Raw genomic sequence first — 41,925 nt, 5'->3', positions numbered from 1 at the left:
AGCCTGATCGCCTTCGACCACTGAACCAGCCGATAACTCCCCGCATCACTCGTCTAGTATCGGTGGCGTGTTTCCCTCCGCCTCCGAGACTTCCCCTCGGGCCGTGGCCACCGCCGCGGTCGACGACGAGGACGAGCTCGAAGAGGTCGAGGTCGTCCCGGTCCGGCCGAGCCTTTCGGCCGCCATCGCCGGGTTCGCCGCGCTGCTGGCCGTTGGGCTGATCTTCGGGGCGCAGACCGCGGGGCCGGGCAGCGCGCGCATCCCGTACGCGATCGTGATCTTCGGGGTGCAGCTCCTCTTCGTGCTCGCCTGGACGATGGCGATCCGCCCGCCGGCGCTCCCCGCCGTCGCCGGGATCTGCGTGGCCGTGGCGCTCATCGCCGACCTGGCTGCGGTCTGGCCGCAGAGCGCGACGATCCTCCCGCTGGTCTACGTGTCGATCGGCGGCTTCGCGGTCGCCGTGCTGAGCCAGCTGATCCGCCCCGACGACCGGGCCCAGGCCAAAGACTCGCTCAGCTCGACCCTGCTCATCGTGGTCGGCGTGGTGTCCTTCGCGGCGCTGATCGTGCTGGGGCGGGAGCCGCTCGGCACGCAGACCATCTTCGTCTGCCTGGCCGCGACCGGCGTCTCGCTCATCGTGGCCCGGCTGACCGACGCGGTGCTCGCCTGGCCGCGGCTCGCGCCCCAGGTGCCCCGCGGCGCCGCGGGCGTCGTGTTCGGCGCGATGGCCGGCACACTCACGGCCGCGGTCATCGGCAGCTACGTGGTCGGCTTCACCCCGACCAGCGCCGCGATCGCCGGCCTGGTGGCGGCCAGCCTGGGCGCACTAGCCGACCTCGCGGTGGGATACGCCGAGGCGGGGCGGCAGATGGCGGGCGAGCCACCGACCATGTGGATCGCGCGGCACATGCAGGGGCCGCTGGGCGGGTTCGCGCTCGCCGCACCGGCGGCTTACACCATGTGCGTCTTGTTTCTCACCTGAGCCACGACTCGCATTCAGGAGAGCGGGGTATAACGGGCGCCGTGACGACGTACACCTACGAAGAGGCACCTGCCCGCCCGCGGCGGCGCTGGGGGCGGCGCCTGCTGATCTTCTTCATCGTGCTGCTGGTGCTGCTCGGCGGGCTGCTCGTCGTCGCCGACCGGGTCGCGGCCAGCGTGGCCGAGCGCGCCATCAGCGAGGAGGTGAGCAAGGAGCTCGTCGCCCAGGAGATCAAGTCCTCACCGCCTGAGGTGGGCATCGGCGGGTTCCCGTTCCTGACCCAGGTGCTCTCCGGCAAGTACGAGTCGATCACGATCAGCCTCCGCGACCTGGAGGGCAACGTCGAGGGCAACGGCGTGCGCGTGCCACGGCTCGACGTCGACGCGCGCGACGTCAATGCCCCGCTCGACACGATCCGCAGCGGCCAGGGCGACGTGGTGGCGCAGACGGTCAACGGCACCGCCACGATCGCGTACGCCAGCGTGGTCGCCCTCATGGACCAGCCCGGTCTGCGCCTCTCCGAGCGCGACGGCAAGCTCTTCGTCACCGCTCCCCTCGACGTGGTGGGTCAGCAGGTCACGGTCAGCGGCACCGCCGACCTGAGCGTCGACAACGGGCGGGTGCGGATCCGCTTCGCCGACCTGACCGCCGAGGGACTGCCCCAACTGCCCGGCGCGGAGGCGCTCATCAACCAGTACGCGCGCCAGATCTCGATCAGCGTCGCCCTGCCCGAGCTGCCGTTCAAGCTGGACGTGCGCGGCGTGCAGGCGCGACCCGACGGGCTCGCGGTGGACGCGCAGGCCCTCAATGTCGCGCTCAACCAGTGGTAGCCGGGCCGTCCCGGATGGTGAGTCGGATCTGTCACGACCTGAAGAACGGCTGGTAAGCTCCCTGCCCATGGGGACGCTCCTCACCAAACGGCGCGCGGTCGACCTGTGCCGCGTGGCCACGTGCCTGTGTCGCCCCGTCATCTGACGGCGGGGCCGGTTCTGCGTACCCTCTGATCCATTACGCCCGGCAGTGGCGCCGTCGCACGTACCCGTGATCCGTCCTAATCCATGGGTCGCGCGCCACGGCAGAGTTTGAGCGCCCGCGCGCCGACCTCGAATCAATCCTCACAAGGAGTTCATTCGATGAGTCGCGACACTGCACTCGTTTCAGCCGACTGGGCCGAAAAGAACCTCGAGACACCGGGAATCGTCTTCGTCGAGGTCGACGAAGACACGACCGCGTATGACGCTGGCCACATCCCGGGCGCCGTCAAGCTTGACTGGAAGACCGACCTCCAGGACCAGGTCCGCCGAGACTTCGTCAACAAGCAGCAGTTCGAGGCGCTGCTCTCCGAGCGCGGCATCGGCAACGACGACACGGTCATCCTCTACGGCGGCAACAACAACTGGTTCGCGGCGTACGCGTACTGGTACTTCAAGCTCTACGGCCACGGCGACGTCAAGCTGCTCGACGGCGGCCGCAAGAAGTGGGAGCTCGACGCCCGCACTCTCACCAAGGACCCGGTGAGCCGCGCCGCGACGCAGTACGTGGCGCAGGAGCCCGATCTGTCGATCCGCGCCTTCCGCGACGAGGCGGTGGCCGCGATCGGCACGAAGAACCTGGTCGACGTTCGCTCGCCCGACGAGTACGCCGGTCGCCTGCTCGCCCCCGCCCACCTGCCGCAGGAGCAGGCGCAGCGGGCCGGGCACATCCCCACCGCGATCAGCGTGCCGTGGAGCAAGTCCGCCAACGAAGACGGCACGTTCAAGTCCGACGAGGAGCTGCGCCAGATCTACGGCGACGCCGGGCTCGACGAGAGCAAGTCGACCATCGCGTACTGCCGCATCGGCGAGCGCTCCTCGCACACCTGGTTCGTGCTCAAGGAGCTGCTCGGTCACCAGGACGTGAAGAACTACGACGGTTCGTGGACCGAGTACGGCTCGCTCGTCGGCGTGCCGGTGGTGCTCGGCGACGAGCCGGGGAAGGCGTGACCATGACTGCCGTCACCTCCGCCAACACCGCCGCCGGTTGCGCGGCGCCCGACCAGGCTGCTCCCATCCCGGCCAGCGTTGACCTGGAGAAGGAGACCGTGATCACGGGCACCGTCCAGGCCGACTCGGGCGAGGCGGTGGCCGGGGCGTACGTACGCCTGCTCGACTCGACCGGCGAGTTCACCGCCGAGGTGGTCACCTCGCCGGAGGGCCAGTTCCGCTTCTTCGCCGCGCCCGGCACCTGGACGCTGCGCGCCCTGTCCCGCCACGGCAACGGCGACGCCACCGTCACCGCCAGCCGGGGCATCAACCAGGTCGGCGTCACCGTCGCCTGATCGCACCTCCGACACCGAAGCGGCCCGCACACAGTCGTGCGGGCCGCTTCTGCTTGCCGGTGCTTCACTGCGACCGTGGCGCGGTCACGGCCGGGTGAGCCGCCAGGCGCGGATGAACTCCCGGTAGAGGAACTGCTGGAACGGCCGGCTGCGGAGCCGGCGTACGACACCTCGGCCTATGCCCCGGGAGCCGAAGTAGAGGCCGCTGACGATCGGGAGTCCGGTGGCGGTCTGCGCGACGGAGGCGACCCCTTCCACCAGGTCGCGTTCGAGGGGCGAGGGCTCGGCACGGCGTAACCCCAGCGTCTCCAGCAGCCGGGTGCGCACTCCCTCGATGTCGCGGGCGAGGCGCAGGTAGTCTTCGTCGGTCACGCAGGTGGCGATCGCTGCGCGCAGATCAGATGCCTCAGCGCGGTATTGCTTGATCCGGTCGACGACCCGGTGGATCCAGGCGAGGTCGGCCAGCTTCCCGGTCTCACCATCCGACCAGAGTCTTCCGCCGATCAGTGGCAACTCGAACTCCAACAGCCGCACGCGAAGTGCCTCGGTCTGACCGGAGGCTTCGGCGATCGATCCCGGGATGCCGCGGATGGTCTTGATGACCTCCAGCACCAGGCTGTCTTCGGCGCCCTGCTGGTTGAGGTCGAACGTCAGGAGGAAGTCGCGCCGCATCGGATGCGGCTGGTAACAGAGCCCGGCAGCGTCGGCCCGTGCCTGGTACTTCAGGCCCCTGGCCAACGTGGCCATCAGGTATTTGCCCTCACCCGGCGGTGCGACCGGAGCCAGCGCGCGGTGCAGGACGACGGCCGCCGAACGCGCCCACTCGCCGAACTCGTCCGGCTCGATCCCGTCGTGGCTGTCGATACGGACGTTGTGGTGCCCGCTCACTCGTACCGTGGCCTGCTGGAACCGGGACCAGTCGATCAGCCGGGCGGAGAGCGAGTCGCGTCCGGGCCGGGCGCCGTCGCAGACGATGGCCTGGTCGACGAACTGGATGACGCTGGTCGTGCCCAGCGCTGTGGTGAGGTCGTCCAGCGCCTTCGCCTGGGCGGCCGTCGCGCTGGCCCACCGGTCGGCGGGGAGAGCGAGGGGACGCACGAGGTCCGCCTGGATCAGCTCCCGCAGCAGGTGCGGTCGTTCGCCGAAGTCGTCTGGTGTCGGCGACGGCAGCGTCGGATGTACGACGTGGACCTCGGGCACGAAGATCAGGGACTGTACGACTTCGACGAAGCATTGGCGGGCGAACGGATCTTGCGGCCGGGACCGGTGGTTCTGGGACACGATGTATTCTTCGGCGCCGATCAGCGAGGTCACGTCGAGAAGTACGCTGCCCCCGCGGTGCCGCTGAGTTACGTGATCCCCAGGAACCACTTGACCTCCTCGGGCGAACCCATGGTGGTCGCATCGAAGGTGGGCTCGGGCTGGCTGAGTGTCTCGATGTCCACTGGAAGTCGATTGTGCCCGTTGGTATCGACCGCCAACAGTCCGGTGGCCTCACCGATGCACAGCCCGGCCAATCCGTCCCACACTTTCTGTTGCCTGCGGTGGAAAAGGCGGAACGGTCGCAGTTTTCCCCCGGTGACATCGCTGAGGTCCAGCGCGGTGCGCACCATGTCGAGCGTCTGCGAAGTGGTCCGCGTCTTGAGCTCGTATCCCGCGCGCAGCATCGGCTCTTCGAACGGCCGGGGCGGGACACCGCCACTACGGGTCACGGATGCCGCCCGCGGTTGGTCGGCGGCGCGTGCCTTGGCAGCGGCGCGGTTTACCAGCACCGTCCCGGTCGCGCTGTCGGCCGTGACGGTGATCGGGCGGCGGTCGGTGCCGACCTCTGGGGCGAGCACGAAAGCGGCGACCGGCGTGCGGTGCCGCAGGAGACAGACGACCGAGCAGAATTCGACGCGGTCGGGGCGGACGAACTCCGCGGTGCCGTCGATGGGGTCGATCACCCAGACCGATTCCGGTGACGTCAGCACGTCCTGTCGTCGCGCTGCCCGGTCGTCCTCTTCGGCGACGATGACCGCATTCCGATCAAGCTCGCGGAGTCGCGTGACGATCAGTTTCTCTACGGCGATGTCGGCCTCGGTGAGGAGCGTGGCATCCGGCTTCGTATCGATGTCGAGAGTGTCCAGCCGCGTCCGGTAATGCCGGAAGATCTCCAGAAGCTCGACCTCGAGCGTGTCCCACAAACTGTCGAGTCTCATCGCGAGCCCTCTCTCGGACGTGAGCCACATCGAAGTGTCCCACGCTCAGGGCGCCCACTCGGGGGAGTGGGCGCCCTCGCCGGTTATGAGGTCACCGCCCCCTGGCGGGGGTGGGCAGGGTTCGGCGGGGTCGAGGGTGAAGTCGACGCCCAATGTGATGCCGGCCTGGACGCGGACGCGTTGGCTCTCCGGGAGCCAGCCGTCCTTGGCGACCACCACGTCGTACCTGCCCTGCGGCATTGGATACGGCGTGTCCGAGCGGATGCCCAGCCGCGCCGCGTACGTGCCGGGCTGGGCGACCCCGGCGGCGGCCGTGGCGGTGAGCGTCACGCGTACGGTGCGGGAGGCGCCCGGCGCGAGCGTGAACGCCACTGGGTCCGCGGCGAGCCACGACACGTTGCCGATCTCGTCGCAGAGGTCGAGGCCGCCGAGGTGCTCCACCTCGGAGCTGTCGACTAACGGCGTGGGCGAGCCACCGATGGCGTACGCGCCACAGGCACCGGCGCCCCGGTACCGGCTGGATCGCATGTTGGGCAGGAATCGCATGTCGGGCGGGAATCGCATGTTGGGCAGGATCTGCCAGGCGTTGGCCGACGGGTCGAAGGCGACCGCGCGGTTGGTGAGCGTGCTCATGCTGTTGTCGTAAAGAGGCGGTGATCAATGGCTATTGCGAGGCAGTTGCCGGGCAGAAAAAGGTCGTCCGGGCCGGGACATCGTGCGGATTGCGACGTTTCGGCGACAGCCAGTTGACTTCGTCAATCGTGCGGCGTTGGCTGTTGTTTCACGCGACACTGTGCGCCTGGGGAGGGGATGCGGTGGTCAGCGGAGATGTGCCGTTCGTGGTCTGCGTGTCATCAGACGTCGCGGTCCGCGAGAGGGTGGTGCGGCGGCTCGACGACTGTGGAGCGGTGGTGCTCTGCGCCGACCTCTCCGAGCTGCGCGCGATGCTCTTCCCCGCGGCGGCTTCGGCGCCCGGGGTGATGCCGTCCAACGGCCCGGTGCGCTTCGGCGAGCTCGTCGTCGACACCGCCGGCCACCTCGTCACCTGGCGGGAAAAGCCGCTGGCGCTGACCCGGCTGGAGCGTGAGCTGCTGGCCCGGCTCGCCAGCCCACCGGTCGGCGTGTGGACCTACGAGCGGCTTTTCGACACCGTGTGGGGCGGCGCCTACCTCGGCGACACCTCGATCCTCCACTCGGCGGTGAAGCGGCTGCGCCGAAAGCTGCGCGCCGCGCCCGACGGTCCCTCGGTCGAGACGGTGCGCGGGGTCGGCTACCGGCTGGCGGCCGTCTGAGCGCCGCTGCCTCGGCCCGGCAGCCGCCGGCTGGGCGGCGCCTGGCACCATGGCCGGGTGACCGGTCCCGTCGCCGCGCCTCCACAGGCCCCGCCGACCCGCCGCCGCTGGCTGACGGTCGTCGCCGTGGCGTGGGCGCTGCTGCTGGGCTTCCTCGCCTACCTCTCTGTGCGCAACGACCCCCCAACCGTGCGGGACCAGCGCACCGTCGGCGAGGCCAGGCCGATCGTCGACCGCGCCGTGGGCGAGTTGGCCGTCGCCGCCGGCTCCGACGCGGTCCTGCGCATTTCTGGGTACGAGGTGACGGGCGGCTGCCGCATCACTCCGTTCCGCTCGGGCGAGACGCTGGAGCGCGACGTCACCATCTACACCGGCGAGACCGACGGGCCGGACCTGCTCGCCCGCATCGCCGAGCGCCTGCCCCGGTCGTATGAGGCCCGCGTCCGCACGGGCAAGGAGCACGACTCGCTGCGGGCGGACGCGGGCGAGTTCGTCTCGGTGCGCGGTGGCGTCACCGCGCCGGGCGTGCTGATCCTCACCGTGGGCACCGGCTGCCGCCCGTCCGCCCCGCTCGGCCTGGACGTGCCGGCACCAGGCGACGAAGACCGCCGTATCGCCGACCGCATGCTGGTGGCGCTCGGCGGCACGCTCGACGGCGTGACGCTGGCCGAGGCGCCGTGCCCGGTCGGCGGTACGGTCCGCACGGTGGTCGCGACCGGCTCCCGCACCGCCGCCGAAAAGCCGCTGCGCGAGGTGCTCGTGCCCCTCTTCGGCGGTGCGCAGGCCGGGCCGGCACTGGTCGACACCGCCGACCGGTACGCCTACCGCAGCGACGAGGCGATGGTCTCGGTAGACGCCGAGGAGGGCAGCCTCACCACGGCCGTGACCACGCCCTGCGGGTCTTGAGCGCCCCAGCTAGTACACGAGCGCCTGCGTCCCCTCCGCCATCGCCTCCTCGACGAAGGCGGCCGCCCCCGCGATCCGGATGCCCGGCAGTACGTCGACCTCGGTGATCTCCCGCCGGACGGCACACTGCGTGCAGAGCGTGACCCGCCCGTCGGTGAGCACCGTGTCGAGCAGGTCGGGCAGCGGCGCCGAGTGCGGCAGCGAAAACTCCGCCGCGCGTCCGGGCAGTGCGAACCACGCCGACTCGCCGGTCAGCCACAGCGAGACGTCGACCCCGGCGGCCACCGCGGTCGCGGCCACCGTGAACGCCTGCGCGCACCGCTCCGGCGCGTCCGTCCCAGCGGTCACCTTGACGACGAGAGAGCGAGCCATGCCGGCCAGCATAGGCCGCGATGGTCATAAGATTGGCCGGTCATGGTTACCGAGATCGGGTTCGTCAGCCTGCTGGTCGCGGGCCTTGGCCTGCTCGCCGGTGGCCTCGTCTATCTGGCCGTGCGCATATCAAGAGGACGCTGGTGACTGACAACCCGCTCGGACCCCCACCCTGGCTCAACGCGCCGCCGGTCGACCCGTACCCCTTCGAGGACACGCACGACCTGCGCAAGGGGCCCGACCTGCACCACTCGCTGCTGGCGCTGCTGCCGTACATCGGACAGTGGCGGGGGCGTGGCCGGGGCGGGTTCCCGACCATCGAAGACTTCGACTACGCGCAGGAGATCCGGATCAGCCACGACGGGCGGCCGTTCCTGAGCTACGAGTCGCGGGCGTGGATCCTCGACGAGCAGAGCCAGCCGGTGCGGCCCGCGATGCGCGAGGTGGGCTGGCTGCGGCCGGTGATGGAAGACGGCCGGGCGACCGACGAGGTCGAGGCGCTGATCACCAATCCGACCGGCATCCTGGAGCTCTATTTGGGCCGGGTCACCGGCACGCGGCTGGAGATGGCGACCGACGCGGTGGTGCGTACGGCCACGGCCAAGGAGGTCACGGCCAACCACCGGCTGTACGGCATTGTTGAGGGTGATCTGCTCTACGCACAGGACATGGCCGCGGTCGGCCACGCCCTCTCGCCACACCTCTCCGCCCGCCTCATCCGCGTGGGCGGCTAGCACCAGTCGGGCGGTCGTTCATAGCCTGAATAGGCACCAAGGGAGGCATCGATGGAGCTGAAGTTGGAGCTTCCGGGTGCGCTCCCGCTGACTGCCGAAGAGTTCGCCGCTGTGCCAGTCGTCGAGGGCGTCCGGATGGAGCTTGAGGAAGGCAACCTCGTCGTGATGGCATCCGCCCAGATGATGTGGCACACCATGACCGCCAGACGGATCCAGGACTGGTTTCGAGCACAGGGTCTATTCGCGGAACGAGAGGTCGGTGTCGTGGTCGGGCCGCGCAGCGTCCCCGCGCCGGACGTGACGGTGTTTTACAAGCCCGTCAGCGACCTGCGGCGCTCGCAGTTTCCGGCCGCCGACGTCCGGTGCGTGGTGGAGGTCGTTTCGCCGGAGTCGGTAAGCCGAGACCGGGTGAGCAAGCCACTGAAGTACGCCGCCGCCGGCATCCCGGAATTCTGGCTCGTGGAGGAGCATCCGGATGCCCCGGCCGACGCGATCGTCAAGCAGCACCGGCTGGCCGGGAGCGCCTACACCGTGGCGCGGACCGTCACGCTGGCGGAGATCGAAGCCAGCTAGCGGCTGAAGAGGTCGCACAGGCGCTCGGTGTGTGGCGAAGGCGGGAGTTCGGCGCCGTCCAGCACGCGGACCTCGGCTATCCCGCGCACCGACGAGGCCAGCCACACGCCCCCCACCGCGTGCAGGTCGGCGGGGCGGATCATCCGGTGCGCCGCCTGCCAGCCGAGCGTGGGCGCCTGGCCCAGCAGCCACGCGGCGGTGATCCCGGGCAGTACGCCGGCCGACGGCGGCACCGCGCAGAGCGTGTCTCCGGCCAGCCACACCAGGCTGGCGGTCGGACCCTCCAGCGCGTACCCCTCGGGCGAGACCCACAGCGCGTCGTCCACTCCGCTCGCGGCGGCCCAGCGGCGGGCGGCGAGGCTCGGGCCGTACGAGAGCGACTTGACCGGCAGGCCGGAGTGGGCGGGCAGCGTGCGTACCCGGAGCGACGACACGCGCGGCGGCACCGGGGCGATCGAGCAGAACGCGGTCATCGGCGTGCACACGAGCCGCAGGGCGCCCTCCAGATCGGCCGGCCACTCGGCGCACGCCGTGAGTACGAGGTCGGCGAGGCCGGTGGGCACGGCCAGCCCGAGTTCGGGGGCGGAGGCGGCGAGGCGGGCGAGGTGCTCGTCCAGCAGCCGGGGGCGCCCGTTTCGGACGAGCATCGTCTCAAAGAGCCCGTCACCGAGTACCCCCGGATCGTCGGCCCGCATGACCGGAGTGCCCGGCGGCACCACTCCCAGGCCGAGCACGGCGACGATAGTGGCCTCCACCGCACTATTATCGGGCGGTGTCGGAAACGTCCCTCCCGGAGATCCTGCGGGCCCGTGGACTGCGGCTGACCGCCCAGCGGCAACTGGTCTTGGAGGCTGTGCACGAGCTTGGCCACGCCACGCCCGAGCAGCTTCACCACGCGGTCCGCGAGGTGGCCGCGGGCGTGAACATCACCACGATCTACCGCACCTTGGAACTACTCGAGGACCTCGGGCTGGTTACCCATACGCACCTGTCGCACGGGTCACCGACGTACCACCCGGTGGGCGAAGACCAGCATGCCCACCTGGTGTGCCGAGACTGCGGTGCGGTGAGTGAGATCGAGCCGGCGGTGCTCGCCCCCCTGGCCAATGGGCTGGCCGAGGAGCGCGGGTTCCAGCTCGACATCGGTCACGTGGCGCTGTTCGGCACCTGCGGGGATTGTGGGGGAGCGAAATGATCGACACTGCTGGAGCGGTGGCCGTCGAGGCGATCGAGCCGGAGTCGCGCGACGCCGGCGTGGCGGCCCACTACGGCGACCCGATGCGCGAGCAGCGCACGCTCGCCACCGAGGTGGGCCTTGTCGACCGCTCACACCGGGGCGTACTCGCGGTGCCCGGACCCGAGCGGGCCACCTGGCTGCACAGCATCACCACGCAGCACCTCTCCGACCTCCGCGCCGGCCAGGGCACCGAGCTGCTGGTGCTCTCCCCGCACGGCCATGTCGAGCACCACGCCCAGGTCGCCGAAGACGGCACCACCACCTGGCTGGACACCGAGCCGGGCGCGGCGGGCGAGCTGCTCACGTTCCTGGAGAAGATGCGCTTCCTGACCCGGGTCGAGCCGCGCGACGCCACCGCCGAGATGGCCGTGCTGACGCTCGTCGGGCCGCGCGCCGCCGAGGTCGTCCCCGACCTCAAGGAGCCCGAGGTCCGCGCCGTGCCGGGTCCGAAGTTCGCCGCCGGCTCCATCCCGGCGACCCCCACCACTGTGTACGACGTACGGGTCCTGCCGGAGGGTGGGCTGGCCCGCTGTGGGCGGTTGGGGATCGACCTGCTCGTGCCGCGCGAGTCCGTCGGCGAGGTGGTCGAGCGCCTCGGCGTGCCGCTGGCCGGCCTGTGGGCGTACGAGGCGATGCGCGTCGCCGCCCGCGTACCCCGGCATGGTCTCGAGACCGACCACCGCACGATCCCGGCGGAGATCGACCTGCTCGCGCCCGCGGTCCACCTCGACAAGGGCTGCTACCGGGGGCAGGAGACGGTCGCCCGCGTGCACAACCTCGGGCGGCCGCCGCGCCGGCTCGTACTCCTGCATCTGGATGGGGTGACGACCGACCAGCCGCCGGCGCCGGGCACGGCGGTGACCACCGAGGAGGGGCGCGCGGTGGGGTTCGTCGGCACCGCGCTGCGCCACTACGAGCTCGGCACGATCGCCCTCGCCGTGTTGAAGCGAAACGTGCCAGACGACGCGGTCCTCCGGATCGGTGAATCGGCTGCCGCGATAGACCTAGTCTGAGCGCATGACGGGTACGTTGATCACGGTTGCGCCCACCGGCGCGGAGTCGTCGAAGGCGGATGTGCCAGCGCTGCCGGTGACCCTGGACGAGCTGGTCAGCACGGCGAAGGAGTGCGAGGCGCTGGGCGCCAGCGTGGTGCACGTGCACATCCGGGACAGTGCTGCCCGCCCCACGCTCGACCTGGGGCGGCTGCGGGAGACGGTGGCGGCCCTGCGCGCGACCACCGACCTGATCGTCCAGCTCTCCTCGGGCGGTGCGGTGACCGATCCGGAGTCCGACCGGCTCGCGGTGCTCGACGCCGCGCCCGACATGGCCTCCTGCACGATGGGCACGGTCAACTTCGGCGACGACGTCTTCATGAACCGCTGGGAGTTCGTGGTCGAGCTGCACCAGCGCATGCGTGACCGGGGCATCGTCCCCGAGTACGAAATCTTCGACCTCGGCCATCTCACCGCGCTTCAGCGGCTGCTCGACAAGCACGGGCTGCCAGCCGGTGGGCACGTGCACGTCGACCTGGTGATGGGCGTGCCGGGCGGGATGCCCGGCACGACCGAGGCGCTGGTGGCGTGCCGGCAGGCGATGCGCGACCTGCCCGAGGGCACCACCTTCTCGGCCACCGGCATCGGGCGCTCGACGATCCCGGTCATGCTCGCGTCGCTCTCCGCAGGTGGGCACCTGCGAGTGGGGATGGAAGACACGGTCACCTACGCCAAGGGCCGCCCGGTCGAGTCCAACATGCAGCTCGTCGCCCGCGCGGTCGGCTTCGCCCAGCTCGCCCAGCGCCCGCCACTGACCACCGCGCAGGCGCGTGCCCTGCTCGGCGTGCCCGTGCCGGGCGCATCCGCATGAAGCACCTTCTCGGGGAGCCCGTGTGACCGGGGGCGTACCGCTCGCCGAGGTCGTCCGATCCGAGTTCGTGGAGGGGCTGCACCGCGGCTCGGTGGTGGTGCTCGACGCCAGTGGTGTGGTGCTCGACCGGGCCGGTGACGTGCGGTCCCCGATTTTCCCGCGCTCCTCCAACAAGCCCTTTCAGGCGATCGGCATGCTCCGCTCCGGTCTGCGGCTGGTCGACCCGGCCGACCTCGCGCTGGTGTGCGCCAGCCACTACGGCGAAGACCAGCACGTGGCCCGAGTACGTACCCTGCTGCGCAGTGTCGGACTCGACGAGGGCGCCCTGCGCTGCCCGCCCGACCTGCCGCTGCACCAGCCGACCGCCGAGGCGGTGATTCGCGCCGGTGGGGGCCGCTCCCGCGTCCAGATGAACTGCTCCGGCAAGCACACCGGCATGCTGCTCACCTGCCTCGCGTCGGGGTGGTCGCTGGAGGAGTACTGGCTGCCCGAGCATCCCCTCCAAGTACGGCTGCGGGCGACGGTCGAGGAGTTCACCGGCGAACCGGCGGTGGCGGTGGGCGTCGACGGCTGTGGCGCCCCGGTGCTCGCCGCCTCACTCACCGGGCTCGCCTCGGCCTACCTGCGGCTGGTGTCGGCGGCGCCCGGGTCGGTGGAGCGTACGGTCGCCGACGCCATGCGGGCACATCCCGAGGTGGTCGCCGGCACAGGCGCGGAGGACACGCGGATCATGCGCGCCGTCCCGGGGCTGCTGTCGAAGGGCGGAGCCGAGGGCGTGATGGCCGTGGCCGTCCCGGGCGCCGGCGCGGTCGCCCTGAAGATCGAAGACGGCTCGATGCGCGCGCGGATGCCGGTGCTGGTCTCCGCACTGCGCCGGCTCGGTGTGGACGTCGCCGACCTCGCCGAGGTGCCGATCCTGGGCGGCGGCGAGCCGGTCGGAGAGGTACGCCCCATCTGGTAGCCAGCGTCTCGGCAGGTCGCGGACGAGGCTGGCGCGGCGGACGAGGCGCGCGCGGCGGCGGCCCGCTGGCCCCGCTCGTCGCCCCGGCCGCGATCGGCGCCCCCGACGCCGGTGCCGTCCACACCGCATCGCGGGCTGCCCAGGCAGAGCGTGAGAGTTAGCCCACAGTTAGCGGTTTGCTTGCAGGAGCAAGCGCGGCCGGCGTACGGTCGGTTGCATGCCCACCCCGAAAGATCTGCCCCGCGACATCGGCGGCTTCATCCGCGACCTGCGGCGCAACGCCAAGATCTCGCTGCGGCAGCTCGCCGACCAGGCCGGGGTCAGCAATCCGTACCTGAGCCAGGTCGAGCGCGGCCTGCGCAAGCCGAGTGCGGAGGTGCTCCAGCAGTTGGCAAGCGCACTGCGCGTCTCCACCCCGGTGATGTACCTACGCGCCGGGCTGCTCGACGCCCTCGACGCCAAGGAGGGGCAGGGCGTGCTCGGCGCGATCGCGGCCGACCCTGACCTGACGCTCTCGCAAAAGCAGTCGCTCAGCCAGATCTACGAGACCTTCCGCCGGGAAAACATCCGCCAGCAGGAAGCCGACGCTCCGGCGGCGCCGGCTGAGGAGGCGGCCGCTCCGGTCACGGAGGCCGACGATTCGCAGACCACCACCCCCAAGCCCGCGACGAAGACCGTGAAGAAGACGGTCAAGAAGACGGTCGCACCCGCGGCCGAGGAGGAGAACCAATGACCGAGCAGAGCAAGCCGACCCGCATTCCCGCCCCGCTCTACGCGGCGGCCGGCGCTGGCGACCTCGCCTACCAGCAGCTGCGCAAGCTGCCGGCCGTGGTCAACGAGCTGAGCGGCAAGGCCGCCGCCGGCACCGTCGACATCCGCGCCAAGGCCGCGGCCACGCTGCGGGCCGCCAACACCACCGCGACCAGCCTGCGCGACCGCGCCTCCAACACCGACTTCGACGCCGAGCGCCTCCGCGCGGTCGCCCGCCGCAACGCCGCCGCCGTCGTGGCCGGTGCCCACGCCGCCCAGGAGCGGGCCATCGCGTTCTACGGCCAGCTCGTGGCGCACGGCGAGCGTGTCGTCGGCACCGGTGTGGTGCGCACCGCCGACGCAGTCAACTCTGACATCGAGGCCACCGAGCCGCCGGCCGAGGTGACCGCCGCCCCGGCCAGTGGGTCGGAGGCCGAGAAGGTCGCCAAGCCCGCCAAGGCCGCGAAGCGTACGCGCCCCGAGGCCGAGTAGCTGTTCCGCCAGTAAGCGGGCGCCGGCAGGGCATGGCCTGGCCGGCGCCCGCGGCTAAGCTTTCTCCCATGGCAATCACCGCGCCGCTGTTCTACCTCGACGTCCGATACGTCATTGACATGGCGCTGCTCATCTTCGCCCTCGTGATCGAGGGCGTGGCACTCGTGCACTGCCTGACCCAGCGATCCGACGCGTTCCCGGCGATCGGCACGATTCCCAAGGGTGCCTGGTTGGCCATCCTCGGCGTGGCCCTCCTGCTGACGCTCTTCTTCTTCAGCGCGGTCAACATCTTCGGCCTGATCGGCATCGCGGCCGCCTCCGTCTACCTGCTCGACGTGCGAGTCGGCCTGCGTGACCTGACGGACGGCAAGGGCTTCTGGTGAGAGACTTCCGCTGGCCTCCGCCGCCCGACGGCGGCCCGCGGACGTACGGACCGGGGCCATCCGCGCCCAGGACCGGCCGGCCGGCGCTGCCCGAGCCGGCGACCGAGCTGGTGACCACCCCGCACGGCATGCGGCTGGAGCGGCTCACGACCGGCGCCGGCGACCCGGTGACCGTCTTCGCGCACGGCTTCGCCACCGGCATCGGGGCTACCCGCCCGCTCGGCAGCGCGGTCAACGGGCGCAAGGTCTTCTTCCAGTTCCGGGGGCACGGGCGGTCGGATCCGCCGGGCGGCCCGGTGACGTATTCCGACCTGGCCCGTGACCTCCGGGCGATGGCAGACCTCTCCAGCGCGACCCGCGCGGTGGGGGCGAGCCTCGGCGCCGGCGCGCTGGCCCACCTGCTCACCGAGAGCCCTGAGCGCTTCGAGCGGGTGGTGTTCTTCCTCCCGGCCGTACTCGACGAGCCACGGACCACTGTGGCGCGTGACCGCCTGACGGCGCTGGTCGAAGCCGTGCGGTCGGGCGAGGTGTCCGCCGTGGCGGACGCGGTCTCGGCCGAGACCCCGCCTGCGGTGCGCAACACCCCCGCCGGCTGGGCCTACCTGCGGCAGCGCATCGACCAGCTGATGCGCGACGGCCTCGCGTCCGAGCTGGCCGGCCTCGCCGAGCAGGCCGCGGTGGCCGACCGCGCCGACCTCTCCGCCGTCACCGCGAAGGCACTCGTGATCGGCAGCGCCGGCGACGACCTCCACCCCGCCTCGGTCGCCGAGCGGCTGGCCGCCGCGCTGCCCGGCGCGGAGCTGCACGTCTACGACCGGCCCGGCATCCTCTGGACCGAGCGGGCCGACCTGCGCGATCGGATATCCACGTTCCTGAACGGTTAGGACCGCGATCATGGGCGTCACGCACCACGGCCGCACGTGAGGATCCGCCTGATGGCGTAAGCACTCCACATTTCCGCGCCGACCCGCAACCTTTTTGCCGCTTGCGCGGTGAAAAGATGTGGACAAAACGCCGAAGGTGGTTTTTGCGGCAATCGTCGTGCTAGGGCTGCCGGTTGCCGTGGGGGCGGGGTGGCACCTCGCCGCGGAGACGCCGCCGCCGGCAACGCGGCCCGAGGGCGCTGGCAGCCTTGGCACGGCCCCGCCCGACGCCACCGGGCCGGCCCGCGGCTGGCCGGCGCGCAGGCCCGTCTCGATTCCGGTCGGCGCCAGCGCATCGGCGTCCGCCTCACCGCCGGCGCCGGCCACTCCGACACCGACCGCCACCGACACGCCCCTGCCGAGCGTCTCGCCCTCGCCGACCACCGCTCCCGAGGCCACGCCCGAACCCACGCCGTCGCCCTCCGAGCCGCCACCGCCTACCGGGACCCCGTCGCTGAGCCCGTCACCGCGCTGACGCCGGGCGGTTCGTGCTCTGGTGTTCTACGCTCCCGGCGTGGTTGGTGAGTTCTTCGCGGGCGTCGGGCTGCTCGGCCGGGGCCTCGGGATGTACGTGCGCAGTCCCCGCCTGGTCCTCCTCGGCATCATCCCCGCGCTCATGTCCGGGCTGCTGTTCGTCGCGGCCTTCGTGACGCTGGTCTACTTCGTCTCCGACCTGGCCGAGCTGGCCACCTGGTTCGCCGACGACTGGTCGGAGGGGCTGCGCGACGTGGTGCGGGTCTTCGCCGCGATCGCCATCCTCGGCCTCGGCGGCCTGGTCGGCATACTCACCTTCACGGCGGTCACGCTCCTCATCGGCGACCCGTTCTACGAGAAGATCTCCGAGAAGATCGAGGAGCGTTTCGGTGGCGTGCCTGGCGAGGTCGAGGTGCCGTGGTGGCTGTCGCTGCGCCGGAGCCTGTGGGACTCGCTGCGGCTGATCGCCCTCTCGCTGGCGATCGGCATCCCGCTCTTCTTCCTCGGCCTGCTGCCGTTGGTCGGCCAGACCGTGATCCCGGTGATCGCCGCGCTGGTCGGCGGCTGGTTCCTCGCGCTGGAGCTGGTCGGCGTGCCGTTCTTCCGGCGCGGGCTGCGCCTGCCCGACCGGCGTCGCGTGCTCGCCGGGCACCGCCCGCTCGCGCTCGGCTTCGGGGTGAGCGTCTTCTGCTGCTTCCTCATCCCACTCGGCGCGGTGCTGGTCATGCCGGCCGCGGTGGCCGGCGGCACGCTGCTCGCCCGCAAGGTGCTGGGCCTGCCGATCGACACACCAGCCGCCGCCGTCGCCCCGCCTCCGATCGCCGGTCCGCAGCCCTCCCTGGACACCTAGAGGCAGATTCGAGCTACCGCGATGTCCGTCGCGGCCCGCACCGCGACGGACATCGCGGTAGCTCAATATCTTGTGATGTGGCCCCGCCAGCGGTGACCGGCTCAGGCGGTCTCGCGGATCACCAGCTCGGTGGGGAGGATCAGTGCCTCCTCGACCTCTTCGCCCCGGGCGATCCGTAGGAGCTGCCGGACCATCTCGCGTCCGATGTCGATGATCGGCTGCCGGACGGTGGTGAGCGGCGGGTCGGTGTATCGGGCGATCTCCACGTCGTCGAAGCCGACCACCGCCACGTCGTCGGGGACGCGGCGGCCGGCCTCGCGGAGCGTACGCAGCGCGCCGTGCGCCATCAGGTCGGACGCCACGAAGACCGCGTCGAGCGACGGGTCGTCGTCGAGCAGCTGTCGCATCGCCACGGCGCCCGATTCGCGGGTGAAGTCGCCATTGGCCACGATCGAGCGGCGGCGCGACCCCTTCAGCTCGTCGCGGTAGCCGGCCAGCCGGTCGACGCCGGCGACCATGTCCTGCGGCCCGGCGATGGTGGCGATCCGCTGCCGCCCCCCGTCGAGCAGGTGGCGGACCGCCTTCGCCGCGCCACCGACCGAGTCGACGTCGACGTACGGCACCGGGGGCGTGCCCCGGCCCATCGGGCGGCCGCTGCACACGACCGGGATGCCGATGCGGGCGAGCGTGCCGGGGAGCGGGTCGACGCCGTGGATCGAGGCGAACATGACCCCGTCGACGTGCCGGCCGGTCGTGTAGCGCTCGACCCGGTCGTAGCTGGCCGCCGAGCCGGCCATGATGAGTACGAGCTGCTTGTCGGCGGCCTCCAGCTCCTGGCTGACGCCCCGCACGATGCTCGGGAAGAACTGGTCGTCGGAGAAGACCCGGGTAGCCGACTCGGGCAGGATCAGCGCGATCGAGTCGGTGCGTTGGGTGACCAGGCTGCGGGCGGCGAGGTTGGGCACATAGCCAAGCTCGCGCACCGCCTGGCGTACGGCCTCCTGGATCGGCTCGGCCACCGTCGTGGAGCCGTTGACCACACGGGACACCGTGGCGCGGGAGACACCGGCTCGGCGGGCGACCGCTTCCAGAGTGGGGCGTTCCCGCGCGCTGGTCATGACGGCAGCCCGTTGCGTGTGATGACGTCTCGATACCAGAGCGCGCTGTCCTTGGGCGTGCGCCGCTGGGTCTGGTAGTCGACGTGGATGATGCCGAACCGCTTGCGGTAGCCCTCGGCCCACTCGAAGTTGTCCATCAGCGACCACACCAGGTAGCCACGCACGTCGACGCCGCGCTCGATCGCGGTGAGCACGGCGCGCAGGTGGCCGTCGAGGTAGGCGATCCGGTCGGCGTCGGCGACCTGCCCGTCCGCCCCCGGCTTGTCGTCGAAGGCGGCGCCGTTTTCGGTGATGTACAGCGGAGTGGTGGGGTAGTCGCGGCCGATCCGCTCGAGCAGCGCGGTGAGGCCGGCCGGCTCGATCTGCCAGCCCATGTCGGTGAGCGGGCCGGCGGGCGGGAGGAAGAGGATGCCCTCGGTGCCGGGGTGGGCGGCGCCGCCACCGGGCGCGCCCGGACGGCCCGCGACGTAGGTGGGCGAGTAGTAGTTGATGCCGAGCAGGTCGATCGCGGCCGCGATGACCTTCTCGTCGCCGTCTTGCAGGAACGCCAGGTCGCTGAAGCGGCGCATGTGCTCCAGCACGTCGGCGGGGTAGCCACCGGCCAGGATCGGGTCGAAGAAGATGCGGTTGGCCAGCCCGTCGACGACCCGCACCGCCTCGGCGTCGGCCTCGCTCTCCGGGTCGGCCGGGAGCACCGCCACCGGGTTGAGCGTGATGCCCACCTTTTCGGCGCCGGCGGCGCGCAGTGCCCGCGCGGCCAGCCCGTGCCCGAGCAGCAGGTGGTGCACCGCGGCGAACGCGGCCGCCGGATCCTGCCGGCCGGGCGCGTGCACGCCCGAGGCGTAGCCGAGGTAGGCCGAGCACCAGGGCTCGTTGAGCGTGGTCCACGTGGCGACCCGGTCACCGAGCCTGGTGTACGCGGCCGCCGCGTACTCGGCGAACCAGGAGGCGGTGTCGCGGTGGGTCCAGCCGCCGCGGTCTTCCAGCGACTGCGGCAGATCCCAGTGGTAGAGCGTCACGATCGGGTCGATGCCGCGGCCGATCAGCTCGTCGACCAGCCGGTCGTAGAAGTCGAGCCCGCGCGGGTTGACCGGGCCGCTGCCGTCGGGCTGGAGCCGCGGCCACGAGATGGAGAACCGGTAGGCGCGCAGGCCGAGGTCGGACATGAGGCGCACGTCGTCGGGGTATCGGTGGTAGTGGTCGCAGGCGACGTCGCCGGTGTGCCCGGCGTAGACCTTGCCCGGCGTGCGGGAGAAGGTGTCCCAGATCGACGGGCCACGCCCGTCGTCTCGGGCCGCGCCCTCGATCTGGTACGCCGCGGTGGCCGCACCCCATACGAAGCCGTCTGGAAACCGCAGGCCCACCGTCATCCCCTCACCACTCCCTGGCACGGTCCTTACGATTATGTGCCAACGAGCCCGGCGGGCGGGGGCGGCGTCAGTCGGCGGGCGTGCGGCTCAGCCCGTGCGCAGGCAGTCGAGCAGCGTGATGTCGCCGGTGACCTCCAACACCTCGAAGCCGACCCGGCCGTAGAGCGCCAGGAGCAGATCGCTCGCGGTGCCCGCCGCGTACGCCCGCGCTGGGTGCTCGTCGGAGTCCAGGAGCGTGCCGGTGTCGAGGAGGGCGACCCCCTCGCCACGCAGGCGCAGGAACCACTCCTGTGCCGCGTCGGTCGCCACGAGCTGCACCACGCCCTGGCGGGAGGAGGGATTGTGCCGGCGGCCGGCGGGCAGCCAGGTGTCGAGCACCTCGCTCACCCCGTCGACCGCGAGCTTGGCCTCGACCGGCTCACCGATGCCGATCGCCATCTGGGCGTCCCACCGGTGGACGGAGGTCTCGTGCGCCATGCGGCGGGGCCAGAAGCCGGCCTTCTTCGCCTGGGGCGCCCAGTTCCACGCGGGAAGCTCGGGGTCGAGCGCCTCGAACGTGTCGAGCAGCTCTGTGAACTCGTCCTGCCACCACTCGACCAGGGCCGGGCCGGTGGGCAGGTCGTCGAGCAGGGGCGCACGGCGGTGGTCAGGCGGAGACGTGATGCCTCTCGTGGAGTGGCCGCGGACCCAGTGGTAGATCGAGCCCAGGTGGTGAACGAGGTTGGTCACGACCCAGCCGGGGCAGGAGGGAACTGGCGTGTCGGGAGGGGCCTGGGTGATCGCGTCGAGGAAGGACGGACCCTCGGCCCGCAGCCCCGCGATCCAGAAGTCCTTCGACCCGTGCAATCTGCTAGTCATGTCACCCTCCCGACGCGGCCGGGCGGCCCTTGGGTTGCTCCCGTGCGGTCCAGCCTAGGGTGAATGGTGTGCCCGACGTTAGCGCCGAACTGCCCACCACCGCCCACCCGTCCGTGCCCGATTCCCTCTCTGCCTACACCACTTTGGCTCTCGGAGGCCGGGCGCAGCGAGTATTGATCGCAACAAATGCGGATGAGCTGGCCCAAGCTCCTGCGAATTCGTTCATTCTTGCGGGTGGCAGCAACGTGGTCGTCGGCGACGGCGCCTACCCCGGCACGGTGGTGCTGGTCCGCTCGACCGGCGTCGCGGTGCGCGAGGCCGAGGGCGACCTGGTGACCGTGACCGTCGAGGCGGGCGAGTCCTGGGACGCGGTGGTGGCCCAGGCGGTGGAGGCCGGATGGTCCGGCATCGAGTGCCTCTCCGGTATCCCCGGCTCGGCCGGCGCCACGCCGATCCAGAACGTTGGGGCGTACGGCCAGGAGGTCGCCGAGACCATCAGTGCCGTGCGGGCACTCGACCGGACCACGGGTCAGCGGCTGGTGATGACGCCCGAGGAGTGCGGATTCGCCTATCGGACCAGCGTTTTCAAGCACAGCGACCGGTGGGTGGTGCTCTCCGTCGACTTCCGGCTCGTACGGTCGCCGGAGTCCACGCCGGTCCGCTACGCCGAGCTGGCGCGGGCACTCGGGGTACGGATCGGCGACCGAGTGCCGCTGGCCGACGCGCGGGCCGCGGTGCTGGAGCTGCGGGCCGGCAAGGGGATGGTGCTCGACCCGGACGACCTCGACACGCGCTCGGTCGGCTCGTTCTTCACCAATCCTGTGCTGGAGGCCGAGGCGTACGCGGTCCTCCGCGAGCGCGCCGCCGACCTGGGCGAGCCGCCGTCGTGGCCGGGCCCCGACGGCGTCGTCAAGGTCAGCGCCGCCTGGCTCATCGACAAAGCGGGATTCACCAAGGGGTACGGCCGGGGCCCGGTCGCCATCTCCACCAAGCACACGCTGGCGCTCACTCACCGAGGCGGCGGCTCCACGGCCGAGCTGCTCGACCTCGCGCGAGAGATCCGCGATGGCGTGAAAGACCGGTTCGGGGTCACGCTTCACCCCGAACCGGTCCTCGTCAACTGCGAGTTCTAGCAGGCCCGATCAGGCCTCGAAGCGGCGCCGACGGGCAAACGCGAAGGCGCCCAGCCCCAGGGCCGCACCGGCTCCCACGAGCACCGCACCGGTGACCGCGACACCTGTCGTGGAGTCGCCGGTCTTCGGCAGGACCGGCGGCGTGGTGTGCGGTGTCGTCGGCGCGGTGGTGGGCGGCGTCGTCGGCGGGGTCGTCGGCGGCGCCGTCGTGGGCTTGGTGGTGGGCGGGGTCGTCGGCGGCGCCGTCGTCGGCTTGGTGGTCGGCGGCGTCGTCGGCGGCGTCGTGGTCGGCTTGGTCGTGGGCTTCGTGGTCGGCGGGGTCGTCGGTGGCCGCGTCGTCGGCCTGGTGGTCGGCTTGGTCGTGGGCGGCTTGGTGTGGCAGCCGTAGCCTCGGTCGTTCGGGCTGCAACTCGCCGACGGCGTGGCCGCCGCCTGCGCCGACGAGAGCATCGTGCCGACCCCTAGCAGGGTCAAGGGGACAGTAACGAGAGCGGCCGCTGCCGCCATCCGAATGGAGGTACGCACCTAAGACTCCAGATCTGTCGATTAGGAAAGCAATTCGCCGTTTCCTCAACGACTCACCCCGAGGTTAGGTAACTCGGTGCAACGGTCTGCCATCTGACCGTCACCTCGCCGAGCCGCCACCGCGCTGGACCGTCCAAGATCGACCAGCCTGCGGCGCGTACAGCGGACACGGTGCGTAGCCACCGCTGGCGCGGCCCGAAAGTGGCGTACGGCGCCGCGTCCCGCCACGCGTCGTCCAGTGCGGACACGAACGCGTGGATCGGCTCGCCGGGCACATTGCGGTGGATGAGGGCCTTGGGCAAGCGCTCCGCGAGCGTGGCCGGCGTGTCCAGAGCGGACAGCTTGGCGGCGAGCGTGAGCGTACGCGGTCCGCCCGCGTCCAGCAGTACCCACGAGGCGAGGCGCCCCACCTCGTCGCAGGTGCCCTCGACGAGTACCCCGCCGGGGGCAAGGGCGCTGCTCATGGTGCGCCAGGCCCCTTCCACGGCCGGCTCGTCGTACTGGCGCAGCACATTGAAGGCGCGCACGACCGCGGGGCGCAGGCCGGCCAGCTCGAAGCCGCCCCGGGCGAAGGTCAACCTGGGCGGATCGGCCACCGGCGCGGCGGCCGCCACGCGGGCGGGGTCGATCTCCAGCCCCACCACGCGTACGTCCGGCCGCACCGCGCCGGCCAGCCGCTCGCGCAACTCGACGGCGGTCACCGGGCTCTCGCCGTAGCCGAGGTCGATCACCAGCGGATCGGCCGCGTCTCGCAGCACGTGACCCTGCGTGGCCGCGATCCAGTTGTCCACGCGCCGCAGGCGGTTGGGGTTGGTCGTACCCCGAGTGATCTCCCCCTGCGGCCGCGTGGCCATCAGAACACCCGGTGCACCTTGTGCTGGGCGGCCTGGGCGATCGGGCGCACGACGATGCGGTCGACGTTGACGTGGTGCGGGCGGGTCACGGTCCACGCGATGCAGTCGGCGATGTCGTCGGCGACCAGCGGCTCGGCGACGCCCGCGTACGCCGCCTCGGCCTTCTGCGCGTCGCCGTCGAAGCGGGTCAGCCCGAACTCCTCGGTGCGCACCATGCCCGGGTCGATCTCGATCACCCGGATCGGGCGACCGCTCAGCTCCAGCCGCAGCGTCTCGGCGACCGCCGTCTGCGCGTGCTTCGCCGCCGAGTAGCCGCCCCCGCCCTCGTACACGATGAGGCCGGCGGTGGAGCTGAGGACGACGACCGTGCCCGCGCCCGACGCGTCCAGGGCGGGGAGGAACGCCTGGGTCACCCGCACGGTGCCGAGCACGTTCACGTCGAACATCCACTGCCAGTCGGCGATCGACCCGGTCTCGACCGGGTCCAGACCACGCGCGCCGCCGGCGTTGTTGACCAGCACCGTGACCGGCCGGCCGAGCTCGCCCACGGCGGCGGCCAGGCCGGTGACCGACTCGTCGGAGGTGACGTCGCAGGTCACCGCCGTCGCCTCACCTCCGGCCGAAGTGATCTCTTTGACCAGGGTGTCCAGCCGTTCGGCGCGGCGGGCGGCGGCCACGACGTGGAATCCTTCGGCGGCGAGCCGGCGGGCGGTGGCGGCACCAATGCCGCTGGATGCGCCGGTCACGATCGCGATGGAGGTCATGAGGCGATTCTTCCTTACTGGGCGGTCCGGGCTTCGGCCGGAAGAGAGTTGGATCACGTTCCGCGGTGCGTTAGATGCGCGCTCAACTGGTCATCGGGAAGATGAGTCCGGGCACGGGGGTTGCAATGCCGGGGGCGTGAACACTCGCCGTCGTGGAAGGAGCACCGTGTCCCACTGGCCGACGCCGCGGCGCATCGCCACCCTGTCCGTACACACATCCCCGCTGGACCAGCCGGGCACCGGCGACGCCGGTGGCCTCAACGTATACGTCGTGGAGGTGGCCCGCCGCCTCGCCGATGCCGGGGTGGAGGTCGAGATCTTCACTCGGGCCACCTCGAGCGACCGCCCGGCCCGCGTGGAGATGTCGCCCGGCGTGACCGTGCGGCATGTGATCTCCGGGCCGTTCGAAGGGCTGGCCAAGGAAGACCTGCCGGCTCAGATGTGCGCCTTCACCAATGGCGTGCTGCGCGCCGAGGCCGCCCATCCACCGGGCCACTACGACCTGATCCACTCGCATTACTGGCTGTCCGGGCAGGTCGGCTGGCTGGCGAAGGAGCGGTGGGGCGTGCCGCTGGTGCACACCGCGCACACGCTCGCCAAGGTCAAAAACGCCCGGCTCGCCGAGGGCGACCGGCCTGAGCCGCTGGCCCGCGTCGTGGGTGAGGACCAGGTGATCGCGGTCTCCGACCGCTTGGTGGCCAATACGCAGGTTGAGGCTCGCGATCTCATAATGCGGTACGCGGCCGACCCCGAGCGCGTCACGGTGGTCGAGCCGGGCGTCGATCTCGACCGCTTCCGCCCCGCCTCCGGGGGCCGCACCGCCGCCCGCCAGCGCCTGGGGCTGCCCGAGCGGGGGTACGTCGTGGCCTTCGTCGGCCGCATCCAGCCGCTCAAGGCGCCCGACGTCCTGCTGCGCTCGCTCGCCGCACTGCGCGACCGGGAGCCGGAGCTGGCCGGGCAGGTGACCGTGGTGATCTGTGGCGGACCCAGCGGCAGCGGCCTCGACCAGCCAACCGCGCTCATCGACCTCGCCGAGACGCTCGGGGTCACCGACTCGGTGCGCTTCCTGCCGCCGCAGACCGGTGACGACCTGCCGGCTCTCTACCGGGCGGCCGACCTCGTGGCGGTGCCGTCGCACAACGAGTCGTTCGGGCTCGTGGCGCTGGAGGCGCAGGCGTGCGGTACGCCCGTGGTGGCGGCCGCGGTCGGCGGGCTCGTGACGGCGGTGCGCGACGGAGTGAGCGGCGTACTCGTCGACGGCCACTCGGCGGCCGACTGGGCGATCGTGCTCGGCAAGCTGCTCGCGTGTCCCGGGCGCCGGGACGAGCTCGCGGCCGGCGCGGTCGGACACGCCCGCAACTTCTCCTGGACCCGTACGGCGTCGGGACTGCTCGCGGTCTACCGTGAGGCGGTGACCGAGCATCGCGAGCGGATCGCCTCGTCCCTGGCCGGCTCCTCTGGCGGCGGTTCCCTCGCGGGCGACGACGCCGAGGCGCTGAGGACGCTGGCGTGAGCCGGGCCGAGGTGGCCGCGCTGATCGAGGCGGTCTGCGCCGAGCGCGAGCTGCCCTGGGAGGCGACGGGCGAGTTCTCGTACGCGGTCACGCTCCCGGGCACTCACAAGCTCAAGACGGTCTGCAACCTGATCGTTGGCGAGCACGCGCTGCGTGTCGAGGCGTTCGTGATGCGGCAGCCGGACGAGCGGCGCGAGGAGCTGTGGGCGTGGCTGCTCCAGCGCAACGCGCGTATGTACGGTGTCGGCTTCTCGATCGACGGCGTTGGCGATATCTACCTGACCGGTCGGTTGGGTCTGGGCGGCATCGACGAAGACGAACTCGACCGGCTGCTCGGCTCGGTGCTCACGTACGCCGACGAATCCTTCGACACCATGCTCGAAATCGGCTTCGGCACGGCGATCCGGCGGGAGTGGGAGTGGCGGGTCAAGCGCGGTGAGTCGCTGGCCAACCTCAGAGCATTTGCCCACATGTTCCCCGCGGATCGGCAGGTCATGCCTACTGAGGGGCAAATACGCGGTGTGACGGGCGAGACAGGTTAATCACCTTGTGCGTAGAAAGCGCTCCGCCGTAACGTGATCTACACGCGCCTCACCTGGTGAAGTTCGGGGGAACTCTGGTCCGTCGTCGGGGCCACGCACCGGGATCGGCGTTGGGGGATGGTGGCAACTACACGCCGTTGGGGACGGCGCCACCTAAAGACCGGCGGCGAGAGCGGGCGACGCTTACGGGGGTGAGTGTCGTCCGCCGCCGCCGGGCCGACCCGCTCCGCGCGCTTAGAGTCTGCTCATGACCGAGCGCAGGACGGCTGTCCGCGGACCGCTCGCCGGGCTCACCGTCATCGAGATGGCCGGGCTCGGGCCCGCTCCCTTCGCCGGCATGGTGCTCGCCGACCCGGGCGCCACCGTCGTGCGCGTCGACCGTCCCCGCGCGCACGCCGTGCCGCTGCCGCCCCGCGAAGACCTCAAGGGCCGCGGAAAACGCTCAATCGCCGTCGATCTCAAGCTTTCCCGCGGGGCGGAGCTGGTACGTACGCTCGCCGCCCGCGCCGACGTGCTCGTCGAGGGCTACCGGCCGGGCGTCGCCGAGCGGCTGGGCATCGGGCCGGCGCTGTGGCAGGCCCAGCGCACCGGTGCGGGACAGGTGGTCGACGCCGCGATCGTAGACGGCACAACGCTTCTGGCCACGCAGCTCTACGGTCTGCTCCACAGTGGAGCATGGCAGGATCGGCGCGGCGCCAACCTGCTCGACGGCGGCGCCCCGTGCCGGCGGAGCCGTCGGCTCAGGTGATTTTGCTGAGCCCTTCGCTGTCCTCTGTGGCCACCGCGCCGAGGGCGGCGCTCGGGGCCGGAGTGGCTGGCGCGTCCTGAAGCGGCGCGTCCGGCGGGCTGGATGCGGCGGCCAGCCGCGCCACGCGGCGTTCGCGGGAGGGGCCGGACAGCACCTGGCCGAGCGCGACCACGGCGCAGATGCCCGCGGCGCCCAGCCACAGCGCGGCGTCGCCGGCGTGCTGCATCACGTAGCCGCCCAGCGTCGGGGCCAGGAATGCCGCCGCGGACCAGGAGAGCGAGAAGACGCCCTGGTAGCGGCCGCGCGTGGCGGCGGGCGACAACTCGGCGATCAGCGTGGCGTTGGAGGGCGAGGTGAGCATCTCGCCCATCGTCCAGATCAGGACGGTGGCGGCGTACAGCAGTGCGGTGTCGGCCGCGGCCGTCAGGCCGAAGCCCAGGCCGGTGACGAGTGCGGCCACCGCCAGCGTGCGGGAGCGGTCGTGGCCGCGGACGAGGCGAGGGATGAAGAGCTGGCCCGCCACGATGAGTACCCCGTTGAGGGCGATGACCCAGCCGAACGTCGCCGGCGCGAGGCCGTTCTGTCCCATCGCGATCGGCAGCATCGAGATGTGCTGGAGGAAGACCACGGCGGAGAGCAGGTTGAGGAGCAGGAAGACCAGGAAGACGCGGTCGGCGAAGACGGTGTGCAGGCCGGTGGCGGGCGTGCTCCGGTCACGGCGGCGGGCGAAGCCCTGGGGGCGGCGGGTCTCCCGCACCTTGGCGAAGATGATCACAGCGGTGGTGAGCGTGGTGGTGGCGTCGACCAGGAAGAGCAGCAGGAAGTCGGCCTGGGCGGCGAGGCCGGCGAGCACCGCGGCGAAGGCGAAGCCCAGGTTGATCGCCCAGTAGTTGAGCGAGAAGGCGCGCAGCCGGTCGCGCTCGGGCACGACGTCGACCATCATCGCCTGGAAGGCGGGGCGGGTCGCGTCCATGAAGAAGCCGAGCACCAGCGCGCCGAGCGTGATGGTCCAGCGGTCGCGGGCGAAGCCCAGCACCAGCAGCGTCGCCGCGGCGCCCAGGTGGGCGGCGAAGAGCGTCGGGCGGCGACCCCAGCGGTCGGCCAGCACGCCGCCGACGGTCACGCCCACGGCACTGCCCGCGCCGAAGAAGCCGATCACCAGGCCGGCCTCGGTCTGGGTGAAGTGCCGCTCGCTGGTGAGGTAGATCGCCATGAAGATCATGACGAACGAGCCGAGGCGATTGACCAGCGTGCCGGTCCAGAGGTACCAGAAGGTGGTGGGCAGCCCGCCCGTGGTCTCCCGCAACCAGCCGCGCACGCCCCGTACCTCCCCGTAACGGCTGCTGTACAGACCGTTCCTTACAAGCTAGTCCGGTGTGTGGGAGCCACGCAGCCCGATTTTCCTGTGGCGGCGGTCACGGTGGCAGGATGAGGTCATGACTCTGGGGACGCTGGTGCTGCTACGGCACGGTGAGAGCGAGTGGAATGCGAAGAATCTCTTCACCGGCTGGGTCGACGTCGACCTGACCGCCAAGGGCGAGGCTGAGGCGCGGCGCGGCGGCGAGCTGCTGCGCGAGCACGGCCTGCTCCCCGACGTGCTGCACACCAGCGTGCTGCGGCGCGCGATCCGCACGGCCGACCTGGCGCTCAACGCCGCCGACCGGCACTGGATCGCCGTGCGCCGTTCGTGGCGGCTCAACGAGCGGCACTATGGCGCGCTCCAGGGCAAAAACAAGAAGCAGACCCTCGAGCAGTACGGCGAGGAGCAGTTCATGCTCTGGCGCCGGTCGTACGACACGCCGCCCCCGCCGATCGACGACAACGACGAGTGGTCGCAGGCCGGTGACCCGCGCTACGCCACGCTCCCCCCCGAGCTGATGCCGCGCACGGAGTGCCTCAAAGACGTGCTCGACCGTTCCCTGCCGTACTGGTACGACTCGATCGTGCCGGACCTGCTCGCCGGCCGCACCGTGCTGGTGGCCGCGCACGGCAACTCGCTGCGGGCGGTGGTCAAGCACCTCGACGGCATCTCCGACGAGGCGATCGCCAAGCTCAACATCCCCACGGGCATCCCGCTCCGCTACGACCTCGACGCCTCGCTGCGCCCCGTCACGCCCGGCGGTGCCTACCTCGACCCCGAGGCGGCGAAGGACGCGGCGGCCGCGGTCGCCAACCAGGGCCGCTAGGCCCTGCCCCCAGCGTCATCCAGCGCCGGGCGGCTCGCTCGTCTCACCCGTAACGAGGTAGACGACCTGCCGCCCGGCGTTGACGGCGTGGTCGGCGTATCGCTCGTAGAAGCGGCCGAGCAGCGCGCCGTCGATCGCGGCTTCGGCGCCGTGCGGCCAGTCGCGGTGCAGCAGGATGCTGAAGAGTTGCCGCTCCAGCTCGTCCATCGCGTCGTCGTCGGTCTCCAGCTCGGCGCCGAGCGGGGCGTTCTGCGTGGTCAGCACCAGGCCCACCTTGCCCGCCATCCGGTCGGCCACGGCTCCCATCGAGGCGATCACGTCGCGGAGCTCGGGCGGTACGGCGGGAGCGGGGTGGCGCCGCAGTGCGGTCTTGGCGACGTGCTCGGCGAGGTCGCCCATCCGCTCCAGGTCGGCGGCGATCTGGATCCCGGTGATGACGAGCCGGAGGTCGGTGGCGACCGGGGCCTGCCGGGCGAGCGTCGCGTAGACCTGCTCGTCGACCTGGCGGCGCAGCTCGTTGACCTCCGCGTCGCGGGCGATGACCATCTCGCAGGCCGCGCGATCGGCGGTGAGCAGGGCTCCGGTCGCGTGGATCATGGCCGTGCGCACCGCCTCGGCCATGGACACCAGGAGGCGGCCCACCTCCAAAAGGTCGGCCCGCAACTCGTCACGCATCGCGTCGATGTTAGGGGACACTTGCCGACCTCCTGGCCCTGGGGGTGAACGACGCTCGGCCGAGCGGTGAACTCTATTGGAAGCGGGTCAGGTTTGTCCTATTCTGCGAATCAGTTGGGTTAACAATGACCCTACGATCGCGACGTGGAGTGGGCGGTCGGAGCCGGCGTGGTCGGCAGCGTCATCGGCCTGGTGGCCGGGGCGGCTGCGTTGCTCGCCGTGCGTGGCCGCGCGGGGGTACGTGGTGCGCTTCTCTCCGTCGGTGGTCGGCCGCCGGGGGGTAAGGGCGCGGCTGCGGGGGGCTTCGAGGAAGCCGTCCGTGACAACGGGAGGCCGGCTATCGCCAAGGATCAGCAGGGGCAGGTCTCCGGGCTGGGCCGCAAGAGTCTCGACGCGCTGCGGGTCGGCGTGGTGGTGCTCGACCAGGATGACGTACCTGTCCTGGTCAACCCGGCGGCGCGGGCCATGGGCCTGCTGCGCGCCGGACCCCAGCCCGGCACCATCGCCGCGCACCCGATCGTGCGCACGCTCGCCGGCCAGGTGCGCCGCACCGGCGTGCGCCGCGAGGTGGAGCTCGACCTGCCCCGGGGGCGCGAGGGCGGGCCGCAGGCGCCGCTCGGCGTACACCTGCGGGCGGTCGCGCTGGGCGGCAACTTCGTCTCGGTCGAGGCCGCCGACGTGACCGAGTCGCACCGGGTCGACCGCGTGCGGCGTGACTTCGTGGCCAACGTCAGCCACGAGCTGAAGACCCCGATCGGCGCGCTCCAGCTACTCGCGGAGGCGCTGCTCGACGCCACCGACCCGGACAGCGTCACCACCGACCCGGCCGAGGACGTGGCAGCCGCCCGGCGGTTCGCCGAGCGCATCCAGTCCGAGAGCACTCGCCTCGGCCGCCTGGTCAACGAGCTGCTCGAGCTGACCCGCCTGCAGGGCGCCGAGCCACTGCCCGCCCCGGAGCCGGTCGCGGTCGACTGGGTGGTCGCGGAGGTCATCGACCGCACGCGCACCGCCGCCTCCGCGCGGAACATCGAGGTCGAGGTCGCCGGCGACCGAGGACTCACGGTGTACGGCAGCGACAGCCAGATCGCCACCGCCGTCGCCAACCTGGTGGAGAACGCGATCGCGTACTCGGCGGAACACACGAAGGTGGACGTGGTCACGCGTGGTGACGACGAGTACGTTGAGATCGCGGTGACCGACCAGGGCATCGGGATCGGACCGAGCGACCTCGACCGGATCTTCGAGCGGTTCTACCGGGCCGACCAGGCACGGTCCCGCGCGACCGGCGGCACGGGGCTCGGCCTGGCCATCGTCAAGCACATCGCCACCAACCATGGTGGCCGAGTGGAGGTGTCGAGCAGGCTGGGCGGAGGGTCGACGTTCACCATCCGGCTGCCCGCCCGTCCGCCGGACGCCGTACTACCGCTACCACCGTCAGTTGAGATCGAGGCCGGTCCGGCCGAGCTTCGACAGGCCTGACGAGCAACAGGAAGGAAAGTCTGTTGGCCCGCGTGCTCGTGGTCGAGGATGAGGAGTCGTTCTCCGACGCCCTCTCCTACATGCTCCGCAAGGAGGGGTTCGAGGTCTCGGTTGCCGCGACCGGCACCTCCGCCCTCACCGAGTTCGACCGGACCGGTGCGGACATCGTGCTGCTCGACCTGATGCTGCCCGAGATGTCGGGCACCGAGGTGTGCCGCCAGCTGCGCCAGCGCTCTCACGTACCGATCATCATGGTGACCGCGCGCGACAGCGAGATCGACAAGGTCGTCGGGCTGGAGATCGGGGCCGACGACTACGTGACCAAGCCGTACTCACCACGCGAACTCGTGGCCCGCATCCGCGCGGTGCTGCGCCGGCAGAGCGTCGACGCGGTGGAGCTTTCCGCGCCCACGCTGGCCGCCGGCCCGGTGCGCATGGACGTCGAGCGCCACGTGGTGACCGTGGCCGGAGCCGCGGTGCAGCTGCCGCTCAAGGAGTTTGAGCTGCTGGAGCTGCTGCTGCGCAACGCCGGCCGAGTGCTCACGCGGGGCCAGTTGATCGACCGGGTCTGGGGCGCCGACTACGTGGGCGACACGAAGACGCTCGACGTGCACGTCAAGCGCCTCCGCTCGAAGGTCGAGCCCGAGCCGAGCACGCCGCGCTACATCGTCACGGTCCGCGGCCTGGGCTACAAGTTTGAGCCTTAGGCCGCGGATCTAGCCTTAGGCCGCGGGTCTAGCGTTGCCGCTTCGCGGGCTCGGGCGTCGCGGCCGCGGTGGTGGCCGGATGCTCGGCGACCAGTCCCTTCTTCGCCCTGGCCGCGCAGAGCTCGGCGAGCTTGGCGTATGCCGGCTTGCCGATCAGCGCGGTCAGCTCCGGCTCGTACGACAGGTACATCGCGTCGGCGCCGACGTGCGCCTCCGGCGACGAGGTGCACCACCAGTCGAGGTCGTGGCCGCCTGAGCCCCAGCCCCGCCGGTCAAACTCGGTCAGCGTGGTCACCAGCACCTTCGTGCCGTCGGGGCGCTTGGACCACTCCTGCTCGCGGCGCACCGGCAGCTGCCAGCACACATCCGGCTTGTACTCCAGCGGATGCACCCCGTCGCGGAGCGCCTGGGCGTGCAGCGCGCACCCGCCACCGCCGGCGAAGTCGGCGTCGTTGAGGAACACGCACGGCCCCTCTTCGCCCTGCGTCGCGGTGCGGCGGGCCGGGTTTTGGCCGTCGATCGAGTCCATCTCGGTCCAGTTTTTAAACCCGCGGCGGTGGTGCTGCCAGGTCTCCGGCGTCAGTCGCTTGACCGCCGCCTTGACCCGGTTTTCGTCGTCGGAGTCGGTGAAGAACGCGCCGTGCGAGCAACATCCGTCGGATGCGCGGCCGGCGATGATCCCGTGGCACGCCTTGCCGAAGACGCAGGTCCAGCGGGACAGCAGCCAAGTGAGATCGGCACGTACGACGTGCTTGGGGTCCTCCGGGTCGACAAACTCGATCCACTCCCGCGGGAAGTCGAGCGGGACTTCCTTGCTGCGCGGGTCTTGGGGGTCGTCGACGAGGACGTGCAGGCTTGCCACCTGGTCAGCTTACGCGCGTGTCACCCGTTCCCGATGCTGGTCGCCGTGTCGCGAGGGCGTGACATCGCAGCCGCCGTCCCGTATCGGCTTTAAGGTTTGACGTATGCGCCTCGGTGTCCTTGACGTCGGTTCCAACACCGTGCACCTTCTGGTCGTGGATGCCCACCACGGCGCACATCCCTGGCCCGCCCATTCGGAGAAGGCCGTACTCCGCCTGGCCGAGCAGATCGGCGAAGACGGCGCGCTCACCAAGTCCGGCGCGGACGCGCTCGTGAAGGCCGCCGCCGACGCGATGACCGCCGCGGCCCGCTTGGTCACAGACGACCTGCTGGCCTTCGCGACCTCCGCGGTGCGAGACGCCACCAACTCCGCCGCCGTGCTCGCGCGGGTCCGGGAGGAGACGGGGGTACGGCTTCAGGTGCTCTCCGGCGCCGACGAGGCGCGGGCCACCTTCCTCGCCGTACGGCGGTGGTTCGGCTGGTCGGCCGGGCGGCTGCTGGTGATGGACATCGGCGGCGGCTCGCTGGAGTTGGCGGCCGGCATCGACGAAGACCCCGACCTGGCGATGTCGCTGCCGCTCGGCGCCGGCCGGCTGACCCGCGACCGGCTGCGCATCGACGGCAACACCGCGACGCCCCCGTCCACGCACCGGGTCGACGAGCTGGTCGAGTACGTGGAAGACATGCTCGACCCGGCCGTCACGAAGCTCTCCGAGGTGGGCTGGGACCGCCCGGTGGCCACCTCCAAGACGTTCCGTACGCTGGCCCGCCTCGCCGGTGCCGCACCCTCGACGGCGGGGCTGTGGGCGCCCCGCCGGCTGCACCGCGACGGGCTCCGGCAGGTGATCGGATTCATTCGCCACATCTCTCCCAGCGAACTGTCCGGTTTGGAAGGTGTGAGCGCCCGCAGGGCCCACCAGCTGCTCGCCGGCGCGGTGGTGGCCGAGGCGACGATGCGGCGGCTGGATATCGACGCGGTGGACATCTGCCCCTGGGCACTACGCGAAGGGGTCATTCTTCGCCGTCTTGACCAATTGGAGCCGGCGTAGCGCCAAAGCGCATTTACCACCGTGGCGATACGCTGGCAAGCGTGAGTTTCCGGGTTCCCGTACTCCTGTCCAGCTCCTCCGTCTTCCCCGAGCCGACGGCGGCCGCCTTCGAGATGGCCGCCACCCTGGGCTACGACGGCATCGAGGTCATGGTCTGGACCGACGCGGTCAGCCAGGACGCCGGTGCTCTGCGTGGCTTGGCCGCGCACTACGGTGTGCCGGTGCTCTCCGTGCACGCGCCGTGCCTGTTGGTCACTCAGCGAGTGTGGAGCTCCGATCCGTGGGAGCGGTTGCGCCGGGCGGCCGTGCTCGCCGAGACGCTGGGCGCGCCCACGGTGGTGGTGCACCCGCCGTTCACCTGGCAGCGCGACTACGCCCGCACGTTCGGTGCCGGATTGGCGCGGTTGGCAGGTAAGCACCCTGATGTGAAGTTCGCGGTTGAAAACATGTATCCGGTGCGGATGGCCGGCCGGGAGTTCGTCCCCTATGTCCCCGGTTGGGATCCCACCGACACCGGCTACGACGCCTACACGCTCGACCTGTCGCACTGCGCCGCCTCGCGCAGCGACCCGCTGGTCATGGCCGACACGATGGGCGCCCAGCTCGCCCACGTGCATCTGGGCGACGGCACCGGCGAGGGGCGCGACGAGCACCTGGTGCCCGGCCGGGGCAACCAGCCCTGTGGCGAGCTGCTGGCGTCGCTGGCCGGGCGGGGGTTCACCGGCTCGGTGGCGGTCGAGGTGGCGACGCGCAAGGCCAGTAGCCGCGCGGTCCGTGAGGCAGACCTGCGGGAGTCGCTGGCGTATGCCCGCCAGCACCTGGCCACGGCGACCCCGGCGACCGCCTAGCGCCCGCCGGGAGAGCCGCGCTAGCCGACGGTGGTGAGCAGCTTTTCCTTCTTGCGCGCGCGGTGGGCGGCGACGTGGGAGCGGGTCGCGCACCGCTCCGAGCAGAAACGCCGGCAGTTGTTGGACGAGGTGTCCAGGTAGACGTTGCCGCAGCGCTCGTCGGCGCAGACGCCGAAGCGGGCACTGCCGAACTCGCACAGCCACACGGCCAGGCCCCACACGGCGCCAGCCAGGTATTCGGCACTGACGGAAGCGCCTCGGCTGGTCACGTGCATGTGCCAGTCGTTGGCGTCGTGACCGGAGATCCGCGGCTGGACCGGGAAGGCCTCCAGCAGCGCGTTGAGCTCGGCGACCGCCTCGTTGTCGCGGCCGGTGGTGCCGAACTCGAAGACATCTCGCAGGCGCTTCTGCGCCCGGCGGAAGATGGCCAGGTCGCGCTCGACGATCTCGGAACCCATCCAGGAATGTTCCTCACTGAAGAGGCCCCGGAGGCCGTCGAGGTCGTCCAGCGACGCGTTGACAAGGTCAACGGCGGTCCTGGCGTACGCGTCGAAGTTCACCCGACAACCGTAGACGACTTGGGCCCTTTGTGGCGCGTCACGTTGTGCCGGACGGTAACCGGGCCACACCGGGTGGCGAGCGTTACGCTCGCCTCATGCTGCGATCGGTCATCCTCGCCGCTTCCCGGTCCTCCCGGATGGAGCGGCTCGTCGAGACGGCGCCGCTCACCCGCGGTGTCGTGCGCCGATTCGTCGCCGGCACCACGTCCGACGACGCGCTCGGGGCCACCAGCGAGCTGGTCACCGACGGTCTGTCGGTGAGCCTCGACGTGCTGGGTGAGGACACCGAGACACCTGAGCAGGCGGTCGCGACCCGCGAGGCGTACGTGTCGCTGCTGGGCGCGCTCCGTGACGCCGAGCTGACCCCCGCCGCCGAGGTGAGCGTCAAGCTCTCCGCGCTGGGTCAGAAGTTCGACGAGCAGTTGGCGTACGACGGGGCGCGGGCGATCTGCGTGGCCGCCTCCGAGGCCGGCACGACGGTGACCCTCGACGCCGAAGATCACACGACCACTGACTCCACTTTGGACATCCTGACAAAGCTGCGCACCGACTTCCCCAGCACCGGGGCGGTGCTCCAGGCATACCTGCGGCGCACCGAGGCCGACTGCCGGGAGCTGGCGACGTCGGGCTCGCGGGTGCGGCTGTGCAAGGGGGCGTACAAGGAGCCCGAGTCGGTGGCGTATCAGTCCACTCTGGACGTCGACAAGTCGTACGTGCGGTGCCTCAACATCCTCATGTCCGGCGAGGGCTACCCGATGCTCGCCACGCACGACCCCCGGTTGATCGCGATCGGGGAGGATCGGGCGCGGTGGTTCGACCGGTCGCCGGACGAGTTCGAGTTTCAACTGCTCTACGGCGTGCGCCCGGAGGAGCAGGCGCGCCTGGCGGCCGAGGGATACACGGTGCGTGTCTACGTTCCATACGGCACGCAGTGGTACCCGTACCTCATGCGCAGGCTGGCCGAGCGCCCGGCCAACGTCGGGTTCTTCCTCAAAGCGCTGAGCCGCAAGGGCTGAGCTAGTCTCCGCGTGTGACGGAGGCGCCCGCACCACGCCGGTGGCCACTCTGGCTGGGGCTCGGGGTGGTCGCCCTGGTGCTGTCGTGCGCCGCTCCGCTGCTCGTCGTCGTCACCCTCCGCGAACCTGGTCCGGGCGCCGCGGCGAGCGCCAGCCCGGTGCCGATCCGCAGCCCCGAGCCGGGCGACCCGGAGCAGGTGACCCAGCTCTGGCTCCGCGAGCGGATCGCCGAGGCGCTGACCCAGCAGGCGGGGGCGCTGCTCCGCGGCGACGAGCGGGGCTTTCTGGCGGTCGCCGAGCCGAATTCGGAGGCGGTGAACGCGCTGCGGCGGCAGTTCCGGTCGTTGCGCGCGCTCAAGGTCACCACCTGGCAGGTACGGATCACCGACATCCCGGACCGCGTGGGGTCGCGGTGGCGGGTCGCGGTCACGTACGAGCACTGCTTCGTCGACCCCGGCTGCGCGGTGGGCCCGGTCTCGATCGATACCACCTGGGTCGACCGCGCCGGGGTCCTGCGCATGCTGGCCCTCGCACCGTCGATATCCGGGCAGGACGGGCCGCGGCCGTGGGAGGCGAGCGATCTCGTCGTGGCGGTGGGCAAGCGGGCGGTGGTCGCCACCACCGCCGGGCAGAAGTCGCGCCTCGCCGAGGTGCTGCGCGAGGCCGAGCGGGCGGCCGAGGTCGCCGACCGGTACGCCGTCGACGGCACGCCGCCCCGCTACTACCAGATCTTCTATGCGGGCGCGGCGGAGTGGCGCCGCTGGTACGGCGGGGACCGGCCGTCGTGGACCGCCGGATACGCGGTGCCGGTCGGGGGCGGCCGATTCGACGTCGTACTCAACGGGACAGACCTGCACAGCAGCGTCCTCGACGACCTGTTGCGGCACGAGATGACGCACGCCGCCTCGCTGCCCGGCGGTGGCTACCGCACCGGCGACAACTGGTGGCTTGTCGAGGGCATCGCCGACCTGGCCGCGGCGGGCGGGCGGCCGGTCAGCCGGTACGAGAGCCTCCCCGACGTACGCCGGCTGGTGTCGGACGGCTGGAACGGGCCGCTGAGCGGGGCCGAGCCGGGGGAGCGGGCGACCGACTGGCAGGTCAGCGCCGCGTACGGGGTGGGCTACCTCGCCATACGGCACCTGGTCGACCGCTACGGGGAGCAGGCGATGCTGGCCTTCTTCCGGGCGGTGGTGCACGAGCGGAAGACGCCCGAGGAAGCGTCGAAGGAGGTCTTCGGCGAGCCATGGCAGGCGCTGCACGACGACTGCGTGGCGTACGTCCGGAGCGCCGCCGGCTGACGGGCGGGCCGCGGGCTGGGCGGCCGGGTCGACCTCACCGCCGTCCAGCGCGACACCGTCTCCCGCACCCACTGTCCGATGTGGACACTGTGAGCGCGTGGTCCCGCGAGGGTCTTCGTCCTCTCGATGGGGCGGGGAGGCTGCTCAAGGACGTCCTGGGCGTGCTGGCAGCCACCGGTGGGCGTGCGGTTCCTCCGCCTCGCCCCCGTGGTCGCGCTCCGCGCCGAGTGAGCGTTGCCGGCCCGCTGGCCGGGGGCGACGCTCCGGTAGGGGGCCGCAGGCAAAGGTACGATATGCCCCCTTGGGGGGAAATATGCTAATCGCCCGGAGTGGCGACTTGACTGATCATGATCATCTGGCTGAAGGGATCGCGTGGGTCACAGCCGTCCCGGTACCGTACTAGTTACACGCGCGTTGCCCGCCGCGGCGCATCCGCCCGGCGGCACGCGCCGGGGATGGGATGGGGCTGGTGAGCCATGGCAGGATCACCACAGTCCGAGAGCAGACTGTCGGAGGTCAAGTTCCTGACCGTCGCGGAGGTGGCGACACTGATGCGGGTCTCGAAGATGACCGTTTACCGGCTGGTGCACTCCGGCGAGTTGACAGCGGTCCGGGTCGGCCGGTCTTTCCGGGTCCCGGAGCACGCGGTGCACGAATACCTTCGGGGGGCGTTCCAGGAGTCGGCGTAACAGGGGCTACCCTGGTGGGCGACCGTGAGTCCGACGGGCGTCGGCGCCCACCAGGCGGCTCCGGTCCGCTGTCCAGATTGGTCGCCGGTTGGTGACCGGCTGTAGCCGAGGAATCGCAACGGGAAGGCTTTCGTATGGGCTCGGTCGTCAAGAAGCGCCGCAAGCGCATGGCTAAGAAGAAGCACCGCAAGCTGCTGCGCAAGACCCGCGTCCAGCGTCGTCGTCTCGGTAAGTAGCCTCGTTCCGGTCTCACGCCGGGCGAGCATCGAAACGTGAGGTGGCGGTGACTGCCGCCTTGGGCGTCGTCGTGGTGACCGGCATCAGCCGGCATCTCGGCGCGCACGTCGCCGCCCGCCTCGCCGCCGACGATCGCGTCGGCCGCGTGGTGGGTCTCGACCCCAACGAGCCCGCCCCCGAGCTTCAGGAGATGCTCGGGGGCGTCGAGCACGTGCGCGCCGACGCTGGCTCGGCCCCCACCGTGGTGGCCGAGCTAGACGCCGAGGTCGTGGTGCACCTGGCGCTGGTCACGTCGCCCGAGCCGGGCGGCCGGGCGGTGATGAAGGAGCACAACGTCATCGGGACGATGCAGCTCCTCGCCGCCTGCCAGCAGGCACCTCACCTGCGCAAGCTCGTGATGCGCTCCTCCACGGCGGCATATGGGGCCTCGTTTCGCGACCCCGCCGTCTTCACTGAGGACACCGAGCCCCGCCAGGTGCCGCGGGGCGGCTTCGCCAAAGACATCCTCGACGTCGAGGGCTACCTGCGCGGCTTCCGCCGCCGGCGGCCCGACGTCAGCGCCACGGTGCTCCGTTTCGCGCCGTTCATCGGTTCGACGGCCGACACCACGCTGACCCGCTACTTCGCCCAGCCGATCGTCCCCACCGTGCTCGGCCGCGATCCCCGCCTCCAGTTCCTGCACGTCGACGACGCGCTGGAGGTGCTGCACCGTTCGGTGGTGGAAGACCATCCGGGCACCTACAACGTGGCCGGTGCCGGCGTGCTCGCGCTCTCCCAGGCGATCCGGCGGGCGGGGCGCCTCGCGATGCCGGTCTTCGAGCCCGGCCTCTCCGCCGCCGCCACGCTCGCCGGCGGGCTGCGGCTGGGGCGCTACGGCCTCGACCAGCTCGACCTCTTCGTGCACGGCCGCGTGGTCGACACCACCAGGCTCATCGAGGAGTACGGCTTCGAGCCGCGTACGACCGCCGCCGCGTTCGACGACTTCATCCGCAGGCACGCCGACCGGGCGGTGGTGACCGCCGACCAGTTGGCGACCACCGAGCGGGCCATCCTGGAGGGCATCCGCCGAGCCCGCGCCGTCGCCGCGAGAGAAGAGTCATGAGCGACCCGGATGTCGAGGACTGGCCCGGCGATCCGTGGGACCAGCGGGTCGCGTCGGCCCTCTCCTTCCTGCGCCGCCGCCTCTCCGGGCAGTACGAAGTCGACGAGTTCGGCTTCGACCCGGAGCTGACCGACCAGGTCTTCTATCCGATCCTGCGCCGCCTCTACCGCGACTGGTTCCGCACCGAGGTGTTCGGTCTGGAGCACCTGCCCGACGACGGCGCCGGCCTGATCGTCGGCAACCACTCCGGCACCGTGGCGATGGACGCGCTGATGCTCTCGGTGGCCGTACACGACGGGCATCCGAAGGCGCGCCACCTGCGGCTGCTCGGCGCCGACCTGGTCTTCCGCGTGCCGGTGCTCTCCGAGCTGACCCGCAAGTCAGGCGGTACGGTCGCCTGCAACCCCGACGCCGAACGGCTGCTCCGCGGCGGCGAGCTGGTCGGCGTCTTCCCCGAGGGGTTCAAGGGCGTCGGCAAGCACTACCGCGACCGCTACAAGCTCCAGCGCTTCGGTCGGGGCGGCTTCGTCTCGGCGGCGCTGCGCACCGGCACCCCGATCGTGCCGGTGGCGATCGTGGGCGCCGAGGAGATCTATCCGATCCTGGGCGACCTCAAGCCGCTGGCCCGCCTGCTCAAGCTGCCGTACTTCCCGCTCACGCCGACGTTTCCCTGGCTGGGGCCGCTGGGCCTGGTGCCGCTGCCGAGCAAGTGGCTGATCGAGTTCTGCCCGCCGATCTCCACCGCCGACCTGGTCGAGCACGCCGACGACCCGATGGTCATCTTCAACCTCGCCGACCAGGTGCGCGAGACGATCCAGCAGAGCCTGCACCGCCTCCTGGAAAAGCGCCCCGACCCCTTCGGGCGATAGCGCTACTCGAGCGTTCGCAGGTCGAGGGTGTGCCAGGTGGTCGTCTCGTTGTCGCCGGTCGACCACCACAGCACGCCGCCCCGGGCCTGCACCACGCCGACCCCGTCGGCCACCACGACCACCTGCTTCTCGCGGAGGTCGTAGAGCAGCAGTTGCTGCGGGCTGATCGGGGCGCTCTGGTCGCCGCTGCTCTGAGAGAGCACCTCGAACCGGTCGAGTACCGCCACGTCGATGATCGAGGCGGTCGCCGCTCCGCCCGCGACCCGCTGCCGGTCGCCGCCGTCGGGGCGCATGAGATCGATCCGGGAGGGGGCGTCACCGGCGAGTACGAGCACGCGGCACCAGGCGGGTCCGCAGGTGGCCAGCTCGCTCTCGGCCGCCTCGACGGTGGTGACCTGGCCGCTTTCGAGGTTGCGCAGCTGGACCGGGCCGGTCTGCCCGCTGCCCGCGCTGACCAGCCACGGCCAGGCGGAAAGGGCCCAGGCGCCGGGCTCGTCGCGTACGCTCACCGGCCCGCCGGCCAGCGACACCGAGCGCACCTCGGTCGCCGTCTCGTCTTCCGGGGAGACCGAGACCCAGTGCAGGCGGCCGCCCGCGATCACCATGTCGTACTGCGAGTTGAAGAGGACCACGTCGCCCGTGTCGCCGGTGAGGAGGCGGGGCGCGCCGCCGGTCACGACGTTGGCGATCCACATCTGCGTACTGGCCATGCCGTCGTCGCCGCTCACCGACTCCGCCCAGGCCACCTCGTCGCCGGCGCGTACGAAGCCGCCGAACTGCGGGGTCGTGTCGGCGCGGAGGCGGCGCAGCTCGCGTACGGCACCGTCGGCCGCGCGGATCACCAGCCGCTGCGTGGTGCCGTCGGGGCCGGGCGCGATGCCGAGCGAGGTCTGCGCGTCGAGGAAGTAGACCGGGCTGTAGAGGGGACCGTCCGCCAGTCCACCGGGGATGTCGGCGCGCTCGGCGTCGGGCCACACCTCGGCGACCGTAGGCGGTGCGGCCGGCCCGGCGGGCTGCCTGGTCTCGGGCGACAGGACGAGCAGCGTGGCGGTGGCCGCCAGCGCGACGCCGAGACCGGCCAGCCCGACGATCTGCCGCCCGCCGGGCCTCGGGGGCCGGCCGGAACGGGGCGCGGGCACCACCGGTCGCCCGGCGGTGAGCGTCACCGGCGAGACCTGCGCCGGCGAATCGCCATCCCGGCGGCCACCACGCCGACGAGCAGCGCGGTGGCGGCGGTCGTGGGCAGGGCGATCTTGGCGGCCTTGCGCCCGGTGCGGAAGTCGCGGATCTCCCAGCCCCGCTCCCGCGCCTCGGCCAGCAACGCGCTGTCAGGATTGACCGCCACGGCGCTGCCCACCATCGACAGCATCGGAATGTCGTTGGACGAATCGCTGTAGGCGGTACATTTCGCCAGGTCGAGCCCTTCGACCTTGGCGAGCTGGTGGATCGCGTCGGCCTTCGCCGGCCCGTGCATGAGGTCGCCGACCAGCCGCCCGGTGTACGCCCCGTCCTCCACCTCGGCGACCGTGCCGACCGCGCCGGTGAGCCCCAGCCGCTCGGCGATGACCCGGCCCAGCTCGACCGGCGCCGCGCTGACCAGCCACACACGCTGGC

Annotated in this window: 50 protein-coding genes and 1 pseudogene (1 of these 51 only partly in view); 35 read left to right on the top strand and 16 right to left on the bottom strand. The window is 71.4% G+C overall.

Features of this window, described 5'->3' with window-relative positions:
* Positions 1 to 103: 103 nt before the first annotated feature.
* The 5 genes from ACFFIA_RS11785 to ACFFIA_RS11765 all read left to right on the top strand — a co-directional run bounded on the left by ACFFIA_RS11785 (position 104) and on the right by ACFFIA_RS11765 (position 3,299).
* Positions 104 to 982, top strand: coding sequence for a hypothetical protein (locus ACFFIA_RS11785; protein WP_377249702.1), 879 nt, complete (start codon positions 104 to 106; stop codon positions 980 to 982).
* A 41-nt stretch (positions 983 to 1,023) separates the two neighbouring features.
* A complete protein-coding gene (locus tag ACFFIA_RS11780; protein ID WP_377249700.1) occupies positions 1,024 to 1,812 on the top strand; it encodes an LmeA family phospholipid-binding protein in 789 nt (262 codons plus the stop codon).
* Positions 1,790 to 1,957 carry an Ms5788A family Cys-rich leader peptide gene (locus ACFFIA_RS11775; RefSeq protein ID WP_377249698.1) on the top strand — a complete coding sequence of 56 codons (168 nt, stop codon included), beginning with the start codon at positions 1,790 to 1,792 and terminating at the stop codon, positions 1,955 to 1,957. Before ACFFIA_RS11780 ends, ACFFIA_RS11775 begins: the two co-directional genes overlap by 23 nt.
* A 158-nt stretch (positions 1,958 to 2,115) precedes the next feature.
* Positions 2,116 to 2,964: a sulfurtransferase gene (locus ACFFIA_RS11770; RefSeq protein WP_377249696.1), complete on the top strand. Its 849-nt coding sequence runs from the start codon at positions 2,116 to 2,118 to the stop codon at positions 2,962 to 2,964.
* A gap of 2 nt (positions 2,965 to 2,966) precedes the next feature.
* The gene (locus ACFFIA_RS11765; protein ID WP_377249693.1) at positions 2,967 to 3,299 is read left to right on the top strand and encodes a DUF1416 domain-containing protein; all 333 of its coding nucleotides are present in this window, start codon (positions 2,967 to 2,969) and stop codon (positions 3,297 to 3,299) included.
* An 84-nt stretch (positions 3,300 to 3,383) separates the two neighbouring features.
* Here ACFFIA_RS11765 and ACFFIA_RS11760 read toward each other — a convergent pair whose 3' ends face one another.
* From ACFFIA_RS11760 to ACFFIA_RS11750, 3 genes are read right to left on the bottom strand one after another with little or no spacing between them, the layout of a single operon-like run.
* On the bottom strand, positions 3,384 to 4,670 hold the full coding sequence (locus ACFFIA_RS11760; RefSeq protein ID WP_377249691.1) for a hypothetical protein: 1,287 nt from the start codon (positions 4,668 to 4,670) through the stop codon (positions 3,384 to 3,386).
* A complete protein-coding gene (locus ACFFIA_RS11755; protein ID WP_377249688.1) occupies positions 4,649 to 5,500 on the bottom strand; it encodes an inositol monophosphatase family protein in 852 nt (283 codons plus the stop codon). The genes ACFFIA_RS11760 and ACFFIA_RS11755 overlap by 22 nt, the downstream gene beginning before the upstream one ends.
* 45 nt (positions 5,501 to 5,545) lie before the next feature.
* Positions 5,546 to 6,133: a carboxypeptidase-like regulatory domain-containing protein gene (locus ACFFIA_RS11750; RefSeq protein WP_377249686.1), complete on the bottom strand. Its 588-nt coding sequence runs from the start codon at positions 6,131 to 6,133 to the stop codon at positions 5,546 to 5,548.
* A 182-nt stretch (positions 6,134 to 6,315) separates the two neighbouring features.
* Here ACFFIA_RS11750 and ACFFIA_RS11745 point away from each other — a divergent pair, with 182 nt between their 5' ends.
* Positions 6,316 to 6,792, top strand: a complete 477-nt coding sequence (locus ACFFIA_RS11745; RefSeq protein ID WP_377249684.1) for a winged helix-turn-helix domain-containing protein — start codon at positions 6,316 to 6,318, stop codon at positions 6,790 to 6,792.
* A gap of 57 nt (positions 6,793 to 6,849) precedes the next feature.
* Positions 6,850 to 7,698, top strand: coding sequence for a hypothetical protein (locus ACFFIA_RS11740; protein ID WP_377249681.1), 849 nt, complete (start codon positions 6,850 to 6,852; stop codon positions 7,696 to 7,698).
* A gap of 9 nt (positions 7,699 to 7,707) precedes the next feature.
* Here ACFFIA_RS11740 and ACFFIA_RS11735 read toward each other — a convergent pair whose 3' ends face one another.
* The gene (locus tag ACFFIA_RS11735) at positions 7,708 to 8,082 is read right to left on the bottom strand and encodes a DsrE family protein (RefSeq protein WP_377249679.1); all 375 of its coding nucleotides are present in this window, start codon (positions 8,080 to 8,082) and stop codon (positions 7,708 to 7,710) included.
* Between the two features lie 30 nt (positions 8,083 to 8,112).
* On the opposite strand from ACFFIA_RS11735, the gene mtfM reads away from it, so the two are divergent.
* Genes mtfM through ACFFIA_RS11720 form a run of 3 tightly spaced genes read left to right on the top strand, consistent with a single transcriptional unit; the run spans position 8,113 to position 9,377 of the window.
* The gene (gene mtfM, locus ACFFIA_RS11730; RefSeq protein WP_308714086.1) at positions 8,113 to 8,217 is read left to right on the top strand and encodes a small membrane protein MtfM; all 105 of its coding nucleotides are present in this window, start codon (positions 8,113 to 8,115) and stop codon (positions 8,215 to 8,217) included.
* The gene (locus ACFFIA_RS11725; protein ID WP_377249764.1) at positions 8,211 to 8,804 is read left to right on the top strand and encodes a heme-binding beta-barrel domain-containing protein; all 594 of its coding nucleotides are present in this window, start codon (positions 8,211 to 8,213) and stop codon (positions 8,802 to 8,804) included. Before mtfM ends, ACFFIA_RS11725 begins: the two co-directional genes overlap by 7 nt.
* Positions 8,805 to 8,855: 51 nt before the next feature.
* The gene (locus ACFFIA_RS11720; protein ID WP_377249676.1) at positions 8,856 to 9,377 is read left to right on the top strand and encodes a Uma2 family endonuclease; all 522 of its coding nucleotides are present in this window, start codon (positions 8,856 to 8,858) and stop codon (positions 9,375 to 9,377) included.
* Here ACFFIA_RS11720 and ACFFIA_RS11715 read toward each other — a convergent pair.
* Positions 9,374 to 10,132 (bottom strand): aminotransferase class IV, encoded by a 759-nt coding sequence (locus ACFFIA_RS11715; protein WP_377249674.1) that lies wholly within the window; start codon positions 10,130 to 10,132, stop codon positions 9,374 to 9,376. The genes ACFFIA_RS11720 and ACFFIA_RS11715 overlap by 4 nt on opposite strands.
* Positions 10,133 to 10,149: 17 nt before the next feature.
* Between ACFFIA_RS11715 and ACFFIA_RS11710 the strand changes: the two genes are divergently transcribed.
* From ACFFIA_RS11710 to ACFFIA_RS11670, 9 genes are all read left to right on the top strand, one after another.
* Positions 10,150 to 10,572 carry a Fur family transcriptional regulator gene (locus ACFFIA_RS11710; protein ID WP_377249672.1) on the top strand — a complete coding sequence of 141 codons (423 nt, stop codon included), beginning with the start codon at positions 10,150 to 10,152 and terminating at the stop codon, positions 10,570 to 10,572.
* Positions 10,569 to 11,627 (top strand): CAF17-like 4Fe-4S cluster assembly/insertion protein YgfZ, encoded by a 1,059-nt coding sequence (gene ygfZ, locus ACFFIA_RS11705; RefSeq protein WP_377249669.1) that lies wholly within the window; start codon positions 10,569 to 10,571, stop codon positions 11,625 to 11,627. The genes ACFFIA_RS11710 and ygfZ overlap by 4 nt, the downstream gene beginning before the upstream one ends.
* A 4-nt stretch (positions 11,628 to 11,631) precedes the next feature.
* Positions 11,632 to 12,477 (top strand): beta-keto acid cleavage family enzyme, encoded by an 846-nt coding sequence (locus ACFFIA_RS11700; RefSeq protein ID WP_377249667.1) that lies wholly within the window; start codon positions 11,632 to 11,634, stop codon positions 12,475 to 12,477.
* On the top strand, positions 12,437 to 13,438 hold the full coding sequence (locus ACFFIA_RS11695) for an asparaginase (RefSeq protein ID WP_377249664.1): 1,002 nt from the start codon (positions 12,437 to 12,439) through the stop codon (positions 13,436 to 13,438). The genes ACFFIA_RS11700 and ACFFIA_RS11695 overlap by 41 nt, the downstream gene beginning before the upstream one ends.
* Before the next feature lie 217 nt (positions 13,439 to 13,655).
* Positions 13,656 to 14,171, top strand: a complete 516-nt coding sequence (locus ACFFIA_RS11690) for a helix-turn-helix domain-containing protein (RefSeq protein ID WP_377249662.1) — start codon at positions 13,656 to 13,658, stop codon at positions 14,169 to 14,171.
* On the top strand, positions 14,168 to 14,680 hold the full coding sequence (locus ACFFIA_RS11685; RefSeq protein ID WP_377249660.1) for a hypothetical protein: 513 nt from the start codon (positions 14,168 to 14,170) through the stop codon (positions 14,678 to 14,680). The genes ACFFIA_RS11690 and ACFFIA_RS11685 overlap by 4 nt, the downstream gene beginning before the upstream one ends.
* Positions 14,681 to 14,748: 68 nt before the next feature.
* Positions 14,749 to 15,063 carry a DUF2516 family protein gene (locus ACFFIA_RS11680; RefSeq protein ID WP_377249658.1) on the top strand — a complete coding sequence of 105 codons (315 nt, stop codon included), beginning with the start codon at positions 14,749 to 14,751 and terminating at the stop codon, positions 15,061 to 15,063.
* A complete protein-coding gene (locus ACFFIA_RS11675; RefSeq protein WP_377249655.1) occupies positions 15,060 to 15,947 on the top strand; it encodes an alpha/beta fold hydrolase in 888 nt (295 codons plus the stop codon). Before ACFFIA_RS11680 ends, ACFFIA_RS11675 begins: the two co-directional genes overlap by 4 nt.
* A gap of 532 nt (positions 15,948 to 16,479) precedes the next feature.
* Positions 16,480 to 17,310, top strand: coding sequence for an EI24 domain-containing protein (locus tag ACFFIA_RS11670; RefSeq protein WP_377249762.1), 831 nt, complete (start codon positions 16,480 to 16,482; stop codon positions 17,308 to 17,310).
* 101 nt (positions 17,311 to 17,411) lie between these two features.
* On the opposite strand, the gene ACFFIA_RS11665 is transcribed toward ACFFIA_RS11670, so the two are convergent.
* From ACFFIA_RS11665 to ACFFIA_RS11655, 3 genes are all read right to left on the bottom strand, one after another.
* Positions 17,412 to 18,428: a LacI family DNA-binding transcriptional regulator gene (locus ACFFIA_RS11665; RefSeq protein ID WP_377249653.1), complete on the bottom strand. Its 1,017-nt coding sequence runs from the start codon at positions 18,426 to 18,428 to the stop codon at positions 17,412 to 17,414.
* Positions 18,425 to 19,798, bottom strand: coding sequence for a GH1 family beta-glucosidase (locus ACFFIA_RS11660; RefSeq protein WP_377249760.1), 1,374 nt, complete (start codon positions 19,796 to 19,798; stop codon positions 18,425 to 18,427). Before ACFFIA_RS11660 ends, ACFFIA_RS11665 begins: the two co-directional genes overlap by 4 nt.
* Before the next feature lie 87 nt (positions 19,799 to 19,885).
* Complete coding sequence (locus ACFFIA_RS11655) at positions 19,886 to 20,656, bottom strand: maleylpyruvate isomerase family mycothiol-dependent enzyme (protein ID WP_377249651.1); 771 nt, start codon at positions 20,654 to 20,656, stop codon at positions 19,886 to 19,888.
* A 68-nt stretch (positions 20,657 to 20,724) separates the two neighbouring features.
* Between ACFFIA_RS11655 and ACFFIA_RS11650 the strand changes: the two genes are divergently transcribed.
* Complete coding sequence (locus ACFFIA_RS11650; RefSeq protein ID WP_377249649.1) at positions 20,725 to 21,789, top strand: UDP-N-acetylmuramate dehydrogenase; 1,065 nt, start codon at positions 20,725 to 20,727, stop codon at positions 21,787 to 21,789.
* A gap of 91 nt (positions 21,790 to 21,880) precedes the next feature.
* Positions 21,881 to 22,177 carry a hypothetical protein gene (locus ACFFIA_RS11645; protein WP_377249646.1) on the top strand — a complete coding sequence of 99 codons (297 nt, stop codon included), beginning with the start codon at positions 21,881 to 21,883 and terminating at the stop codon, positions 22,175 to 22,177.
* 190 nt (positions 22,178 to 22,367) lie between these two features.
* On the opposite strand, the gene ACFFIA_RS11640 is transcribed toward ACFFIA_RS11645, so the two are convergent.
* Together ACFFIA_RS11640 and ACFFIA_RS11635 are read right to left on the bottom strand one after the other, a co-directional pair.
* A complete protein-coding gene (locus ACFFIA_RS11640) occupies positions 22,368 to 23,168 on the bottom strand; it encodes a class I SAM-dependent methyltransferase (RefSeq protein WP_377249644.1) in 801 nt (266 codons plus the stop codon).
* Complete coding sequence (locus tag ACFFIA_RS11635; protein ID WP_377249642.1) at positions 23,168 to 23,932, bottom strand: SDR family oxidoreductase; 765 nt, start codon at positions 23,930 to 23,932, stop codon at positions 23,168 to 23,170. The genes ACFFIA_RS11640 and ACFFIA_RS11635 overlap by 1 nt, the downstream gene beginning before the upstream one ends.
* A 166-nt stretch (positions 23,933 to 24,098) precedes the next feature.
* Here ACFFIA_RS11635 and mshA point away from each other — a divergent pair, with 166 nt between their 5' ends.
* The 3 genes and pseudogenes from mshA to ACFFIA_RS11620 form a co-directional block, all read left to right on the top strand.
* Positions 24,099 to 25,445, top strand: coding sequence for a D-inositol-3-phosphate glycosyltransferase (mshA, locus tag ACFFIA_RS11630; protein ID WP_377249640.1), 1,347 nt, complete (start codon positions 24,099 to 24,101; stop codon positions 25,443 to 25,445).
* Entirely contained in the window at positions 25,442 to 25,987 is a 546-nt protein-coding gene (locus tag ACFFIA_RS11625) for a type III secretion system chaperone family protein (RefSeq protein ID WP_377249638.1), read from the top strand. The genes mshA and ACFFIA_RS11625 overlap by 4 nt, the downstream gene beginning before the upstream one ends.
* A 247-nt stretch (positions 25,988 to 26,234) precedes the next feature.
* Positions 26,235 to 26,708 (top strand): annotated as a pseudogene (locus ACFFIA_RS11620) (CoA transferase); the annotation flags it as partial.
* 19 nt (positions 26,709 to 26,727) lie between these two features.
* On the opposite strand, the gene ACFFIA_RS11615 reads toward ACFFIA_RS11620, so the two are convergent.
* Complete coding sequence (locus ACFFIA_RS11615; RefSeq protein WP_377249636.1) at positions 26,728 to 28,053, bottom strand: MDR family MFS transporter; 1,326 nt, start codon at positions 28,051 to 28,053, stop codon at positions 26,728 to 26,730.
* A 118-nt stretch (positions 28,054 to 28,171) separates the two neighbouring features.
* On the opposite strand from ACFFIA_RS11615, the gene ACFFIA_RS11610 reads away from it, so the two are divergent.
* Positions 28,172 to 28,921, top strand: coding sequence for a phosphoglyceromutase (locus ACFFIA_RS11610; protein WP_377249633.1), 750 nt, complete (start codon positions 28,172 to 28,174; stop codon positions 28,919 to 28,921).
* A gap of 15 nt (positions 28,922 to 28,936) precedes the next feature.
* On the opposite strand, the gene phoU is transcribed toward ACFFIA_RS11610, so the two are convergent.
* Positions 28,937 to 29,596 carry a phosphate signaling complex protein PhoU gene (gene phoU, locus ACFFIA_RS11605; RefSeq protein WP_377249631.1) on the bottom strand — a complete coding sequence of 220 codons (660 nt, stop codon included), beginning with the start codon at positions 29,594 to 29,596 and terminating at the stop codon, positions 28,937 to 28,939.
* Between the two features lie 144 nt (positions 29,597 to 29,740).
* Here phoU and ACFFIA_RS11600 point away from each other — a divergent pair, with 144 nt between their 5' ends.
* Positions 29,741 to 31,075 carry a sensor histidine kinase gene (locus ACFFIA_RS11600; protein WP_377249628.1) on the top strand — a complete coding sequence of 445 codons (1,335 nt, stop codon included), beginning with the start codon at positions 29,741 to 29,743 and terminating at the stop codon, positions 31,073 to 31,075.
* Positions 31,076 to 31,098: 23 nt separating this feature from the next.
* Positions 31,099 to 31,782, top strand: a complete 684-nt coding sequence (locus tag ACFFIA_RS11595) for a response regulator (protein ID WP_173040329.1) — start codon at positions 31,099 to 31,101, stop codon at positions 31,780 to 31,782.
* Positions 31,783 to 31,810: 28 nt separating this feature from the next.
* On the opposite strand, the gene ACFFIA_RS11590 is transcribed toward ACFFIA_RS11595, so the two are convergent.
* Positions 31,811 to 32,644 (bottom strand): DUF3109 family protein, encoded by an 834-nt coding sequence (locus ACFFIA_RS11590; protein WP_377249625.1) that lies wholly within the window; start codon positions 32,642 to 32,644, stop codon positions 31,811 to 31,813.
* Positions 32,645 to 32,747: 103 nt separating this feature from the next.
* Between ACFFIA_RS11590 and ACFFIA_RS11585 the strand changes: the two genes are divergently transcribed.
* Positions 32,748 to 33,692, top strand: a complete 945-nt coding sequence (locus ACFFIA_RS11585; protein ID WP_377249623.1) for a Ppx/GppA phosphatase family protein — start codon at positions 32,748 to 32,750, stop codon at positions 33,690 to 33,692.
* Positions 33,693 to 33,733: 41 nt separating this feature from the next.
* Positions 33,734 to 34,540, top strand: a complete 807-nt coding sequence (locus ACFFIA_RS11580; protein WP_377249621.1) for a sugar phosphate isomerase/epimerase family protein — start codon at positions 33,734 to 33,736, stop codon at positions 34,538 to 34,540.
* A 20-nt stretch (positions 34,541 to 34,560) separates the two neighbouring features.
* Here the strand turns inward: ACFFIA_RS11580 and ACFFIA_RS11575 are convergent, their stop codons facing one another.
* On the bottom strand, positions 34,561 to 35,100 hold the full coding sequence (locus tag ACFFIA_RS11575) for a CGNR zinc finger domain-containing protein (protein WP_377249619.1): 540 nt from the start codon (positions 35,098 to 35,100) through the stop codon (positions 34,561 to 34,563).
* Between the two features lie 95 nt (positions 35,101 to 35,195).
* Here ACFFIA_RS11575 and ACFFIA_RS11570 point away from each other — a divergent pair, with 95 nt between their 5' ends.
* From ACFFIA_RS11570 to ACFFIA_RS11545, 6 genes are all read left to right on the top strand, one after another.
* Positions 35,196 to 36,116 (top strand): proline dehydrogenase family protein, encoded by a 921-nt coding sequence (locus ACFFIA_RS11570; RefSeq protein WP_377249616.1) that lies wholly within the window; start codon positions 35,196 to 35,198, stop codon positions 36,114 to 36,116.
* 14 nt (positions 36,117 to 36,130) lie between these two features.
* A complete protein-coding gene (locus ACFFIA_RS11565; protein WP_377249614.1) occupies positions 36,131 to 37,414 on the top strand; it encodes a hypothetical protein in 1,284 nt (427 codons plus the stop codon).
* 476 nt (positions 37,415 to 37,890) lie between these two features.
* The gene (locus tag ACFFIA_RS11560; protein ID WP_173040309.1) at positions 37,891 to 38,103 is read left to right on the top strand and encodes a helix-turn-helix domain-containing protein; all 213 of its coding nucleotides are present in this window, start codon (positions 37,891 to 37,893) and stop codon (positions 38,101 to 38,103) included.
* Positions 38,104 to 38,237: 134 nt separating this feature from the next.
* Complete coding sequence (locus ACFFIA_RS11555; RefSeq protein ID WP_007465623.1) at positions 38,238 to 38,339, top strand: 30S ribosomal protein bS22; 102 nt, start codon at positions 38,238 to 38,240, stop codon at positions 38,337 to 38,339.
* A gap of 47 nt (positions 38,340 to 38,386) precedes the next feature.
* Positions 38,387 to 39,442 (top strand): NAD-dependent epimerase/dehydratase family protein, encoded by a 1,056-nt coding sequence (locus ACFFIA_RS11550; protein WP_377249612.1) that lies wholly within the window; start codon positions 38,387 to 38,389, stop codon positions 39,440 to 39,442.
* A complete protein-coding gene (locus ACFFIA_RS11545; RefSeq protein ID WP_377249610.1) occupies positions 39,439 to 40,311 on the top strand; it encodes a lysophospholipid acyltransferase family protein in 873 nt (290 codons plus the stop codon). Before ACFFIA_RS11550 ends, ACFFIA_RS11545 begins: the two co-directional genes overlap by 4 nt.
* Positions 40,312 to 40,313: 2 nt before the next feature.
* Here the strand turns inward: ACFFIA_RS11545 and ACFFIA_RS11540 are convergent, their stop codons facing one another.
* Both ACFFIA_RS11540 and ACFFIA_RS11535 read right to left on the bottom strand, forming a co-directional pair.
* Positions 40,314 to 41,477, bottom strand: a complete 1,164-nt coding sequence (locus ACFFIA_RS11540; protein ID WP_377249608.1) for a hypothetical protein — start codon at positions 41,475 to 41,477, stop codon at positions 40,314 to 40,316.
* Positions 41,474 to 41,925 carry the 3' portion of an HAD family hydrolase gene (locus tag ACFFIA_RS11535; protein WP_377249606.1) on the bottom strand. The gene runs 445 nt beyond the window's last position, so only the last 452 of its 897 coding nucleotides appear in the window; its start codon lies beyond the right edge, outside the window; the stop codon is at positions 41,474 to 41,476. Before ACFFIA_RS11535 ends, ACFFIA_RS11540 begins: the two co-directional genes overlap by 4 nt.

The sequence above is a fragment of the Phytohabitans kaempferiae genome (genome assembly GCF_042433955.1).
GTDB lineage: Bacteria > Actinomycetota > Actinomycetes > Mycobacteriales > Micromonosporaceae > Phytohabitans > Phytohabitans kaempferiae.
The sequence above is the reverse complement of the archived record's forward strand: the minus strand, read 5'-3'. Positions and strand labels throughout refer to the sequence as shown.

Excerpts from the sequence above, each read along its gene's own strand:
- ACFFIA_RS11775 (WP_377249698.1), top strand. The coding sequence starts at position 1,790 with ATGTCGCGCTCAACCAGTGGTAGCCGGGCCGTCCCGGATGGTGAGTCG.
- ACFFIA_RS11770 (WP_377249696.1), top strand. The coding sequence starts at position 2,116 with ATGAGTCGCGACACTGCACTCGTTTCAGCCGACTGGGCCGAAAAGAAC.
- ACFFIA_RS11765 (WP_377249693.1), top strand. The coding sequence starts at position 2,967 with ATGACTGCCGTCACCTCCGCCAACACCGCCGCCGGTTGCGCGGCGCCC.
- ACFFIA_RS11755 (WP_377249688.1), bottom strand. The coding sequence starts at position 5,500 with ATGAGACTCGACAGTTTGTGGGACACGCTCGAGGTCGAGCTTCTGGAG.
- ACFFIA_RS11750 (WP_377249686.1), bottom strand. The coding sequence starts at position 6,133 with ATGAGCACGCTCACCAACCGCGCGGTCGCCTTCGACCCGTCGGCCAAC.
- ACFFIA_RS11735 (WP_377249679.1), bottom strand. The coding sequence starts at position 8,082 with ATGCTGGCCGGCATGGCTCGCTCTCTCGTCGTCAAGGTGACCGCTGGG.
- mtfM (WP_308714086.1), top strand. The coding sequence starts at position 8,113 with ATGGTTACCGAGATCGGGTTCGTCAGCCTGCTGGTCGCGGGCCTTGGC.
- ACFFIA_RS11720 (WP_377249676.1), top strand. The coding sequence starts at position 8,856 with ATGGAGCTGAAGTTGGAGCTTCCGGGTGCGCTCCCGCTGACTGCCGAA.
- ygfZ (WP_377249669.1), top strand. The coding sequence starts at position 10,569 with ATGATCGACACTGCTGGAGCGGTGGCCGTCGAGGCGATCGAGCCGGAG.
- ACFFIA_RS11700 (WP_377249667.1), top strand. The coding sequence starts at position 11,632 with ATGACGGGTACGTTGATCACGGTTGCGCCCACCGGCGCGGAGTCGTCG.
- ACFFIA_RS11690 (WP_377249662.1), top strand. The coding sequence starts at position 13,656 with ATGCCCACCCCGAAAGATCTGCCCCGCGACATCGGCGGCTTCATCCGC.
- ACFFIA_RS11685 (WP_377249660.1), top strand. The coding sequence starts at position 14,168 with ATGACCGAGCAGAGCAAGCCGACCCGCATTCCCGCCCCGCTCTACGCG.
- ACFFIA_RS11680 (WP_377249658.1), top strand. The coding sequence starts at position 14,749 with ATGGCAATCACCGCGCCGCTGTTCTACCTCGACGTCCGATACGTCATT.
- ACFFIA_RS11665 (WP_377249653.1), bottom strand. The coding sequence starts at position 18,428 with ATGACCAGCGCGCGGGAACGCCCCACTCTGGAAGCGGTCGCCCGCCGA.
- ACFFIA_RS11660 (WP_377249760.1), bottom strand. The coding sequence starts at position 19,798 with ATGACGGTGGGCCTGCGGTTTCCAGACGGCTTCGTATGGGGTGCGGCC.
- ACFFIA_RS11655 (WP_377249651.1), bottom strand. The coding sequence starts at position 20,656 with ATGACTAGCAGATTGCACGGGTCGAAGGACTTCTGGATCGCGGGGCTG.
- ACFFIA_RS11640 (WP_377249644.1), bottom strand. The coding sequence starts at position 23,168 with ATGGCCACGCGGCCGCAGGGGGAGATCACTCGGGGTACGACCAACCCC.
- ACFFIA_RS11635 (WP_377249642.1), bottom strand. The coding sequence starts at position 23,932 with ATGACCTCCATCGCGATCGTGACCGGCGCATCCAGCGGCATTGGTGCC.
- ACFFIA_RS11610 (WP_377249633.1), top strand. The coding sequence starts at position 28,172 with ATGACTCTGGGGACGCTGGTGCTGCTACGGCACGGTGAGAGCGAGTGG.
- phoU (WP_377249631.1), bottom strand. The coding sequence starts at position 29,596 with ATGCGTGACGAGTTGCGGGCCGACCTTTTGGAGGTGGGCCGCCTCCTG.
- ACFFIA_RS11585 (WP_377249623.1), top strand. The coding sequence starts at position 32,748 with ATGCGCCTCGGTGTCCTTGACGTCGGTTCCAACACCGTGCACCTTCTG.
- ACFFIA_RS11570 (WP_377249616.1), top strand. The coding sequence starts at position 35,196 with ATGCTGCGATCGGTCATCCTCGCCGCTTCCCGGTCCTCCCGGATGGAG.
- ACFFIA_RS11560 (WP_173040309.1), top strand. The coding sequence starts at position 37,891 with ATGGCAGGATCACCACAGTCCGAGAGCAGACTGTCGGAGGTCAAGTTC.
- ACFFIA_RS11555 (WP_007465623.1), top strand. The coding sequence starts at position 38,238 with ATGGGCTCGGTCGTCAAGAAGCGCCGCAAGCGCATGGCTAAGAAGAAG.
- ACFFIA_RS11545 (WP_377249610.1), top strand. The coding sequence starts at position 39,439 with ATGAGCGACCCGGATGTCGAGGACTGGCCCGGCGATCCGTGGGACCAG.